This is a genomic window from Paenibacillus sp. BIHB 4019 (genome assembly GCF_002741035.1).
Classification (GTDB): Bacteria; Bacillota; Bacilli; order Paenibacillales; family Paenibacillaceae; genus Pristimantibacillus.
In genome coordinates, this window is record NZ_CP016808.1 from 7087672 (window position 1) to 7145342 (window position 57671).

The following is a 57671-nucleotide window of genomic DNA, read 5'->3' on the forward strand; positions in this document are numbered from 1 at the left end:
GAATTCGCCTCGCCCTGTCGGCCCGACATTCAGCAGCAAATTGCCGCCTTTGCTTACCGTATCAATCATCATTTGCACGAGCATATCGATGCTTTTCCACGATTCCTCGTCGCGGTAATAGCCCCATGAGCCGCTGAACGTATGGCATGCTTCCCAGACGACACGCTGCCCGTTCACTTTAATCCACTCCCGCGGCTGATACTGCTCCGGCGTCGTAATATCTCCCGCTATTTGCAGGCGGTCATTGAGCATAATATTCGGCTGCAGCTCGCGAATCATGCGCACTAGCCGCTCGCTTTGCCATGCCTCCTTGCCTTTGCCCTCAAAGCCCGCTTCGGCGGCAATGGAGAAGTCGTAGAACAGCACATCGATGTTGCCATATTCGGTGAGCAGCTCCCTCGTCTGGCCGAACAGAAACTCGACATATTTGGCAAAATCCCGCTCCTTGCTTTGTTCCAGAAACGCCTCATTATAGCGCAGCGGATGCTTCACATCGACCGTATAATGCGGGTGATGCCAGTCGAGCAGCGAATAATACAAGCCCGTGCGAATGTCGCGCTCGCGAAAAGCATCCAGCATCGGCCGCAGCAAATCCCGCTTGGCCGGACTATTCACCGCATGATAAGCCGTCAGCTTCGAGTCCCACAGGCAGAAGCCTTCATGATGCTTGGCGGTGACGACCATATATTTCATGCCCGCTTCCGCGGCAAGATCAGCCCATAGCTCCGGGTCATATAAATCCGGATCAAAATGCTTGAAATATTTTTCATATTGCTCATTGCTGAGAAACTCTCTGGACCGCATCCACTCATGCCTCGCGCCAAGCGCATATAGCCCCCAGTGGATGTACATGCCGAAGCGGTCATGGGTGAACCACTTTGCGCGCTGTGCGCTGTCAAGCTCTGTTTGTGAAGGCACACCCTCGCTTGCTCGTATTCCTTCTATGTTCTCCGTTCCCTTCGCCATCTTCTTACGCTCCTCCCTTAGCCGCTTATATGCCTTGTTCGCAAGCCCTGCTTGCTGTCTCTTCTTTTCACTAGCGGCTATATCGCCTGCTTCGCCACTCTGCGGAATTCCCGCGGCGAAACCTCGCTGTATTGCTTGAAATGCTTATTGAAGTAATGAATGGAATTGTAGCCGCACTCAAAGGCAATGTCCGTAATCGATTTGCTCGTCGTCTTCAGCAGATGCATCGCAATTTGCAGGCGCAGCCGATGAATAAATTGATTAGGCGTGACGCCGACCGCCTGCTTGAAATGAGTATAAAAATACGTTTTTCCCCGGCCATACAATTCAATTAAATCCCGGACATCAATGTCCTCGGTAATGTGGCGCAAAATATGCTCCACTGCCGACACGACGCCTTCGTCCACCTCCACCTGCTCGCCTTCCCCAGCCGAGCAGGCAACCGCATAACGAAACACATGAACCAAAATATCGATAAACCGCATCAATTGCGCGGCCTCCCAGCCCGGCTCCTTCCTCACCTGCTCCTCATAGGCGGCCTTGGCAGCAGCCTGAATGCCCTTGGCATAGGCAGAGCTGGCCGGAATAAGCGGACAAGCACCCTCGGTATAAAACGGATACAGCAGGCGATAGCCATTGGGAATCATTCGAACGATGGAGGGCGAGAACAGCACCATAATCCATTCAATCGGCTTGTCTGCCTCCTGCGCCAAATTATAGTGCGGGGCATAGGGCCGAAACAGAAACACATCCCCGGCTTCACCGGTGTATTCCCGATCCAAAAGCTGAAAGCGGGACTTGTTATGCAGCAGCACATTGATTTCGAGAAAATCATGCATATGCAGCTCATGCTCGACGAGACTATCGATGCGGCGCTCGATTTTCAGTTCCTTTTCCAGCCTCAGATCATGGAAAAACATCGCGCTTCCTCCCTTCGTCTCTTTTTGCCCTTTTTAGCCTGCTTGCCTCCTCTATCTGCAAACGAGCCATGGCACAGCTTATATCAGCCTTTTACCGAGCCGGAGGTCATGCCGGAAATGATATATTTTTGACCGAGCAAATAGATGATGATGACCGGCAAAGTTGTCAGCACAATATCAGCGGAAACGAGATTCCAATTCACCGAAAAACGGCCAAAGAAATTATAAACGGCAAGCGTCATCGGCCACATATTCGAGTCATTCAAATAATAGAGCGGCAGGACAAAATCATTCCACGCGCCCATAAAATTCAAGATGCCGACCGTAACAATAACCGGCGTCAGCAGCGGAGCTACGATGGAGTAAAACAGGCGCAGCGGCGAGCAGCCATCTACAATGCCCGCTTCATCCAGCTCTCTTGGCACCGAGCCAACGAAGCCATAAATAAGAAAGACGCTGAAGGGAATCGACATGACGGCAAGCAAAATGACCATGCCCAGCTGCGTATTAATCAAATGGGTGAACTGCATCACCTTCGTTAATGTCACAAAATTAATCGGCATCGCAATGCCCAAAATAACGAAGAAATACATAAACCGGTTCAACCGCGACTGATTGCGGGCAAAAATATAAGCGGCAATCGCAGCGAGCGCGATGCCCAGCACCGTTGAACCGACCGCATACAGCAGGCTGTTCAAAAAAGATTGCAGCAGCTTGCCCTGCTCCACAACGATGGCGTAATTGCTCCAATGCAGCGCCTTCGGCAGCGCAATGCTCATGGAGCTTGCGCCCATCTGATCTTTCAGCGAGTTGACAATGATCAAATACAGCGGGAGAAAAGTTACTAGGCTGAGCAGCCAAGCGATGCCGTTGCGTGCCAGCTTTTGAATGAATTTCGGGGTCATTGGTCACGCCCCTCCTCTCTGGCCATTAGGCGGATGACAAAATAACCGACAATCGTCATGAATAGAAAGAGCAGCGAGGACAGCGCGGTGCCAACCCCATAACGGCCCATCGAAAATTCTTTAAAAATCGCTGTATAAAGCACATCTGTTGCATAGCCCGGCCCGCCGTTCGTCAAAACATAAACCGCCTCGAATACTTTCAGGCCATGCAGCAAGTTCAGCACCGTCGTCACGACAAGCGCCGGCATGAGCAGCGGGAGTGTCACATACTTGAATTTATGCCAGCTGTTCGCCCCGTCGATTTCGGCTGCTTCATAATAGCTTCGCGATATCGACTGCAAGCCCGCCAGCAAAATAATCATAATGTAGCCGGCGCCCTTCCACGTATCGACGCCGATAATCGATTTGAACGCCCAATTGGCGTCAACGAGCCATTTTTGCGCCATAAAATCCAGCCCCATCCATCTGAGCGCTTCATTCAGCAGCCCCGTCGCCGGATTCAAAATCGATTTAAAAATCAGGCCGACGACGAGCATCGGCACGATCGATGGCATAAAAATCATGACCCGATGAAAGCCTTTAAGCTTGATGCCTTCATTCAGGATAAGGGCGAACAGCAGGCCAATTGCCGTTTTTAAAATAACGGTCGATGCCGTAAAATTCAACGTATTGATAATGTAGCTGACATAATTTTCACCGGACGAAAACAGCGTCTTGAAATTGTCCAATCCGATGAAGGTAATCGTATCCGAGTAGCTGTTCCAATCCGTCAGCGAATAATAGAAGCCCATCAGCCCGGGCACGACGAAAAAGATAAAATAAACGCCGACTGTGCCCAAGGCAAAGTAAAACGGATAAATTTTATTTCTCATGCAGCATTCATCTCCACTCACTCGTTTGTCGTCTATAGCGGTGGCAGCCGCCTTTTATTTAGCCCATGCCGGATCTTTCGCCACAACCGCCATATCGGCACGGCGCTTGTCGATGCTTTTCAGCATATCCTCCGGCTGTATCGCGTTGCCCAGCATCGCAACCAAATCTTTGCCCATATCCATCCACTGCGGATTGACATAGTTCACGTAATCCTGAATATCCGTGCCTTTTTTCGTATATGTCGCCATCAGCTTCTTCTGCTCTTCATTGTATTTGTCTTTCAGCCCTGGGAAGTTTAGATTGGAAATCGTCGAATCATTGTCAAGCATATACTGCAAGTTTTCCGGCTGCGCCAAATACGCCAGGTACTGCTTCGCTTCTTCAATATGCTTCGAGCCGGAATAAATAAATTTGCTTGGGCCGCCTGGATTGATGTAATAAATTTGATTGTCCGCGAGCGGAATGACGAAATAACCGAATTGATCCGCTTTGACATTAGGGTCTGCCTTCTCGATATCGTTGACGATGCTTTGGGCCGCAAGGGTCATTGCATATTTGCCGCTCGCCATCTTCACAGCCGAATCCGCCCCTGTATCGGAAAAAGCGTTGTCGCCCATAAAACCAAGGTCATACATTTCCTTAAACTGCGTTAGAGCCAGCTTCATCGTCGGATCGTCCACAAACTTCTTCTTATTCGCATTCAAATCATCGTATAAGCCCGGCGTTACCTCATCGTAGCGCGGTCCCGGCTCGGCGAACCACAGGACATGATGCCAGCCATCGGCAATCGGCTCATACAGTGGGGTAATGCCAGCATCCAGCAGCGTCTGGGACAATGCCTTGAACTCCTCGTACGTTTTTGGAATGGTGAGGCCATGCTGTTCAAAAATCTTTTTATTGTACGCAATAACGAAGCTGCTGCCCGTATCCCAAATCGTCTGGGCGTATACTTTGCCGTTCAGCGTCAACTGCTCAATGCTGAGCGGGTCCTCGCGCTTCACCCACTCTTCTCCGCTTAAATCAACAGCATTTTTCTCGACATTATAATTGAGGCTGATTTCGCTTTTGCCGCTTTGCCCGCCAAACAAGTCGGTAGCCTCGCCAGCGTTCAGCTTTGTTTTGAGCACATTGAAATATTGATCGGAAGGAACAATTTGATAATCGATTCGAATGCCGGTCTCGGCTTCAAATTTTTTGGCGAGCTGCATTTCCGCGTCCTTTATCCAGCCTTGGCTGGCCAAGTAGGTAAGCGTAATATTTTGCTTCGCCCCTCCTGTTCCGCCTGTGCCGCTATTCGCGCTGCCTGCCGGGGATGATGCATTTGCACCGGATCCCGTATTTCCGCCTCCACAGCCCGCAACTATAATCGCAACCAAAGCAATAACCGTTAACAGCCACATCGATTTTTTCATCATATCGCTCCCCTTTAATGTTGAATGCTCAGCTGTATGCGTTTTCATTTCCTGCTTCCCCATTATAGAATTCCGATTTTTGATGTGCCATGGATAAAACGGGGGCGTTTTATGCACTTATTTTACCACTCGCCAAATAATTATGAAGCGCTTACAAAAAATCTTTGACAAAATGCCCGCCTAGCAGCAAAATGAAAGCAACAACGGTGCGCGTGAATGGCTGGAGGTAGTAATGCTTACTAAATTCAAAACGATTCAAGCTGTTCTGTTCTCCACCTACTCTCTTATTATTTTCATCGTGTTTACAGTACTAGTCGTATGGCTTTGCCTTTGGTCCTCTAATCTGCTCAAGCAAAACGCAACCGATTCGCTTTCCAGCATGGGCCGCTCGATGCAAGAGCATATTGATTCGGAAATTCAAAAAATGAATGATGTTTCGCTCAATGTGATGTACTCCAATTTGGTCAAAAATCATTTCAAGCGTTACACCTCGGAGCTGCCCGATCAAACACAGACGGGAGATGGCAGGGATACCGATAGGGAAAGCGATAAACAACAGTTAGGCCTTTCCGGCGGCATGGGCAGCGGATCGTTTCAGAGCGTCTCTAAAAGCCAATCGGTTGAAAATGCCAAGGCGCTGGCTGAAATTTTGACTGCGGCTATCGGCCCTTCCCGTCCGGTGGAGCAGCTGTATTTGTATGATTTTAAAAACAAAATGTATGGCAATGGCTTTGACAATGGCGAACGCACCTACGATCCAGCGACCAAGCCTTGGTTCAAAGCGGTTGTAGCGATGCAAAATGGCAAAATTATCACGCTGCCCGTACCCGATGATGAAATGTCCCGCTATATTTCATCTAGCGACATGCAATATTCAGTCTCGCTGTTCCGCCAGTTTTATGATAATTACAATGATCCAACCGGCATAGTTGAAGTGAAGCAATATTACAATCGGATTTTCAGCAGCATCCTTGCTTTTACGGGGGATAATCCTTATGGGGCGCAGGTGCTCGTATACAATGACAATGGCGATATCATTTATCCCCTGCAGGCGGATAAGCAGCACTTTGCGGCTTACGCCAGCTTGACGGCTGGCCAAAGCCTGCCGCAGACGCAGGGCAAGGGCAGCTATTTGTCCTTCGTTAATCCCAATACGGGGGCAAAGGAGCTCTTGTCGCTGCACCGCTCGGAGCTGACTGGCTGGAATACGCTCATTATCGTGTCCGAGAGCAAGCTGCTCGTCCCTGTGTTTGCTTTCGCCAAGCAGACTGTCCTCGTCGCCTTTGTCATTTTGTTGTTTGCGATCATGCTTTCCTATGCGGCATCCAAACGGATTACGTATCCGATCTTGAAAATCCACCGTTCGATCCGCGGCATGCGGCTGGAGGATCTCGGAACCGGCAGAGTAGCCGCCCAGACGCTCGGCAGCGGGCTCAATGAACTGGACCAGCTGCATGTTTCCTTCGTGCGCATGAGCTCGCGGCTGAAGGAATCGATGGACGATTTGCTGCTGTCCCAGTCGCAGGAAATGCAGGCGAAGCTCATTGCGCTGCAATCCCAGATGAACCCGCATTTCCTGTATAACACGCTCGCTACCATTCATGCGATGGCCGAAGAAAATAGGAATGAGCAAATTGTTGCAATGACTGAAAACATGTCCGACTTCCTGCGCTATTTTTCCACAGATGCAGCCATTGTGAGCTTGCAGGATGAGCTGCTGCATACAGGCAAGTTTCTGGATATTAATCAAATTCGCTTCGGCCAAAAGCTTCACTATGAAATGGAGGTGGACGAGCGCATGCGGGAGCTGCGCATCCCTAAGCTGGTCGTGCAGCCGCTTGTTGAAAATGCGCTGAAGTTCGGGACGCAGCATGGGCCGCCATGGCATATTCGCATTTCCGGCAAAATCGAAGGCGAGGATTGGCACCTGGAGGTGGCGGATAACGGCCCTGGCTTTTCGGAAGAAAGCTTGGCGCATTTATTTGCGCGCATTCGCGAAGTTGATGAGACGCATGTCGTGCCCGTGCTCAAGCTGGGCGGCATGGGGCTGCTGAACATTTATATTCGAATGAAGCTCACATATGGAGATGCAGCTGTATTTCAGATTCACAATCGCCCCGAAGGCGGGGCGGCTATTAGAATCGGCGGCAAACTATAGCTAGGCAAAGGGAGGCATTCGCTTATGGCTCAAGCAAACGTCATTAAAGTCGTTGTTGCCGAAGACGAGGATATCATCCGAGGTACGCTGGTGCGCAAGCTTGAAGGCCTGGATGAGGCTATTCAAATTGTCGGCTCCGCCCAAGATGGCAAAGAGGCGCTCGAGCTAGTGAACCGGGAGCAGCCGGATTTGCTCATTACCGACATTCGGATGCCTGTCATGGATGGCATTGAGCTCATTCAGTCTATCCACTGCTATTATCCGCGCATGCGCAAAATCATTACGAGCGGCTTCGCTGATTTTGAATACGCACGGCAAGCGATTCAGTACAATGTCATTGAATATTTGCTGAAGCCGATTGCGACCACTGAGCTTTCGCGGGTATACAATCGCGTAAAGACGCTAATTGAGGCGGAACGGACTGATTTTAAAACCCAGATGAAAAGCCTTCAGCCAAGCGGAGCGGATACGGAGGAATTGGTGCAATTGGTGCAAAGCTTTATGCGCGAGCATTACAGCGAGGATCTCAGCCTGGAGCAAATTGCCCGCAGCTTTAATTTTACGGCATCCTACTTGAGCAAAATTTTTATTAAGCATACGGAAGAGCCCCCTTCCCGCTACTTGATGTCGCTGCGCATCAACGAAGCGAAATATTTGCTTCGCAATCACTCCCATCTCTCCGTCAAGGAGGTCGGTGAGCAGGTCGGCTATAGCGACCAATTTTATTTCAGCCGCATCTTCAAGCAGGTGACGGGCTTTACACCGAAGGAGTTTCAGAAATAAGCTGGCTGATCAAGGTGAAACGGCTGTCGCTGTCCTTTGGCAGCACGGCGCGTTTCACTCCGAGAAATATAAGCCCATTTATAAGTGCAAAACTTAAAAATGCTTAGAATTCCAACCAAAAAAACCAGAGCCGATAATATGCCTAGGCATATCCGCTCTGGTTTATTTTTTGGGCTGTAAGCCGCGATTATTTATACGGTAATATCTGCCTTCGCCAGCAGATCCTGCACGACGACGCTGACCATAATCAGCCCCGCTACAGGAGGAACAAAGGCGTTGCTCGCTGGCGGCTGCTGGGCTTTGCGAATTTCCGGCGCGTTCTCGGGCACGATGCGCTGCGTCACATCTTGACGCGGCTTCTTCGGCGTCTCCGAGGAAAACACAACCTTCACGCCTTTATTAATGCCTTCCTTGCGCAGTCTCTGGCGTACAACGCGGGCAATCGGATCGGTGTGGGTTTTGGAAATATCGACAACTTCAAATTTCGTCGGGTCCATTTTGTTAGCGGCGCCCATGCTCGAAATAATCGGGATTTTGCGCTCCAGGCACTGCTTAATCAAATGGATTTTGTACGAAATCGTATCGGAAGCATCAATGACATAATCAATCGGGTATTCAAAAAATTTCTCATACGTCTCTTCCGTATAAAACATGCGGAGAGATACCGCGTCGCATTCCGGGTTAATGAGCTTAATGCGGTCGCGCATCAAGTCGGCCTTCGGCTCGCCAACGGTCGTCGTAAGCGCATGGATTTGGCGATTGACGTTCGTAATATCGACAACGTCTTTATCGACCAAAATAATACGGCCAATGCCTGTACGGGCCAGCGCTTCTGCAGCAATGCCGCCGACGCCGCCGATGCCGAGCACCGCTACCGTACTTCCTTTCATCAGCTCAAGGCCTTCCGGCCCAATTGCCAGCTCCGTGCGTGAAAATTGGTGCAGCATCTAAAATCGCCGTCCCTTCCGTTATCTATTCCAAGCATCTGCATAGGAAGGCGGGCTGTTTCGCCCGCCCGCTCCATTAAGCTTGAGGTGCTTCTGGTGCTGCTCCTGCCGGGGCAGGCTGTTTCGCAGGCTTAGGCACTGTACGGATATGAAGCTGCTCCAACTGGGACAGTTCAACTTCGGACGGCGCATTGCACAGCAGATCGGTTGCGTTCGCTGTTTTCGGGAACGCAATCGTTTCACGCAGGTTCGTGCGGCCAGCCAGCAGCATGATGAGACGGTCGAAGCCGAAAGCGATACCGCCATGTGGAGGCGTACCAAATTCAAATGCATCCAGCAGGTAGCCGAAGTTCTGTTGTGCGGTCTCCGGGGACAAACCAAGCGCATTGAACATTTTTTCTTGGACTTCACGCTTGTAAATACGCATCGAACCACCGCCTACTTCATAGCCGTTCAGAACGATATCATAAGCTTGAGCGCGGATTTTGCCTGGATCTGTATCAAACAGGTGCAGGTCATCCTCGTGCGGACGCGTGAACGGATGATGCTCGGCTACATAACGCTGTGCATCCTCATCCCAGCCAAGCAGCGGGAAGTCTACAACCCATACGAATTTAAATTTAGTGTCGTCGATCAGACCAAGCTCGCGGCCCACTTTCAGGCGCAGGTTGCCCATGACATCAACAACGACTTTTTTCTTGTCAGCCGAAAATGTGAGCAAGTCGCCATCTTCTACTTGCAAACGCTCTGTCAATGCTGCGATTTCCTCTGGTTTGAGGAACTTCACGATTGGACCGCGCCATTCGCCATCCTTCACCGTAATCCAAGCCAAGCCTTTACCGCCATAACGAGCAGCGAACGGCTGCAAATCGTCAAGCTCTTTACGGCTCCAGCCGCCACAGCCTTTGGCATTGAACGCCTTCACGACGCCGCCGGATGCTGCTACGCTTGCGAATACTTTTACTTCGCTTGTCGCCACAATATCGGTAATATCTTGAATTTCCATGCCGAAGCGCAGGTCAGGCTTATCGGAGCCATATTTGTTGATGGCATCTTCATACGTAATGCGCTGGAACGGAAGCGCAAGCTCTACGCCTACTGTCTCGCGGAACAATCTTGCAGCAAGCTGCTCCATCATGCCCAGCAATTGATCCTGCGACAGGAAGGATGTTTCAATATCGACTTGCGTAAATTCAGGCTGACGGTCTGCGCGAAGATCCTCATCGCGGAAGCAGCGAGCGATTTGATAATAGCGCTCAATGCCGCCGACCATTAGCAATTGCTTGAAAATTTGCGGCGATTGCGGCAGGGCAAAAAATTCGCCTTCATGCACGCGGCTCGGCACCAAATAATCGCGAGCGCCTTCAGGTGAGCTCTTAGTCAAAATTGGCGTTTCAACGTCAATAAAGCCTTCTCCGTCAAGGAAGTCGCGGAAAATTTTCGCTGCTTTCGAACGGAGCAGCAATGTTTTTTGCATTTCCGGACGACGCAGGTCGAGGTAACGGTATTTCAAACGCAGCGACTCGTCAACTTCGACGCCGTCTTCGATTGGGAATGGCGGTGTTTTTGCCGCATTCATAATTTCGATTTTTTCCACGCGCACTTCGATTTCGCCTGTTTCCAGGTTCGCGTTAACGGTTTCCGGATCACGCTCAACGACTGTTCCTTGGACAGCAAGCACGAACTCGTTGCGCGCACGGTCAGCAATCGCCAGCGCATCGCCGGAAAAATCAGGGTTAAATACCGTTTGCACGATACCTGTACGGTCGCGTAGATCAATAAACAATACGCCGCCTAGGTCACGGCGACGCTGTACCCAACCGTTCAAGATGACTGTTTGTCCAATATCGCTTTTTGTTAATTTTCCACAAGGATGTGTTTTCAACATAATGGTTATGCTCCTTTTAATTAAAAGATTTAGTGAACGAAGGAGCTGCGAGGAAATGAGCAGTGCTTTATTTCGTCGCAGTCTCTAAGCTTGAATCGCTGCTGCCAGCTCGCTGATAGCTACGGTGCGCTGCTCGCCGTTTTCCATATTTTTCAGCGCAATTTCGCCGCGCTCCAGCTCGTCATCGCCAAGAATGGCGGTAAACCGTGCTTTGAAGCGGTCTGCCGACTTCATCTGTGCCTTCATCTTGCGGTCCGTGTAGTCACGGTCAGCACGCAAGCCTGCTGCACGCAGCTCATGAACGATCTTCGTCGCCTCACGTTCTGCTGCCCCGCCAAGGCTGATGACGTAAACGTCGACCTGGCTCGCTTCCTTAATGCCTTCCGTCTTCTGGTGCTCAAGCAGCAAAATCGTCCGCTCCAGGCCAAGGCCAAGGCCAACGCCCGGCTGATCCGGCCCGCCAATTTCAGCAACGAGCCCATTGTAGCGGCCGCCGCCGCCAATCGTATCGATGGCACCGATGCCCTCCGCTTTATATTCAAAGGCGGTGTGCGTGTAATAATCCAGTCCGCGCACCAGCTTCGAATTGACTTCGAACGGAATATTCATAGCCGTCAAATACGCTTTAACCTTTTCAAAATGCGTTGTGCATTCTTCATCCAGACTGTCCAAAATCGACGGAGCGCCTTCAAAATGCTTCTGGTCGACTTTGCAGTCCAGCACACGCAGCGGGTTGCGGTCCATCCGCGACTGGCAATCTTTGCACAGCAGCTCGCGCTTCGGTTCAAGGAAAGCAAGCAGCCGCTCGCGGAAGGCAAGCCTTACTTCCGGCGTTCCGACGGAATTGATTTCGACGCGCACCCCTTTAAGGCCAACCTCGGTATAAAACGTATAGCCCAAAGCGATAACCTCAGCATCCAGTGCCGGATTAACCGAGCCCATCGCCTCTACGCCGAACTGGTGAAACTGGCGGTAACGCCCGGCTTGCTGGCGCTCATAGCGGAACATAGGGCCGATGTAATACAGCTTCGTCAGATCAGGCTCGCCATACAGTTTATTTTCAACGAAGGCCCGAACGACCCCGGCTGTGCCTTCTGGACGAAGCGTCACGCTGCGATTGCCGCGATCCGTGAACGTATACATCTCTTTCTCCACGACGTCCGTCGTTTCGCCTACGCCGCGCTGGAACAGCTCGGTCGCTTCGAAGATCGGCGTGCGAATTTCGCGAAAATTAAAGCGGCGGCAAATTTCGCGCGCCTTCTGCTCTACGAACTGCCAGCTGTCGATTGAGCTTGGCAGCATATCCTGCGTGCCTGGTAATTTTTGAAATGCCATGTCATTTTCCTCCTAACCTGCTGCTAAAAAACATGAGAACAAGCAAAATGGTGCAAGCCGTGCAATGACGGCAAGGTTCATTTTGCGGTGAAATATAAGCAGTGGTAAGTATGAAACTTATAACGTCTTATATTTAAAGCAAAAAACTCCCGCCCCTGAACAGCAAATATTGCTGTCAGGGACGAGAGTATAGCTCCCGTGGTACCACCCACATTCCGAGGCAGCTGCCAGAAGGCAGAAGCTCGCTTGAAGACGGTTAACGCCCGTCACCCGCAGTACGGCTACTGAAACAATCGCTTGCCTAGAGCTTAAGCCCCAGCAGGCTAACGTTCACCGTCTGTTCTCCGGAAAGTCTGTTCATCCCGCCATTATAAGAATGCTTGCAGCCTAAGGCATTCCTCTCTGCATATATGCGCATGGATTACTTTGTTCCATCATGAAATCATTATTGTGAATGGTGCTGATGCTTCATTTTACTTGGGCGTGGTCAGAAAGTCAAGATGCGATTCAGCTCTAATCCGCCCGATTGGATAGGAACAGCGGCAAGACCGCCAGAAGGCAGAAAAAAACCTGCAATCACATTGCAGGTCCAAAAGTAAATTATATTTTAAAAAAGGGGGTCGAGGTCTATTATAGGCTTGCGATGTTAAAATAGCGTTATCGTTTGATTACAGTAACATTACAGTTTAGAAAGCGTTTTATTTCCGGCTATTTCGACCTTGCTCCCGCTTTTCCGCCAGCATATGCGAACCTCTGCTTCTATGCTGCTCTTTATTACGCATCCTTTAAGTCGCTTCGCTTGCCAGCAGCAGACGGAAATCCTGCCCATTCCTCTGCCGCCTCCATGTCTTCCTCCAGCTGTGACAGCCTGATCGCTTCATGCCGATCGGCATGGAGCAGCTTGCGGCTAATCCGCTCCAGCCCTTGTTCCTTGCGGGATTGATGCATGCATTCATTCGCCTCCGGTCCAAAATAAACAGGCCTCCGGCCGCGGCCAATCGCTGCCGAATGCGCTAAGCGCACCCATTCTCTCCCCTATTGTATCCAGAAGGCAACCGCCCTAACCTTCATCTTGACGCTATTGCTTGCTCTCCAATCGAGCGAAAATAAGCATTATATCTTTCCTTTCTTATTTTTTTGAAAATACATCCATAAATTGAAACATATCCTGTTTTTCGATCGTCATTATGCTACGAGCTTGAGTGGTTTGCAGCAAAAAATCAAAAAAAGGGAGAAATTGAATATGCGAAAAAAATCGTTATTAACCGCCATGCCCTTCATACTACTGGCTCTTCTTTTTACGTCAACTGCATTCGCTTATACTTTTACCGGGCACAAATGGCCCAAATCCGCCAATAATTCTTACAACGTTTATGTGAAATACGCAACTGCAAATACAGCTTATAAAGCTGCGTTTGATTCAGCAGCTGCTGATTGGAATAGTGCCCAAAGCAAAATTAAATTTAATCTTTCGGCGCTCAATACTTCAACCTTAAGCAAGGTTGGCACCCAAAATGTCGATGATCCATCGATGTATGGCGTATGCATTACGTATGTGAGTCCGGGTACAACTTCAACTAGTTACTTTACCGCCGATATCAATATAGGAAATCCGGCTGTAGCCAATCAATCCAATACGAGAAGAAGCGCTGCGGGACATGAATTAGGCCATGCGCTCGGTCTCGGTCATACTCCTCTCCTTGTAAAGGCTATTATGAACTCAAGCAGAGATCGCGAGACCATCTACACACCTCAAACCGATGATAAAAACGGCCTAAATGCGCTGTACCCACTATAAAATTAAGGGAGGGTTTAAAATGACCGTAAAATTCAATTTCAGGATGCTCCTGATTGCAGGGTTATGCTTAGCACTTGTGGCTGGGGTGCTGCTATTTACAGCGAAGGAGAAGTATTCGCCCGGCACGTTTCATGTAAACTATTCTCCCGATTATGCCGTAAGCGGGGATGTTGCAGGGTTAGTTCATAATTCCGATTATGTGGTATTCGGCCACTACGAGAAGTTTATAGAAAATTGGGACATGGGGGAAAACCATCTTAGCGAAGTCTATTCGTTTGCGGTGGACGAATCTTTGCTGGGCGATGCCAAAGGCAAGATTAATGTCTCCATTCCGCATACCGTCTTGTTAAAACATACGTTATACGATGTGGACTATGAAGCCGCACTCAATTTGCCCAACTACAGCAAGCCTGATTTTGAAAAAACCTATGTGCTGTTTTTGAAAAAAGCACAGACAAAAGATGTATTCGGCCCGTCTTCCGTACCTTTTCAAGTAGAAGTGGATTCTGCTGGCAACGTTGCATTGAAAGTCAATACAGAAAACAAAGAACTAGCTTTAAAGACTAAACAAAGTGGCACAATCCATTTTCAGACTGAGCAGATCGAACTAGCCCGTATCGATAAAATAACCGGTTTAACGAAGGAAGGATTATTTGCAGAAATCAAAGCACAAGTCGCCGCTAAGGCGGGAAGCAAGTAGAGGCCGGTGTTGCATAAAAGCCCTTCACTTACTCGTTTTTTGCGAGTGTGCGGGGCTTATTTTAGTTGACATGTAGATTAACTATAGCGTAATCTAAACACAGATTAAATCATCGTTTTAAACAATGTTTGAATTTTGATTTTAAGGAGGAGACCATGACAAAAGAAAAAATTTTCGAAATCGCTATAGCACTTATCAAGTCGGAGGGCATCAAAGGAATTACTACGCGCAAAATAGCCGACCTAGCGGGCACCAATGTCGCGTCTGTCAATTATCATTTTGGTTCAAAGGATAAATTAATCAACGAAGTATTAAAAAGGCATCTTGCGTCATTTCATGTTACTTTCAATCTGTTGGATGATACGGAGGTTCCTCCGCTTGAACGACTAAAAAAATTTTTGCTGGCGTATTCGTCATTATTGCTGGCACACCCAGAACTAGCTAAAAGCCTCCTTTCCCAAGAGCAGCTATTTGAATCACACAATCAATTTATGGAGTTCATGAAAAGCCAGGGTATTGAGAAGCTAATCCGTACTGTAAGCGAGATCGTTGGACTAACCGACCAGGAGAGAATTATGCCCATCATAATTCAGATGTTTGCGGCAATTTTCTTCCCAACCGTTATAAAAAGCAATGCCAATCCAACGTTAACCGCAGCTATGATAAAGACAGAGCAGTCCATCGAGCAGCAAGTTGATTTATTTTTGGAGTTTTACTTTTACAAATTTAGAGGCAAGGAATCATGAATTTTTTCAGAAGACATTGGTATAACGTCGGGTTAGTTGTTGCGCTTGCTTCGATCGTTTATTTGATTTTTGCTTGGAATGGCATGGGAATTTTGCAAAAGGTAATATTCATGAATTTTATCGTTATTTTACTCCATCAATTTGAGGAATATGGTTGGCCTGGCGGTGAACCCGCGATTCTGAACCTGGTATTAAAATCCAGCCCAACGCCAAGCTATTATCCTCTAAATCAAAATACGGCAATGGTTACAAATGTTCTGGTTAGCTACGTGTTCTATTTGCTGCCCCTCTTTTTTCCTGAGACGATTTGGCTTGGTTTGCCACCGATTTTATTTGGTTTAGCGCAGTTTGTTGTCCATGGAATCGTGATTCCTAAGAAGCTAGGTCAATTTTACAATCCTGGACTGGCTGCAGTTGTGTTGGGGCATATTCCTTTGGCTTTATATTATCTCTATCATATCCACTCAACTGGTGTCGTTACAGCAAGGGACTGGCTTTTTGCAATTCTTTACTTGGCCCTGTTCATAGTAGTCATCATGAGCAAAATGACCTTTACATGGCTAGCTGACAAAGCATCTCCTTACCCTTTCGATGATGAGGAACTGAAAAAATTCAATGTTGAAGAAAAGCTTGCCCGTCTTATAAAATAAGCCAGCAATGGCCATTTTTTATATGTACGCCATACCAAGTGAGATTCGGCTGGCGGTTCTATGGATCTATTCCTTGCTGTCCAAAATCAAGGTAACAGGACCCCAATTGACGAGCGACACGTCCATCATAGCGCCAAAACGCCCCGTCTCCACTTGCAGACCGTGCTGCTGGCGAAGATAGGCATTAAACTGCTCGTAGAGCGGCTCCGCATGGTCTGGGCGGGCAGCAGCCATAAAGTTCGGTCTCCGGCCTTTGCGGCTGTCTCCATACAGAGTAAACTGGGATACCGACAAAATCGCGCCACTCTTATCGACGATGGATAAATTCATTTTTCCGGCCTCATCCTCAAAAATGCGCAGGCCCGCGATTTTATCGGCCATCCATTTGATGTCGGCTTCCGTATCTTCATGGGTAATCCCAACGAGCAGCACATATCCAAAGTTGATTGCTCCTGTTACTTCTCCTTCGACGGTCACGCTCGCCTGCTTGCTTCTCTGAATAACAACCTTCATGCTTTCCATCCTCTCTCTAAAAAAGAAGAAGGCGGCAAAATACGCCGCCATCTCTATGCTAATGCTTCCGACTATGCTATTGCTTCCCACTTAGTTTAAGAAGCGAGCGTATTAAATGTTTTCCCGTTGAACTGCCCGATTAAGATTTAATCAGGGCAGGGGGCTCATGACTTTGTATCTTTAGCTTGTTGCCTACTGGCAACTAGCTAAACTTGCTTTTAAAACCTTTTCGGGGAAAAGGAGGGGGAGAGTGAAGTGAAAGGTTTGGGATAGAGGAGCGCAGCGTTCGCTTTTGCTCCTGAATTTCTACCGTGCAACGGTAAATTCGATGAAATTCAGGAGCAATGGCGACCGAAACCCAAACCTTTCACGCAGCGTCCCCCCACCCTTCCCCACCAAGGCTTTTACAGCAAAATCAGTTATTCATAATCCTTTGGACGGAATAAATATCCTGTACCCGTTTAATCTTCTCCACCACAGAAGAGAGATGCTCAACGTTCTTAATCAGCACGGTCATATGAATCATGACCATTTTATTTTTCACGGAACGGCCGGTCACTGCAGAAATATTCGTTTTGCTGCCGGATACGACCTGTAGCACTTCATTGAGCAGACCATTGCGGTCATGGCCGGTAATTTCAATATCGACGCTGTAATTGGCCTCGACCGATTCCTCCCATTCCACCTCAATGACGCGATCAGCTTCTTCTCCGTCCATGCCGAACGGAATGTTCTGGCAATCCATCCGATGCACCGACACGCCACGGCCGCGTGTAATGTAGCCAATGATGGCATCGCCTGGCACCGGATTGCAGCAGCGGGCGAAGCGAACGAGCAAATTATCGATGCCTCGCACGGTAACGCCATGGTTTTGGCGATTTTTGCGGCTGCCGCTTGATTTCACATCTTTATCTGTACCGATTTCAATCAGATTGTTTTTCTCGGCTTCCTTGCGCAGCTTCTCCGTTAGACGGGTACAAATCTGCGCAGCGGTCACGCCGCCAAAGTTAACGCCGGACAGCATGTCCTCCACGTCGTTAAAGGAGAACTTCGACGCAACCTCCTGCAGCTTGTCCTCGGTCAGCCAAGCCGAAGGCTCCAGACCAAGACGCTTTAGCTCGCGCTCAACGGCCTCGCGGCCCTTCGCCACATTCTCCTCGCGCTGCTCCTTTTTGAACCACTGCCTGATTTTGCTGCGGGCATGCGAGGATTGTGCAATTTTCACCCAATCCTGGCTCGGTCCATATGAATGCTTAGAGGTGAGAATTTCAATAATATCACCGGTTTTGAGCTTATGGTCAAGCGGCACAATACGGCCGTTCACCTTGGCGCCAATCGTGCGATTGCCAACCTCCGTGTGAATGCGGTAAGCAAAATCCAGCGGCACAGAGCCGGCTGGCAGCTCAATAACTTCACCGCTCGGCGTAAATACAAAGACGAGATCCGAGAAGAAATCCATTTTGAGCGATTCCATAAACTCGGATGCATCGCGTGCGTCATTTTGCAGCTCCAATATTTCGCGGAACCAAGACATTTTATCTTCAAAATTGCGGTTTGGAACGACCGTGCCTTCCTTGTACGCCCAATGCGCCGCAATCCCGTATTCTGATGTACGATGCATATCCCATGTCCGAATTTGCACTTCGGTCGGCTCGCCATTGGGCCCTACAACCGTCGTATGCAGCGACTGGTACATATTCGCCTTCGGCATCGCGATATAATCCTTGAACCGTCCCGGCATCGGCTTCCACAGCGTGTGGATAATGCCGAGCGTCGCATAACAATCCTTAATGTTCTCAACGATAATCCGAATCGCCATCAAATCATAAATTTCATTAAACTGCTTGTTGCGGTCGGTCATCTTTTTGTAAATGCTGTACAAATGCTTCGGGCGCCCGGAAATATCGCCTTCAATGCCCATCTCGCCAAGCTTCTCTTCAATGCGGTCAATGACATCGGCAATAAACTGCTCGCGCTCCGCCCTTTTTTTCTTCATCAAGTTGGCGATGCGATAATATTGCTGCGGATTCAAATACCGAAGCGCAATATCCTCCATCTCCCACTTAATCGCGGAAATACCGAGCCGATGCGCAATGGGGCAAAAAATTTCCAGCGTCTCATACGCGATGCGCCGCTGCGCCTCCTCCGACTGGAATTTCAGCGTCCGCATATTATGCAGGCGATCGGCGAGCTTAATCAAAATAACGCGAATATCCTGCGCCATCGCCACAAACATTTTTCGATAATTTTCGTTTTGCTGTTCTTCCTTGGAACGAAAACGGATTTTCTCCAGCTTCGTCAGTCCATCAACCAGCATTGCGCAGGTTTCGCCGAATTTCGCCCGTACCGTCTCCAAATCGACTGTCGTATCTTCAACCACATCATGCAGCAAAGCTGTAATAATGGACAGCACATCCATCTGCATATCCACCAATATATCTGCTACAGCAATCGGATGTAAAATGTAAGGTTCGCCAGATTTCCGCACTTGTCCATGATGAGCCTGATCTGCAAAATGATAGGCTTCCCTTATGCGTAATAAGTCCTGTTCCTTCATATAGGCCGATGCCTTTTCAATTAACTGCTCTATGCCCATGAACATCCCTTTCCGAAATGAGCCCTGCTTAGGCTCCCCTTCGCGCATTTTCCGAGTTTTCTAATATTATGCCTGTAAGCATAGCATGACGTCAACTATGCTGTCGATTGAAGTGTCGATTTAAGTCATGGAAATATTCATATTGTATCCGGTAAAATGGGACTTTATAGGGCAAAAGCCAACCAGCAGCTGGTTGGCTTAAACGTTCAAACGATTTTATTGCATCCTTCAAAAAATGGCTAGTAAGTAATGAGAGAAACGACGTCCATTTCGCCAAGCTTCTCGCGGCCTGTCAAATAAGACAATTCGATAAGAAAGGCCGAACCAACAATTTCCCCGCCAAGCTGGCGAATCAAATTAATGGAAGTTGCAATCGTGCCGCCTGTTGCAAGCAGATCATCGGCAATCAGTACGCGCTGCCCCGGCTGAATGGAGTCCTTGTGCATAGCGAGCACATCTTTGCCATACTCCAGGTCATAGCTTGCTTCAATCGTTTCGCCTGGCAGCTTGCCGCTTTTGCGAATAGGCGCAAAGCCTACGCCGAGTGCAAGGGCAAGCGGAGCGCCAATAACGAAGCCGCGCGCTTCTGGTCCTGCAACGACATCGATTTTCAAATGCTCAACCGCTTTGCGCATTTCTTCAATGGCAGCTCGGTATGCCGGGCCATCCTTCAGCAACGTAGTAATGTCCTTGAAACGAATGCCTGGCTGTGGGAAATCGGGAATGACCCGAATGTAATCTTTAAAATTAATTTGTGACTCGCTCATCAATTATTCGTCCCTTCTGTCTGTCGCCATTCTGGTGTTGTCAAACCAATATTGTAGCTGCAACCAATGGAGATTGCAATTGTTCTGCTTTACTTTTTGCCTCCTGATAGGCAGTCGCAGTACTTAACTCCCGCTTCTCCGGCGCTTCTGCCACGATCGCCAAACCATCCTCGATGCGGATAAACGAAAGCTCGGTAAATACGCGCAGCATAACCTCGGTCATTTCCTGCGGCCAGCCGCTCATCTCCGCCAGGCGCTTCGCAAGCCCTTCAAGCGGCGCCTGCTTCATTCTACGCAGCAGTTGATACACTTGACCGAAATGCTCGCGCTCAGGGAACTTTGCATACGCGCCGCCGCTGAACAGGTCATGAATATGCAGCTGCGGCTTGCGCTGGCCGTTCCATTCGTTGATGGACAGCTCGCCTACCAAGTCGACAGGGCTGCTCGCCAGCAGCCGTTCGGCAATAGCTCCCATGCTGAAGCCTACCGCTTCCAGTACAGCTTGGCCGCTTTTCACGGTCAGCTTAAGATGCTTCGCTTCCTTGCCCATCGTTCGCTTGTCTGCAAGAGCTGCTCCCTGAAAGAGCAGGCGCGGCGACGGATTTCCCGCCCCGAACGGCTCCAGCTGCGCTAGCTCGTTGATCGTTTGCAAATTAGCTTCTTCAACCTTGCACTGCAGATCAATGCCCGTTTTTGGAATCCAATCCTGCTCGCTGAGCCATTCCAAAGCAAGCTCGCCAAGCTTACGTTCAAACTCAGCCAGCTGGTCACGATGCAGGCTCATGCCTGCCGCCGCCTGGTGGCCGCCGTAATGGTCCAACAGCTCATCGCAGGCGGTAAGTGCTGCATGCAGGTCGTAGCCGTCAATGGAGCGCGCAGAGCCCTTGCACATGCCGCTCTCCCCATCTATACCGAGAATAATTACAGGCTTGTAATGGCGCTCCAGCAGTTTGGAAGCCACAATGCCGATAACGCCAACATTCCAGCCTTCTCCCGCCAGTACAATGACCGCCGGCTCCGCCTCGCCCGCATCAGCAGCCTGCGTCCTCTTCTGCGCCCACTGCTCCTCCGCTTCCTTAACGATGCCTTCCACGATGCGCTGCCGCTCGCGGTTGAGCATATCGAGCGAAGTTGCTGCCAATATAGCCTCGTCATAGTTGTCGCTTATGAGCAGCTCTACAGCGCGCCGTGCGTGATCGAGCCTGCCAGCCGCATTAATGCGCGGTGCCATGCCGAATGCGACGGTTGTGGAAGTAACTGAGGGCAGCTCGATGCCCGTCGACTCAGCCAGCGCTAGAAATCCGGTATTCGTCGTCTGGCGAAGCCGTTCCAGCCCGCTTTTGACTAAAATCCGATTTTCGCCAGTTAAAGGCATTAAATCCGCAATCGTTCCGAGACAGACAATGTCTGTCAGCTCCATAGGCGGGCGTTCCAGCAGCGCTTGCGCCAGCTTGAATGCGACACCAACGCCTGCCAGCCCTTCAAATGGATAAGTGCAATCATGGCGCTTCGGATTAACTACGGCGCAGGCATCCGGAATACGTGCTGGCGGTTCGTGATGGTCGGTGACAACGACATCAAGCCCAAGCTCCTTGGCGTAGGCAATTTCATCGTAGGCGCTAATGCCGGTATCAACCGTTACGATTAAGCGGATACCCTCGGCGGCCGCCTTTTCCAGTGCAGCCTTGTTTAATCCATAACCTTCTAGAGCCCGATGAGGAATATAATAATCAAAATGAAGGCCAAGCTCGCGAAACACATGTACGAGCAGCGAGGTGCTGGATACGCCGTCGGCATCATAATCGCCATAAATACGTATCTTTTCGCCAGCTGAGGCCGCCTCCCGAATACGGGCGACAGCCTCCCTCATATCTTTCAGCAAATACGGGTCATGCAAATGCTCAGAGCCGCCTCTTAAAAACTGCTCCGCCTGTGCAATCTCCTTGTAGCCGCGCTGCACCAAAAGCTTGGCGGCAAGCGGCGACAGGCTAAGAGCTGTCGAAAGCTCTTTCGCCGCCGCGTCTGCCTGCTCGTCCCAAGGCGCTAGATTCCAACGTGTTTTTGCTTGAATCACGCCGACTTCAACTCCTTTCTGCCGTGCTGCGCTATTGAAGCAGCGTAGGCATATGTTCCTGATTCGGATCGTGATTGGATTTATAAGGATAACCTGGGTCATAAGGCTCGACATGAATCGTTGCGTCCGTTAGGTGGGTAAAGCGTGTCAACAGCAGCCGTTTCACCCTTTTCGCCACTTCATGCCCTTCAAGCACAGTCACGCGCGGATTAACGCTAATAACCGCCTCCGCAACGACGTAGTGGCCCCGCTCGCGAGCGTGCAGCGACTGTACGGTAACGACGCCTTCCACTCGTTGAACGAGCTGCATGAGCTCCTCGGTATTTTCGCTGTATACTTCTGCAGCAGCTTCCTCTCTATGAGGGGAAGGCACAATAATGCGATAGCCGCCGTTCATGACGATAACCGAAATGACGATAGCAGCTGCCGAATCAAAATAATAAAGCACCGGAAGCGAAATCAGCTTGCCCAGCCACGCGGCTCCTGCACCAATGAACACGGCAAGTGTCGCATACAAGCTGCTGCCATGCTCCCTCTGTTTCCAGACGAGCTCCTTCACGAGCAGGCAGCCAGCCAGAACGACAAGCGCACTCCAATGGGGCGGCTTGCTAATGCCCTCCGCAATGTCCCGAACAGCCGAAATGCCAATTTCCAAGCCAATAAGGAGCAAGGCTGCCGCTAAAACGACATTCATGACGGTTTCTGTCTTCCGTGTTTCCTTGTGCTTTATGGCAGCAGCGCTGCCGTAAGGGGCTTCGCTGCCACTTTCATTACGCTGCGAAACGACCTTTTCCGCAAAAATAGCCGCCGCTTCAGCTGCCGATCGGCAACCGTCCGCAAGCAATGCTTTGCTGCCGGACAGCCAGCCTGCTGCCCCTTTCAACAACGCCAACGCCGCATTACCCCAAATTCCTGACCAGCTGGCCGGCTCTGCTTTTGTATATCGTTGGTTCATTGTCATGACTGCCTCCTTCTACGCTGTTAGACCGCAGTCTTGGCAGGCTGCTTTGCTTTAGGCTTTTGTTTGCTTTTAAGAAGAAGCCAGAGCGGGCTCGCAATACAGATCGACGAGTATGCGCCGCTTGTCAGACCGATAATTTTCGCCAAGGCGAACAGCTTGATCGACTCGCTTCCGAAAAGGAATAAACAAACCGCGATAACGAGAACGGCCAGAACCGTATAAATGTTACGCGCCATCGTTTGCCAAAGGCTCTGATTGACCATTTCTGCGAGCTGATCATGCGTTTTCAGCTTGCCAAAACGAAGATTTTCACGAATTCGGTCGAAAATAACGATTTTATCATTAATCGAATAACCGATTGTCGTCAATACTGCGGCAATAAACGGCAGATCGACTTCCAGACGGAAAATGGAAAACACAGCGACAACGACAAAAGCGTCATACAAAATCGCAATGTTCGCTGCTAGCGCAAAGCGCCATTCGAAACGGATCATCACATAAATCATAATCGCGATACTCGCAATGATAACCGCATAAATCGTCTTGAAGCCAAGCTCGCGCGCCATATCCGGGGATACAACGCTGACCTCTGCCGATACTTGATCGCCAAATTTGGCTTTAAACGCATTTTGAATTTCTGTTACTTTCGCTTGCTCCAATACTTCGTCAAAACGGGCAGAAACGCGATCGCCGTTCGTGCCGCCAACCGTCGGCGTGACGTTCGTAATGCCGGCTGTGGCCAAAACTTCCTTCGCATCCGCCTGGGTAAGAGCTTTGCCGACTACGATATCCATATTCGTACCTGCTTTAAAATCGACGCCATAGTTCAGGTTGAAGAGGAAAAGCGAAATAATCCCTATAACGGTTAAAATAATGGAAGCCATGAAAAACTTTTTGCTATGCTTAATAAAATCAAAATGCACCGTTGTTTTAAAGTTCACGGATGTCCGCCTCCTTCACGCCGAAATAGCTAGGTTTAGTAAATAGGTTGCTGCGAATCAGCAAATGAATCAGCAGGCGGGAGAAGAAGATGTTTGTAACGATACTGACCAGAATACTCAAAATCATCGTCAGTGCAAAACCTCTGATTGCACCGTTTCCGATGTAATAAAGCACGCCGCAGGAAATCATGTTTGTAATGTTCGCATCCATAATCGTACGGAACGAGTTTTTGGAACCGGCTTTAAGCGAGGAAAGCAGGCTTTTGCCGCTGCGGATTTCCTCTTTAATCCGTTCGTACATAATGATATTCGCATCAACCGCCATCCCGATACCAAGTACAAATGCGGCAATGCCCGGCAGCGTCAACGTAACATTCAGCATCTCGAATACGAGAACCAGCAACCAAGTAAATGTAATGACCGTAATACCTGCTACAACGCCCGGAATACGGAACAAAATAATCAGGAACACCAAAATAATCGCCGAGCCAATAATGCCAGCGCGAACGGTGTCTTCTAGCGACTGCTGTCCAAGTTTTGCGCCCACGCTTTGCGTGTATTTCTCGGTCAGCTTAAGCGGAAGTGCGCCCAAATTAATCGTGTCTTTCAAGTTATTTGCTTCATCAAGCGTGAAGTTGCCGCTAATTTGCGCGCTTCCGCCGCTGATGGGCTGGTTGACGTTCGGATTCGACAGCATTTCATCGTCGAGATAAATCGCAAGCGTCTTGCCAGTCAGTCTTCTTGTCACATCCTCAAATTTCTTCGCATCCTTCAGCTTAATCGAAACGACCGGATTATTCAGCGAATCATATTCGACCGTAGCTGCATTTTGCACAAAATCATCACCTTGAAGCTCAACCGTGCCATCTGGCGCTTTAAACGTCAAATTAACCGGCTTCTTGATGATGTCCCTTACTTCATCCTCATTCGTAACGCCCGCAAGCTTGACGCGAATGCGGTTTGTTCCTTCAGTCGTAATCTCCGGCTCGGAAATGCCGATCTTGTCGGCACGAGCCTCAAGGCTTTTCGCCGTATCCTTCAGCAAAGTAGGCGTTACTTTATCGCCGGCCGTAAGCGGTTCTGCCTCATAAAGCACCTCGAATCCGCCCTTCAAATCAAGGCCTAGCCGAATGCCGTTTACAAGCGATGGGCTCGTCCAAGCGATCACGCCAAACATGATGACAACGATCCCAAGGAAGGCAAATAATCTTTTCCCGTTCATATTTCCTAAGTCCCCCTTATGATCTCAATATTCCTATTATACTTGCGAGCAATTTTCGAGTCAAAAAAAAGAAACCATTCCCTTAGAAATGGGTTCCCCGGTAAGCGCTAATCGTCAAAAAGTTCATAAAGCTCGTCACCTTCAGCGATAAAATGTCGTTGACCAGCTTGTGCAGCTCCGGCTGCCCGCTCTTTTTATAACCCGCGCTTACGCATGCCCAAATGTCTTTGCCGCTTGCATGTTCATAGCCAATAAGCTGAAACTCCTCTGCCTTGCTGTTGCACAGCTGTTCAATTACCTGAGCCAGGTCCTGTTCTTCCATAGCCGCGCCTCCCGTGCTTTTTTGCCTTGATTGCTACTATTCGCTGCCCATTGCACATATTCCTGCACATAAAGCGATGTTCATTATCCAATCATGATTCGGACATGCCGTGCATAACTATGATACTGCAACAATACGGCTAATGGAATGAGGGGCGAGTATGACCAAGCAAACGTTTATAAAAGGGGCCATGATTTTACTTGCAGCAGGCGTCATCAATCGAATTCTCGGCTTCGTCCCGCGCATTGCGCTGCCGCGCATTATAGGCGCCGAAGGCGTGGGGCTGTATCAGCTGAGCTATCCATTTTTGGCCGTTATGCTGACAATAATTACCGGCGGCATTCCGCTCGCCGTTGCCAAGTGGATTGCCGAAGCCCAGTCAAACGGAGATGAGGCAAGGGTTCGCCATATTTTCCGCAGCGCTCTGCTGCTTACGATCTTTCTTGCCATTACGCTGACCAGCCTGCTGCTGCTGTTCTCGCCTTGGATTACTGCGCATTTGCTGCCGGACAAGCGTGTGCAGCGCACATTTCTGTTCATGACGCCGATGCTGCTGATCGTCGGCATCTCATCTGTATTTCGCGGCTACTTCCAGGGCAAGCAAAATATGATTCCTTCCGCCGCTTCCCAAATTGTGGAGACGGTGCTGCGAATTATTTTCTCGCTTGGCTTTGCGATGCTTCTCATGCCCAAAGGGCTGGAATGGGCAGCGGCTGGCGCCATGCTTGGCGTCGTGGTCGGAGAAATTGGCGGCCTAGCCGTCCTGCTGTGGAAATATGCGAGCGAAAAAAAGGCTCCCGCTCAATTGGCCGAGGCAAGCATGCCCTCAACAGCTGCTGATAAGGGACCCATTATGGGCAAGCTGCTTAGCCTGTCCATACCGGTTACAGCCAGCCGCCTTGTCGGCTCGCTCTCCTATTTGCTCGAATCCATTTTCACAGCTCGCAGTCTTGCTACGGCAGGCATTGCTACAGGCATTGCTACGGCGCAGTACGGAGCGCTGCAAGGAATGGTCATCCCGCTCATCCTGCTGCCAACCGCTTTGACCTATTCCCTCGCCTCCTCGCTAATTCCGTCGCTTTCTGAGGCTGCCTCACGCGGCGATATGGCTACGATTCATAAGCGCTTGCACCAATCGATGAGGCTGGCCCTAGTCGCCGGAGCGCCTTTCGTTGTCATTCTCGGCCTATTCGCCGAGCCGATCTGCCGGATGCTGTACAACCACAGCGAAATTGCTCCTATGCTGCAGCTGCTTGCCCCTGTCGGCCTTTTTATTTATTTGCAGGCTCCCCTGCAAGCGACACTTCAGGCGCTGGATAAACCGGGAAAGGCGCTTATGAACACGTTTATTGGAGCGGCTATTAAGCTGGTCTTAATTATTTATCTCGCCTCCAAGCCCGAATTCGGCATATACGGCGCTTTGATTGCGATTAATTTGAATATTGTGCTAGTCACTGCGCTGCATGGCATTAGCGTTCTCAAGCTAATCGGCTTCCGCATGAAGCTGCGCGATTTTATGAAGGTCATCTCTGCTATGGTAGTGATGGGCGCAGCCGCTCGCTTCGTCATGAACCGTGAGCCGCTCGCTGCGGAATGGGTGAATTTGCTCGTTGCCTGTGCATGCGGGGCTATTGTATATTTGGCGCTAATGGTGTGGACGAATATTATTGACCGGCATGACCTCACCCGCTTGCCTAAAATCGGCCATTGGTTTTCACGAACCTAGACCACAGCCTGCGATAATATCTTCATACATTCGTATCGTTAAAAAAAAGGCCGCGAGCGGTTTGGGAATCCTTGCTCCCAAACTACTTTCGCGGCTTTTTCGTTTTATCCAAAAACAGCTTGCCTTTATGGTCTATTGTACAAAGGAATACTTCCTTAAAGTCGGTTACCCCTTCATCCTGAAGGATATTTTTCAGCCAAAAACGGGTTTTCTCCAGCTTCTCCAAATTTTCATCCTGTACTTTGCCATCCATAATGAGCGGAATAGGCAAAATCTCAAAACGATATTTTGGCGGAATGACTTTAGCATTATGCTGCATAGACAGCTTGCCCGCCAATTCCGAATCAAGCTCAGCCCTACTGCCTTCTTCCGCCTGCTGCTGCTGCTCGTCTCCGCCCCTGCCCAGTTGTTCCTCCACATTCAAACGCTCTTCCGCTATCTCTTCCGGGGACCCTTCCGTACTTTTAGGAATGACCGACAGCTTGCCGCTCGTTTCCAAAATCGCAAATTCCACATCCGAGATTCTTGTAATTTGATTTTCTCTAAGCTGGAGCATAAAATCATCGAGATTATAGCGCTGCTTGCGCATGACATCGCGATTCAGCTTGCCCTTCGCCATAATAACGCTTGGCTTCCCGTCAAATAGCTGGCGCAGCTTGCGATTTTTCAGCGCCACAAAAGCCATTCCCACCTGCACCAGCATTAATATAACCATCGGCACAATGCCTTCCCACATCGTTCGATCCAAATCCTCTATAACGATCACAGCTATTTCGGCAATCATAACCGAGATAACGAGGTCAAAAACCGACAGCTTGCCGATTTCCCGTTTTCCCATAAACCGCATGATGAGAAATACGATGAAATAAATCAATACGGTACGCAGCACAAGGGTCAAAAATTCCAAGTGGTCCCGCCTCCTTCATCGCTCGCGCCTGCTGCTTTTTGGCCTGAGCGGTCTGTACACGTATTCTCACCTGCCGCCATCTCCCTCATACGAAACGGCCAGGCACGAATTTATGGTAAAGGCGGGAAAACATAAAATTACGGGATCAGAATAAAATACACATAAGCCGTAGAGACGAGCAGCGACATAAATGCAATTGGCGCACCTACTTTAAGAAAGGCTCTAAAATGAAAGCTTTTGCCTTCCCGCAAAGCAAGGCCTGCGGCAATTACGTTTGCGGAAGCGCCAATGAGCGTGCCGTTGCTGCCGAGATTTGCGCCAAGCGACAGCGACCACCACAGCGGCTCCATTTGAACCGCGCTTAGTCCCAGCTCGGCACCCATCGCTTGAATAACGGGAACCATTGCCGTTACAAATGGCACATTATCCATCGTGGCAGAGGCTACGCCGGAAATCCACAATAGCAGCAATGACGCTATATCAACATTACCGGAAGTCATTTGCAGCACAACCAAAGCGATTTGGTTTGTCCAATTCGTTGCCGAAAGTCCCGCTACCATAATAAATAAACCAATAAAAAATAATATCGTACCCCAATCCACCATGCGGAAGGCAATTTCTGCTTCCTTGCGCTTCAAACCTATGACCATGAGCAGGGCCGCACTGCCAAGCGCAATAGCCGCCGGCTCAATGCCTAATGCCGAATGGAGCGTAAAGGCAATAATGGTTAGCAAAAATACGACGACCGATTTGATCATCAGCGGGCGATTTTTAATATAGGAGCTGGCGGAAAGCTTCATCAGCTCGCTAGCTTCCTTGCTTTTATGCGTAGGCTTAAAATGCTTGCGGTACACGAACAAAAACAAACCTATCGTAACGATCAATATAAACAACGATACGGGTCCTAAATGGACGATAAAGGCATTAAACGTTAACTGCTTGTTCGCAGAGCCAATAATCATATTAACCGGATCACCGATTAAAGTAGCAGCACCACCGATGTTGGAAGCTGCAATTTCTGCAAAAACAAACGGGTAGGGATTCAGCTTCAGCAACTTTGTAATCGACATCGTTACCGGAATAACGAGCAGCATAATCGTTACATTGTCCAGAAATGCTGAGCTAATGCCAGTCAAGGCAATGAGCAGTATAAAGATTTTCCACGAGCTTCCTTTGACCCGCTGGGCCAGCTTGATCGCTATGTATGGGATGACCCCTGCCCGGTTTAAAATGCCGACAAGCAGCATCATGCCGATGAGCAGCATAATGACCCGCCAGCCGACCGCCTCCGTAAAGGCATAACGCAAATCCAATATGCCCAGCACCAATATGAGAAATGCGCCTGCAAGCGCCGCCACTGCCCGATTGATTTTATCCGTAATGACAAAGGCATAGGTTACCAAAAAAATAATTGCTACCGCGATAACCTGCCAAGCCGCCGGATTGTAAAGCATTCCTGCTGCCTTGGTTTCCATCTCGCTTCACCCTTTCTTATCCCTCACATTATACGTAATTGGATAGAATTTCGTCCACCCTTCCGCTTGCCTGTACTATTCCGCAGAGCCTGGCCATATGGTTTAAGTAAAAGGAATTTAAAGGAGGAAAACGATGAATCCCATCAAACATGTTCCGCGGCCTCCCCAGATCGCTTCTCCTATGCTGGCGGGTCTCCTGTATGCCATCATTTGGCTTGCTTTAGGCGCATTGCTGCTCTCGCTTTTGCTGCATTTTGGAAATATGAAGGAAAGCAGCCTGCCGACCTTCGCAGCATGTATTCATGGCGTATCCGCTTTTGCGGGCGGATTAACGTCCGGCAAGCGATCCGGCATGAAAGGCTGGTATCAGGGCGGTTTGCTTGGCTTGCTCTATGGTTTGACTATATTGCTGATTGGCTTTCTGGCTGCCGATGCCGGATTTTCTCTGCATACCGCCATTGTCCTTGGCATTACTTTGCTGCTTGGCGCTTTTGGGGGCGTTATTGGCGTCAATCTTAAAAAGTAATTCGGCAGCCGGCATCATTTTTAGACGGCATAGGAGCGCGAACGGGGAAAAATAGAAGCAGCTTAGCCTAAAGAAGGCTTCTACATACTCATATAAAAAAGCCTGCGCCTTGAAGGAGTAACCTTCAAGGCGCAGGCTTTTTGGAGCTATCCTACTAATCTTTCGAAAGCGTAGGCGCACTGCTAACGACCGAGCTAATTGCGCTGCGTTCAAACGTCAGCTTAACCGTATCATTGACGCGAAGTACGACTGTGTCATCCGTCAATTCCGTGATTGTACCATGCATACCGCCGATTGTTGAAATTTTATCGCCTTTTTTCAATTGCGACAACAGCGCTGTACGTTGCTTTTGTTTCTTCTGTTGCGGACGAATCAGCAAGAAATAGAACACGGCAAACATAAGCAGAATCGGCCATGCCATGCCCCAAATGCTATTTGCTGGTGCTCCAGCTGCATCTGCTAACCATAGTGACATTGAAATCCCCCCTTTCTAAAATCCCTTATCGTTATCCCGCAACCCATAGCTGTCAAAAAACTCATCGCGAAAATCAAGGAGCCGATCTTCGGTAATCGCCTGACGCACATCCCTCATGAGTTGAAGCAGGAAATGTAGATTATGATAAGTCGTCAATCTCATACCGAATGTTTCATCGGCCTTCATCAAGTGGCGAATATACGCGCGTGAATAATTCGTGCATGTGTAGCAAGAGCATTTCGGATCAAGTGGACCAAAATCCTCTGCATACTTGGCATTGCGAATAACGAGTCTTCCCTCGCTTGTCATCGTTGTTCCGTTGCGCGCAATTCTCGTAGGAAGCACACAGTCGAACATATCGATGCCGCGAATGGAGCCTTCCAGCAGCGCATCGGGCGAACCAACTCCCATTAAATACCTTGGCTTGCCGGTTGGAAGCAGCGGTACCGTATACTCAAGTGCTTGATACATCAAGTGTTTCGGCTCACCGACACTTAGTCCTCCAATAGCATACCCCGGGAAATCCATGGAAGTCAAATCTTTCGCGCTCTGGATGCGCAGGTCCTCGTACATGCCTCCTTGGACGATTGCAAACAGCCCTTGATCGTGTGGACGCGCATGGGATTCGAGGCAGCGCTCTGCCCAGCGTGTCGTGCGCTCAAGCGATTGTTTCACATAAGCATGCTCAGCTGGATATGGCGGGCATTCGTCAAATGCCATCATAATATCCGAGCCAAGCGCATTTTGAATTTCCATTGCCTTCTCCGGCGACAAAAACATCTTATCCCCATTCAGATGGGAGCGGAACTGGACGCCTTCTTCCGTAATTTTACGCATCTCGCTCAAGCTGAATACCTGAAAACCGCCGCTATCAGTCAAGATCGGACGGTCCCAGTTCATAAACTTATGCAATCCGCCTGCACGCTCAATCAAATCATGTCCGGGGCGCAAAAACAGATGGTACGTATTGCTCAAAATAATATGGGCATCCATCGTTTTCAGCTCTTCCGGGCTCATCGTCTTTACCGTCGCCTGGGTTCCCACCGGCATAAAAGCCGGCGTCTCAATAACGCCATGGGGCGTATGGACGCGGCCAAGCCGCGCTCCAGACTGCTTGCACACTTTTAACAATTCATAGGTTACAGCCACAATTCACGCTTCCTGTCTTCTTTAATTTTGTTGCTCCACTATTAATAAATAAACATCGCATCACCGAAGCTAAAAAAGCGGTATTCCTCACGAATCGCTTCTGCATAAGCGCCCATAACCGCATCGCGCCCAGCAAGCGCGCTGACGAGCATAACCAGCGTCGACTTGGGCAAATGGAAATTGGTTAGCAGCGCATTAACGAGCTTGAAGGAGTAGCCCGGAAAAATAAAAATATCAGTCCAGCCGCTGCATGCCTGAATAACTTCCTTCTCAAAGCGCGCCGCAACGGTTTCCAGCGTCCTTGCAGAGGTTGTCCCTACAGCAACGATGCGTGCGCCCTCAGCCTTCGCCTGATTCAGCAGCGCCGCGGTCTCCTCGCTAAGCTCATAATATTCCGAATGCATCACATGCTCTTCCACTACGTCCACCGACATCGGTCGAAACGTTCCAAGCCCTACATGCAGCGTCACATATGCAATGCGCACACCTTTATCCGCAAGCTGCTGCAAAAAGTCTGAGGTAAAATGCAGTCCAGCCGTCGGGGCTGCCGCCGAGCCATCATTCTTGGCATAAACGGTCTGATAGCGCTCACGCTCCTCCAGACGTTCCCGAATGTAAGGCGGAAGCGGCATTTCACCAAGCCGCTCCAGCAGCTCCTGAAAAATGCCCGTATAGGCAAACCGGATCGTACGGCCGCCCATATCGCCTTCTTCTTCAACAAAGGCACGAAGCAGCGGCTGGCCGCTGCCGTCGTCGCCAAACCATACCTCTGCGCCGATCTTCATGCGTTTGGCCGGCTTCGCGAGCGCCTCCCAGCGGTCACCTTCCAGCTGCTTGAGCAGCAGCAGCTCAATCTTCGCCCCTGTATCGGCCTTCGCGCCAATTAAACGAGCAGGCAGTACCCTGGTGTCATTAAGCACCAGCACATCGCCGGCATGCAAATGCTGCGCCAGATCGGTGAAGCTTTCATGGTTCACCGATCCATTGCTGCGGTCCAGCGTTAAAAGCCTCGATGAAGTGCGCTGCTGCAGCGGGGTCTGAGCAATTAAATGCTCCGGCAGTTCAAAATCAAACATTTCTACGTTCATCTGTCAGTCATCATTCCTTAGCGATAGTTACATCATTATAATAGTATTTCAGAATATAAGAGTAGTCATACCCTTGCTCGGCAAGGCCAAGCGCCCCATACTGGGACAAACCGATGCCATGGCCGAAGCCTGTACCGATGAAACGGAAGCTAGGCGTCTTCGTCGCTTCACGAACCTTGCCTTTGCTGCCCATAATATACAGCTTGGCATCCATTTGCTTCACTTCGCCGCCAGCCCCAATCGTATAAATCGCACCTGTACTCTCAGGCTTTGTTGCCGTTTTCTTATTCGCTCCAAGTACGTTCACGCGTGCTGTCTCGTCAATTTGGAACAAGGTGCTCGGCAGGCTACCAAGCGCTGTCCGCAGCATATCCGGATATTTGACCTCCAGCTTTTTGCCGTTCGCCAGCATTTCCGTAGCGCGGCCCGACTGTCCTGTCTTGCTCACTTGAAGCGAAGTAATGGGACCGGCTATCGTGGTGACGCTCTTGAGTGAAGCAACCAGCTCCTCTGAGCTGAAAGGGCCTCGGACCCAAGACATCGGACCCGATTGCACTGATTTTTCCAAGACGACTACCTTTGCACCCGCATTAACTTGGCCTACCAACGGCACATCATCTTGGATGAGCGGTATTTTCCGCACCTTTACGCCGTCCGTATTTACCTTCATCAGCTTAATTCCTGCGGGATTCGTTTCGCTCGTTGCCGTAAGCAAATCTTCGCGAATATAGCCGGTCAAGCCGCTTGGGAGCACGACGCGGTACCAGCTGTACAGCCCTTTTTCCGCCGAGCTGTCCGTCGGGCTTTTGACACTCGTCAAATAAGGAACGGCATTGCCCCATACTTCCTTGGCATCCGCTGTAGCCCCTCCGCCATTGGAGGAATAAAGCGCCTCAATCAGCTTGCCTTTATAAAGCACAACCTCGCCTTGCGTCGCGTCTACCGCTTGAATCGTGGATTGCTTCTCCGTGCTTGTTCCCGCATAGGCTTGGCTGCTCACACTATCGACCACATGGGCGATTTGAAAGCCCGTGCCTTGATAGAGCGCATACGTTCTTGCGGCTACCGCCTGAGCCTTCAAAGCCTCCTGCGGCCAAGTCGCAACCATTTCCGCACCTACAACGGAATACAAATACTGCTCAAACGGAAGTTCATTTACGACTGCAAGCTTCCCATTAAAATCGCTAAACTCAAAAGCACCGCGATACGTGCGGCTGTAACGCTCCGTCAGCTTGATCGTTTCTTTGCCTGCCGGCTCGACCCATACTTTGGCGCTTGTTACAGGGAACGTATACATCGCAAGTGAGCTCCCCGACTTGCCTGTCAGCGTATGGTCGTTCTTCAGCAGCAAATAAGGCGATTTGGCGTCAGCCTGCAGTAGGCTGACGCCAGATGCTCCAGACGCTACCTTGATGAGGTCTAGATCAGCACTGCTGGCAGCAGCACCTACCATTACCGAATAACGAAGTCCGCTTGCTGGCTTGCGCACAGCGATATACGTATCAATTCCAGCAGCCTCAAATGATGACGATGCCTTCACAGCTTCAGCTTTAGAAGCATAGCCTGTGCTTTCCAGATGAAGCGGCCCCTGCAGCTCCGGCTGGGAACCGCCGGACAGCTTCGTTAACTCGCTGTCTGACTTCCATTTGCTTAGCGCAGTTTTTGCTTCTTCAACGGTTTTGTAAGTCCCTTCTGTTACTTGATATACCGTCTTGCTTTTCTTCGTTAAGGAAGTAATAAAACCGCTGCCCTTCGCCGTCTGCACTCTTTTATAAGCGCTAAGCGCCGTCTCGAAGCTAGTCGTTTCCAGCACCTTGACCTTATAATCGTCCTTGGCAAAGCGGGCCTGTACATTGCCTGCCTCCCGCAGCCATTCCTCCGCGCCGGACGGCTGCTTCATGCCAATGGACAAGCCGCCTGCCGAGCTGAGTGTTGCTGCGGCCGTATTCACCGAATATTTCCCCGGAAATTGCAAAAATATAGCGACTCTTATCGAATCAAGCTGAGGTACGGCTCCTTGAGAAGGCTGTACATGCCACATCGAAATGAGCAATAGCCCAGCTAAAGTTAGAAGCGACAGCCGTCTGATCGAAAAGCGGGCGTTCATCTCACCTTCCCCCTTCTGGGTAATTATTGTTCTGTCTTGGCGGCTTCCATTCGCAGCCATCCACCGAGCAGCTTTGCTCTGTTCTGCCAAACCATTCGTAACGCCGGCCCGCAATGATGCGATAAATAGCATCTGCTATTCGCCGCATACCTGGCATCCGGTACAACAGGGCGAGCGCTCCCAGCCCCTTTACCGTGCGCAGCACGCGTATAACGCCGTCTGCTCCGGCATATAACATGCCATTGCTGTCCGCAACATGCATTTTCTCATAAAGCTGCTGCGTGCTTGCCTGCTGAATGCCGGGAACGCTCGCCGTTCCCGGCTGTTCCAATTGCTGAATTTGCACAAATTGCAAATGGGCCCGCGACGGAAGCTCTTTGAGCCTTGCAACTGTTGCAAGGCATAGATTGCACTGGCCATCATAGACGATAAACAGCTTTTCTGCTGAATGCTTCCCCGCGCCAGCCATTCTAATTTCTCTCCGGGTAAGGAATGCCTAAATGGCGATATGCCTGCTCGGTCGCCATACGTCCGCGCGGCGTACGCTGGAGAAAGCCGATCTGCATTAAATATGGCTCATACACATCTTCTATCGTCTGGCTTTCCTCGCCAATTGTAGCCGCGATTGTATCCAGGCCTACTGGACGCCCGGCAAATGTCGTCATCATTGCTTGCAGCATTTTATGGTCGATGCTGTCCAGTCCCATCGGATCAACCTGCAGCAGCTCCAGCGCAGAGCTTGCTATTTCGTCTGTTATAATGCCATCGCCGCGCACCTGGGCAAAATCCCTTACCCGCTTGAGCAGGCGGTTGGCAATCCGCGGTGTTCCACGGGAGCGCAGCGCAATTTCCTGAGATGCTTCGCCTACGATGGAAATATCGAAAATTTCCGCCGAGCGCGAAATAATATAAGCAAGCTCATCAACCGTATAAAACTCCAGCCGGCTGATGACGCCGAAGCGGTCCCGCAGCGGAGCTGAAAGCAGCCCTGCCCTAGTCGTCGCGCCAATTAATGTAAAGGGCGGCAAATCAAGCCGTACGGATCTTGCGCTTGGGCCTTTGCCGATCATAATGTCGAGCGCGTAATCCTCCATTGCCGGATAAAGCACTTCCTCTACTGTACGGTGCAGCCTATGGATTTCATCGATAAACAGCACGTCTCCCTCCTGCAAATTCGTCAGCAGGGCAGCAAGATCGCCTGGGCGCTCGATAGCTGGTCCCGATGTCGTACGCAGGTTTACGCCAAGCTCATTGGCGATAATGTTCGACAGCGTTGTTTTTCCAAGTCCGGGCGGCCCGTAAAGCAATACATGATCGAGCGCTTCCTTGCGAAGCTTTGCCGCGTCTATGTATACTTTTAAATTTTCCTTCGCCTTCGATTGACCGATATATTCAGCCAAATAACGAGGACGCAGACTTAGCTCCACCGCCTGATCATCCATCATAAGGTTGGCGGAAATAATTCTTTCGTCCATCCGTGCTCAGCTCCTTTTCGTCAACCTTTAAACAGCTGCTGCAAAGCGCGCTTCATGAGGGCATCAACCGTCTCCTCTGGAACTACCGTCTGCTGCAAGCCGTGCCATGCCCGGTCAAGCTCCGCAGCTGTATAACCAAGCGCTGCGAGCGCCTCGCGCGCTTCTTCCCAAGCGGTGCCTGCGCCTTGGCCGCTGCCGCTTTGGAATAAATCGGGCTCCAGGTAAGCGCCTGCCGCCGACAGCACTGCCGCATCGCTGGCGATGCCTGCAAGCTTGTCCTTCAAATCCAAAATCATCCGCTGCGCCGTCTTCTTGCCAATGCCCGGCAGCTTTGTAAGAAACGTAATGTTTTCCTGCTGAATGGCAGCAATAACGGTTTCCGGCTTGCCTCCTGCGAGTATGCCAAGCGCCACGCGCGGTCCAATGCCCGACACTTCCAGCAGCTTGCGGAACAGCGTCTGTTCCTCGCGCGTTGCAAACCCGTACAGCAAAATCGCATCCTCGCGGACGGAATGATGAATATATAGGGTTGCAGGCTCTTCCCTTTTCGCTAACGCATAGGGATTGGGCGTAAACACCCGGTAACCGACATCTCGTACATCCAGCACCACATACTCCAGCTCAACATGGGACACTATACCTCGTAAAAAATCAATCATGATCGTCCCGCCTCATTTATTTTTTGGACTAGAACTGCCGAATGGGCATGGCAAATGGCCACTGCCAGCGCATCCGCTACATCATCGGGCTTCGGAATCGCCGATAAATTCAGGAACATCTTGACCATCTCCTGCACTTGGCGCTTCTCCGCCTTGCCATAGCCTACAACAGCCTGCTTGACTTGCAGCGGCGTATATTCCGCAACCGGAAGCCCGCGCTGCGCCGCCGCCAAAATAATAACACCCCGCGCTTGACCTACCGCAAACGCCGTTGAAACGTTCCGGTTGAAGAACAGCTTCTCCACTGCAACCGAATCGGGCTTATACTTATCCATTAGGGCAACAGCCGAATCATAAATTTGAATGAGCCGCTCCTCGGGCGGCGTATGCGCCTCCGTCTGAATACAGCCATACTGAACAGGCTTGAGCTTATGACCCTGTTTATCAATGAAACCAAAGCCCGCTATCGCAATACCGGGATCTATGCCAAGAACGCGCAAACCGCCAACTCCTTATTTCTGCCGTTTATTTCTCCTATTATACCAAAAGACAGAAAGGATGAGAACATGCGTTTGAGGAAAGTGCGACAGGACCCTTCGCTTTTCTTTACACCATCATTCATTATACAACAAGAAGAGGACGTCCTCTATAAGAACGTCCTCGGGGCTGCTATTTTCATCTAATAAGCGGATCGTGCAGCCGGTTTGCCATGTCCCAGTTCATAGTCGCTAAAAGTAGACAGGACGCTGTTAAACTCTTCGATGTCATTAATTTTAATGCCGTGCGTCAGCTGCTCTACTTTGTCGCGGGGCAAGCTGCTTTCCAAATACCGAATATCCAGTTGAAAAAAAGTTCGCAGCACCTTCTCCTGCTGGGGAGCCCCCTCAAACAGCGATAAATTCCCCTGCCTGTCTACGCCCATATACGCTTCATTCTGGCAATGCTTCGAAAACTCATCCACCGTCTGCTCAACCAGCACCCGTCTCGTTTTTTTATCAAAGCTTGCATGCCATTCGCCATTCGCCTCGAGCAGCCGGATCAGCTGGAGAGAAGTCATGCGCCCAAGCGGCCTGCTCTCCTCGCCGCATAGATAATAGCGGCGCAGCATGACGCTGACTGGTTCCTGCTGCTCCCGCAGCTCGCGCAGCAGCTCAGCAGAAGGGCCGCTGGCGGCTCCTGCACCAGATGCTGCTCCTACGCCTGCGGGATTAGCGCCAGACGCTGAATCGGCAAAATTGGCGGCGGCGCTTGCCATGTTGACGGCCGCAGCCGCTTTCGCAGGATGCCAGACGGTAGCCGCTAGCGTGACGGCGAGCAAGGCGATACTGCCTAGCGTCCAAAGCGGACGGCGGCGAAGCTTTCTTTTTAGCTGCTTCCATAAGCTCATTAGCATCATGTTTGAACCCCTTTGTGCCTTTTTATTGCATAGGGTTCCACTGAGTTTCCAATATTATGCGCGTAAGAGAAACACCGAAGGAAGGCTAGCTTTTTACAAGCTCATAGGGCAGTTCCATCTCCGCGTTTTCAACAGAGCTTTCATCCATATGCTCCTCTAGCGTCGCAAATAAAGCACGGGTGTAAGGATGCTTAAGCTTGCCTTCCTCCCATTCGCTAAACGTTTCCACGATTTCGCCCTGATACATGACGGCGATCCGGTCGCACAGCTGTCTGGCAAGCGCCAAATCATGCGTAATGAACAAGTAGGACAGCTCTTGCTGCCGCTGAATTTGCTGAAGCATCGACACGATAGAACTTTGCGATAAAGGATCGAGACTGGCTAACGACTCGTCAAAAATAATCACTTCCGGGCGCACCGCCATCGCTCTCGCAATGCATACGCGCTGCTTCTGCCCGCCGCTAAGCTGATGAGGGAGCTTGTCCAGAAAGCTCTCGTCCAGGCCAACTGCGCGCATGAGCTGTACGCTTAAGGCTCGAATTTCCGGCGGACGCTTCGCTCCAAAATTGCGCATTGGCTCTGCCAGCACCTCCTTAACGAGCATCCGGGGATGCAAGGAGGATGCAGAATCCTGAAGGACAAGCTGCACGCTTTTGTATACCTGCAAATCCTTCATATGATGTCCATGAATAGACTGACCGCCGAGCAAAATTTGCCCGGAGCTTAGCGTTTCCAGTTTCATGATGAGCCTGGCTAAAGTGCTTTTCCCGCTGCCGCTTTCTCCAACAAGCCCTAGCGTTTCGCCGCGATGCAGCGCGAGATCAACCTGCTTCACAGCTTGAACGGACGTGCTACCATCCTTCGCCTTAAGCCCTCTGCGCTTTCTCAGCAGCCGCAGCGGAAACGCCTTGGTCACTTGACGCAACTCCAACACGGTCATAGGACGCTTCCTTTCGCTTGGACTGAAGCCATCCCGCCAGGCTGCATCGTGATGACACGATCCGCGAATTTGCGGACGCTTTGCTCGTCGTGCGAAATGAGCAGCACCGTCAGGCCGAAATCCGCCTGCAGCTGCTTCAGCAGCGCCAGCACCCGGTCGCGATTGAGTGCATCCAGCGCCGTCGTCGGCTCATCGGCAATAAACAATGTCGGCTCCGTGCTCAGCATCATTGCAAGCAGCACCCTTTGCCGCATGCCTCCGCTTAGCTCAAAAGGGTATGCGTCCAAAATCGCTGCCGGGTCCGCAAAGCCAATCCGTTCCAGCAACGTGCCCAAATACGCTTCCATTTCTTTGCGCGAATGCTTCGCTTGCCGCTTCAACGTCTCGACCATCTGCCTGCGCACCGTGCGGATCGGATCTAGTCCGCTCAGCGAATGCTGGATAAGAAGGGCGATTTCCTCGCGGCGAAGCTGCTGCAAGCGACGCTCATTATAACGGGAAATATCATTCCCCTTATAAAAAATATGCCCGCCTGTCAGGCGCAGCCCGGTTTCCAGCAGCCCGACAAGCGCATGGGCGGTCATGCTTTTGCCGCAGCCGCTCGGCCCTACAAGCGCAGCCATTTCACCGGCATGAAGCTCCAAGGATACATTTTGGATAATAGGCAGCCATTTTCCAGCTTCCTGCCGGGAAATTTCTATATTTTGAACGCAGAGCAGCGGGGTATCGTGAAGGTTGGCGCTGTTGTTAATATTGGTTCTGTTCGCTGCCATCTTACACCTCTTTCGGAACGTCAGCGTTCTGCTCTTTGAACCGGTCGCCAATTAATTGGCACGATAATACGAAGCTTACGATGGCAAGCCCCGGAAAAATCATAACATGCGGCGCCAGCTGAAAATAACGTGTAGCATCATGCAGCATGACGCCCCATTCAGGAGTCGGCGGCTGCACGCCTAGCCCGAGGAAGGATAGCCCGGCGATGAGCAGCACGATTTTTCCAATGTCAAGCGTACTGAACACAGCGATCGGAGCAGCAATTTGCGGCAAAATATAACGTCGCATTATCCGCAGATGCGTATTGCCGGACATGCGGGCTGTAATTAAATAATCCTCCTTGCTCACCTTAAGCACAAGTCCGCGAATGAGCCGGACATAATTGGCCCACCTCACGATAACAATCGCAATGATCATATTCGTAAAGCCGGGTCCGAGAATGCCCACAATGGCAATCGTCAGCACAAAATCAGGAAAAGCGAGCGTGCCATCCATCAGCCGCATAAAAAAATGATCGGTACGCCCGCCAAAATAGCCTGTTAACAGCCCGATCGGCAAGCTAATGCATAAGCTCAATCCCAAAATGACAAAAGCAATCGTAACCGTCGTCCGAATCCCATATAAAATGCGCGATAAAATGCAGCGCCCCAAATGATCGGTGCCAAAAGGATATTCGCCGCTCGGCGACAGAAGCCGATTCGGCAGATTCACCTGAAGCGGATTATGAGGCGCGAGCCACGGGGCAAGCAAGCCCAGCAGCACAATGATGGCAAACAGGCCGATGCCAAGCAGCAAGCTTGTATTCTTTTTTTGAAAAAGGGTCCGCATAAAAAAGGGTTCCTCCTAGCTTGCCCGCAGCCGCGGGTCCAAGCGTACATAAAAAACTTCCACCGCCAAATGGATTGCGACAAACAAGAAGGACGTGAATACGACATAACCTTGAATGACCGGATAATCCCGCGCCGTTATTGCTTCTATAATATATTTGCCAACGCCGGGCCAGGAAAAGATCGTCTCAACGATCACATTGCCTCCCAGCATAAAAGCAAAGCTTGTCCCCAGCATCGATAAGATCGGCAAAAAGGCATGCTTGAACACTTGAAAAATGAAAATCCGTCCTTTGGACAAGCCTCTCGCACGCGATGCTTTGACGAAGTTCTGGTTGTTCATCTCCAGCATATTCGTCCGCAAAACCCGGGCATAGACCGCTCCAAGCCCTAGGCCAAGAGTAACCGCCGGCATGAGGAGATGAGCAAAGCCCCCGCGTCCCATGGAAGGCAGCCAGCCAAGCCGGACCGAGAAGAAATAAATCAATAAAAAACCGAGCCAAAAGGAGGGGATCGAGGCGCCAAGCAGCGCAAGGATTCGGCCCATCCGGTCCAGCAGCCCTTTTGAAAAAATTGCGGTCACCATGCCTATGAGGCACGTTGCCAGCAGCATGACCAATGCGCCAGCAGTAGCAAGCTCCAGTGTGGCGGGCAGCCTTTTGAGCAGTTCCCCGGCAACCGGCTCCTTGGACATATAAGATGTCCCCCACTGCCATGTAAATACATCGCCTAGCCAGCCTATATATTGACTCCACAAGGAATCCGTCAGTCCCATTTCCTCCCGGAGCGCGTCAATCGCCTCCTGCGAAGCCGGGATATTATGCGTGGTCAGCAAAATTCTCGCCGGATCGCCTGGAGACACCCTCATTAATATAAAGGTCAGCGTCGCTACGCAAAAAATGACGAGCAGCATTTGCGCGACGCGTTCGAGCCAAAAACGAAGCATACTTGAGTTCACCCTTTACTTAAGGGATATCGACTTCAGCCGTCACATAATAATATTCGATCGGATGCGGTATGAAGCCCGTTACCCCTTTTTTCACGCCAAATACATTGTCAGGATGTACGATAAACGACTGCGGCAAATCAGCATTAATAATATCTTGGGCCTGTATCGCAAGCGCATTGCGCGCGTCGGTATCCGCCGTATCGTTAAGCTTATCGATTACCGTCTCAAGCGGCTTCGATTCATAATGGCTGACGTTCGATTCGCTAGCAGATTGATAGAAAATGTTCAAGAAATATTGCGGATCTCCCGTCTGTGCCGTTAGCATGCTGTACATAGCAAGGTCCCAATCGGACTTCGCAAGCTCAGCGTCAATATTTTCAACCTTGCGTATTTTCACGGTAATTCCTTCATTAAGCAATTGATTTTGGATAACCTCTGCCATAACCGACAGCTCAGGTCGGTGCGGGAACGTAAGAAGCGTCGCCTCGAACGGCTTGCCTTCCTTCTCCCACATGCCTTCCGCATTTTTCTGCCAGCCGCCAGCGGCCAGCAATTGTTCCGTCGTTTCCCCTGCTGCTTGCTCCGCCACTTTGCCGAATGGCAAAATTTCCGGGAACGGGCTTTTCGCTTTCGTGCCGTAACCACGCATAACCGATTCAATAATCGCCTCGCGCGGGATCGCGTGATCTACAACCTCGCGGTTCGCTTTTTCTTTAAACAAAGCAGAATTCATATTAAATAATACCATATGTGTACGAACGGATGGGGCAGACAGCACTTCCAGCTTGCTGTCCTTCTCTACCAGCTCAATGCTGTCAATCGGAATGTCCGTTGCGACATCTACTTCACCAGCTTGCAGCGCCATCAGACGCGTGTTGCCATCGGTCACAAACTTCATCGTCACCTCTGAAAGCTTTGCGGGTTTTCCCCAATAGCCATCATAACGCTCAACAACAAGCGATACGTCTTTTGTAAATTGCTTGATTTTGAAAGCTCCCGTCATGGCCGGGTAGCTGCCCGCTTCCTTCATGCTGTCAACATCAAGAATAATCGTGCTTGGATCAGCCAAGCTGGAAATGATCGCCGAGTTCGGCTGTGTCGTAATCACTTTCAGTTCGTCTGGCGCAAGCACTTCAATATCTTTAACTAGCAGCAAATCCTTCGCCAAATGGCTGTTCGCAATGGAACGCAGCAGCGATGCTTTTACGCTTTCAGCATCCATCTTTTTGCCGTCGTGGAACGTTACGCCCGTTTCCAGCTTGAACGTCCACGTATTAGCATCCTCCTGCTTCCACTCCTTCGCGAGCCAAGCGGATGGCTGCAGCTGCTCATTCAATTTAATTAGCGTCTCCCCTGCGCCCGAGCGCATAACATCCCAGCTATCGTCGCCATGCGGATCAACGCCTGCTGGGTTCCATGTGTACGCCATTGTTAGTGTTTTATTAGCGGCAGCAGCGTTATTTCCCGAGGCGGCATCCGTGCCCTGCTCTGCGTTTTGACCAGCATTCGTGCTGCATCCTGCAAGGACCAGCATCAAGCAAACGATCATCATTCCAAGTGTCAAGCTAAGTGGCTTCTTCGTGTTGTTCATGTTTCTTCGTCTCCCCTTCTAGTAAGCGTAAGCGGCCGAATGCCGTCCTGTGGCGGCAAAGCTGCCGTTTCGCGTAGAAATATAGAGAAAGGATACAAAAATCAAATCCTTTCCTATATTAAAAAAAAGCATCCCCGACCCTTAAGAAAGCAGTCAGAAATGCTTTTATGTTAAATAACTAAACCTTATCTGCGTCTGCTTGCCATGAAGCAACAAATAATCGTTAGACATTTTGCAATAAATGGGCATAACCAACCACCTCCCTAAGCACCGTAGGTCAAACAGTGATGTTAAAACAGGCAGGTCTCCTGACTTGGGGCCTCCCTCTCTTCCCTTCCCAGCTAGGGTAAGCTTCTGCTATTCGTCTTGCGACGAAAAGAAGCTCATCAGCCAGTGGCTTATTTGTGAGGGGAGCGCAGCCTGTGTAAGCTGCTGCCCTTTACAGTGGCGGGTCCGTGTCGGCCTTTAACCGAACTTCCCTTTTAAGCGAATGAAGACGTATAAGTTCCAGCCAACATTTCGCACCTATTTTCATTCAAGTATGAAGTTTTGCAGGCTCATAAGCCCGTCCTGTCCGTAATCCATTCTTAATCATAGGGAGGAAGCGGGAATCTGTCAATGGCTTTAATTCGAATATGAAAGTGTTTTCAATATAAGACTTTCATATTTTTTCCAGTAATGTTATATTGAAATTACTTCACGCATGATGAGCTTATTTATTAAGTTAGCCCAATAGATAACCTAATCAAATAGAAAAGGAATGATCACAGTGACGGTGAAAATCCTTCCAGTTGAAGAAAAGCAAATTATTGATTCATATTGGTTTTACAGTGATTTTTATTCTATTATCTCTCGTGTAGACTCGGAAAAATTATGGTTTATGAATAATTATATTAATTTATTCGATATTCCTGATCCAAACCAATTATATACCTTTTTCTTCAACGGTTATTATAGAGATAAAATGGTTGAGTTTTATGACTGCCCTTTTATTGATTTTCAGCGGATAGCGTTAGACAGGCAAAGCTCGACGATTTTAAATAACGACCTGTTTGATTTTATTAAAGCATCGATTGATGGCGGCTATTATGTAATCGTTATGATCGATCGTTTTTATATAAAAGAGTATGAAATTTCGGCAAAATCCCCACATGAAGTCATGATAAATGGGTATGATGATGCAAATAAAAAGCTGTACTTTTGTGACAATAATGCCAACGGAAAATATTCAACGAATATCACCTGTGATTACGAAGCTTTTCATCGAGCATTCCATGTATTAGAAATCGATGCCCATGATTTTAAAGACCATCTTTATTTATTGAAGCCGCTCGAAAATACCGATTATACTTTTTCTCTAACATATGTGAAAAATACGATGAACGCCTACCTCTTGTCTAAGGCACATACGGATGAACATTATAACCAAGCTTTAGGCACACCAGGGCTAACCTTCGGTATTAATGTATACGACAAGGCCTCCGAGTATTTAAACTATTTGGCTCAAGAAGAGGTAGTATTTGATATTAGATCGTTCCACCTGCTTTACGACCATAAGAAATGCATGACAGTGCGATTAAACTACATGATTAATAACCATCATTTGATTGATGATAATCAAATTTTAAGCAGATGGAGAAAGCTGGAGGCCGCGACGCACGCTGTAAGAAATTCCATTTTAAAATATTGGCTTACTCGAAGCCCGGATACGTTGTACAAGCAAATGGAGCAATTGCATAAAATAAAGGAGACGGAAACGGTATTGCTGCAGGAGGTTGTGGATCAGTTGAAGGATGGTTAGATTTATTTACACATCAGAAAGCACCTCTTCTCCGTTATGGAGAAAAGGTGCTTTTCTATTAACTTATTAATTTGAAAAACTAGCGGCTAGCGGCTAATCCAAGGGTTGCTGTTTTGCTTGCTTGTTCTTGAACGAGGGGCAACGGTGCGAATTACCGCTTTTTTATTGGATTTGCGCTGCGCATTGTTTTTGCCGTTTTTCACATTGATTGTCGTTGTTTCTTTTACTTGCTCATCCTCTTCGCGCTTATCCTTGCAGCCGCAATTGCATGGCTTTTGTGACTCAACCCCTGCGGTTTGCATAGGATAATATCCGTAAGGCGGGAACGGAGGAAATGCTGAGACGGGATAGCCATTGCAGTTGTTGCCGATTGGCGACACCATTCCGCCATAACCATAGCCTTGTGTGTTTGCTGGCGATACAGCTCCACCGTAGCCTTGCGTCTCTGTCGGCGATACCATTCCGCCATAGCCTTGCGTGCTTGCTGGCGATACGGCTCCACTATAGCCGTAGCCTTGCGTTTCTGCTGGCGATACGGCTCCACCATAGCCGTAGCTTTGTGTTTCTGCCGGCGATACCATTCCGCCATAACCTTGCGTGCTTGCCGGCGATACAGCTCCACTATAGCCGTAGCCTTGTGTTTCTGCTGGCGATACCATTCCGCCATAGCCCTGCGTGCTTGCCGGCGATACAGCTCCACTATAGCCGTAGCCTTGTGTTTCTGCTGGCGATACCATTCCGCCATAGCCTTGCGTGCTTGCTGGCGATACGGCTCCACTATAGCCATAGCCTTGTGTTTCTGCTGGCGATACCATTCCGCCATAGCCTTGCGTGCTTGCTGGCGATACGGCTCCACCATAGCCGTAGCCTTGTGTTTCTGCCGGCGATACCATTCCGCCATAGCCTTGCGTGCTTGCCGGCGATACGGCTCCACCATAGCCGTAGCCTTGTGTTTCTGCTGGCGATACCATTCCGCCATAGCCTTGCGTGCTTGCTGGCGATACCATTCCGCCGTAGCCTTGCGTTTCTGCCGGTGATACCATTCCGCCATAGCCTTGCGTCTCTGCTGGCGATACCATTCCGCCATAGCCTTGCGTGCTTGCCGGTGATACCTTTCCGCCATAGCCGTAGCCTTGCGTCTCTGCCGGCGATACCATTCCGCCATAGCCGTAGCCACTGCTCATACCGCCTATCGGATACATCCCAGGAGGACACGGATTATAGCCTCCTCCTTGGCTCATAGGGCTGACCATAGTTGGCTGCTGCCAATGACCGTAACCGCCTGTTTGTGCAGGTGATACCATTGTAGGCATGCTGTAGCCTCCGTATTGCGGCAAAGAAGGAGCCGTTGCAGCGGGAGATACAACTGTTGTCGGGTAAGTCGATGAAGCTTCTACCGCAGGCGTACCGTATTGCATAAACAAGTCAACGCTTTGCTGATGATGGGAATAAACCGGGTACGTCTTTTTCTCCACTGGCTTCTCAATCGGCAGCGGTTTTGGCTGCGGTACAGGTTTTTCCTCTGGTAACGTAGGTGTCACAATAGGAGCGGTTGGTGTCTTCGTTATTGGCGCAGTTGGCGTCTTCGGAATCGGAGCGGTTGGCGTTTTTCCGGTTACTGGCGCAGTTGGCGTTTTGCCAGGAATTTGCCCTGTCGGCTTTTTACCGCCAACCCATTGCTGTACGCCTTGCATGACCGACAGCGGATGAAGAGCATGATGTCCTGTATGACCGCCTGTTCCCGCTGCCGTCGTCCCCATTCCTGCTGCAGTTCCCGTTCCTGTAGACGGCGTAGTCGTCATATGGCCCGCTTTAGGCACATTGACGATTTCGCCCGTCATGAGCACATTGGGATTTTTAAGTTGTGGATTCGCTTTGATCATATCGGCGAGCGGAACTCCCCATGCTTTGGACAGCTTCCACAGCGTATCCCCCTGCTTCACCACGTATTGGTGCATAATGTCCATTCCACCCGTTTCATGGGAAGAAGACGGGATTTTAATTTTCATCCCCACCTCAATGACGTCTGGATTCGTAATGGAAGGATTAAGCTTCAAAATCTCCTCAACCGTAACATTGTGCTTCTGACCGATTAAGTAGAGGGAATCGCCTTTCTTCACTACATAAATTTTCACTTGCCGACAACCTCCTGTCACGTTCTTTAAATAACTAGCATGATTGCTGCCGTGCATGCATGCTTGCTATCAATCTTTATATCCTATGCAGCACATGGGCAGGTGTCCCCAACTTTGAAAAAAAAATAGCGAGCCGCAGCCAGCTTCCCAGAAGCTGTGCGTCTCGCTATTAGCAAAATATAAGACCATCGGCCTAATCCTGCCGTTTGAACTAATCTTACACCCAGTATGGACATGCGGCAGCTTGCCGCATACCTCTTAAGTTACCCATTCGACTGCTGCTGAAGCTGCTCGTACGTAAAGCTTGGATAACAACCAAGCACGCGCACCTGACAACCGATCGCTTCAATTTCAGCAATCGCTGCTGGCAGCAGCACCGTATCCAGCGACATCTCAATGTCGATATAAAAATAAGAATTGCCCAGCTTCTTCTTCGTCGGACGCGATTCAATCCGCGACAGATTGATGCGGCGCCATGCGAACGCTGACAGCACCTGATGCAGCGCACCTGGATAGTCATCCGGCAAATTCACCAAAATACTCGTCTTCTTGAAATCAGAATGCCGCGCCGTGTAGGGCTGCTCGCCAACGAGCAAAAACCGCGTATAGTTGTTGCTGTGGTCGGTAATGCTCGCCTGCAAAATATCCAGCTCATTGTTCGCCGCCGCTCTTGAAGTACCTATTGCCAGCCAGCCTGCTCCCGGGTTGTCGCGTACGATACGCACCGCTTCAGACGTACTGCCGACATGCTCCGTCTCAGCATGAGGGATTTCGCTTCTGAGAAATTGCAAGCACTGCGCCATAGCAACGGGATGGCTGATTACTTTCTTCACACGGGAATAATCTACGGCGCCATACTCATTCGTCAGCTCCGAACGCCGGCCGATTAAATTTTGTATCGAAGGATATACCCATTCGGCCTGAATCGGCAAGTCCACTTCATGAACCATCCAGTCCATATGCAGGCTAACCGAGCCTTCAATGGTGTTCTCGATCGGGATAATGCTATAGCCGCTTTCCCCTTTAACCGTCGACAGAAACACATCGGCAATGAGCCGATGATGCTTCCACTCTACTTCTTCTCCTGCAAAAAGCTGCCGTGCCGCTTCGTCTGATACAGAGCCCGCCGGCAGCAAAGCAACTGACTTCGTCGTACTCATACGGCCTCTCCTCTAATCCGCTCAAGCAAACCCAGCGATTTTGTGCCAGCCTTTGCCTGCTCTATAGTCACGTTCGGTCCTTCCGCACATGGCTTCAGCCATAGCGTCTGGGCTTCAATTCCTTCCTGCTTCAACGTCTCCAGCAGAAAATGCTCCAGCTCCTGCTTGCGCGGGCTGTCCGACTCTACAAAAGCGATCAGCGTCGGGCCTGCGCCGCTTAAAGCGGCCCCCAGCGCGCCATAATCGGCTGCATTGGCCAAAATCTCAGCCATGCCGGGAATAAGCGCTGCCCGGTAGGGCTGATGCAGGCGATCCCGCATCGCATGGCGAATGAGCCCAAGCTCGCCGCTGGCAAGAGCCGCAACGAGCAGCGAGCTGCGGCTCACGTTAAAGACCGCATCCTGCATGCTGATTTGTTTCGGCAGCGCATGGCGCGCCTTCTCCGTAGACAGCTGGAAGGAGGGAATCGCAACGAGCGCCTCCAGCTTCTCATGCGGCTCCAGGCGAACATAATCGGCCCGCTCTCCATCCCGCCAAGCGGATACGACAATGCCGCCGAACAGCGACGCGCCTACATTATCCGGATGGCCCTCCAGCGCGGTTGCCATCTGAAACAGTTTATCATCCGACAGCGGACTGCCGATTAACGCATTGGCGGCAACCAGCGCACCAACGATGGCTGAAGCGCTGCTGCCAAGTCCGCGTGTAAGCGGAATATTGCTGTACATCGCAATATCCAGCTCTGGTACTTGTACGCCCGCTTCCTTGAATACAAGCTGCGCCACTTTATAAATCAAGTTTGACTTATCTTCAGGGATACCTGTCATTTCGTCTCCGTACAAGCGAAAAACCGTATGCTCAGCAGCCGACATTTCAACCCAGGCATACAAGGAAAGCGCCATGCCCAGCGTATCGAAGCCTGGACCCAAATTAGCAGTGCTCGCAGGCACCTTTACGATTACACGACGGTTATTCATAACGTTATAAAGCTCCTTCGATTGCTAGTGTTGGCTTAACCTTCAACGCGATACACGCTTTTCACCTTGCGGATAACATCCAGCTCTTCAAAGGTTTGCAATACCTTCTGCATCGCTGCTTTATTCGCATCATGCGTAATGACGATAATTTCCGCTTCTGGATTGACAGGATTCGGCTGTTGCAGAACCGACTCCAAGCTTACCTCAAAGTCTGCAAATACTTGAGTAATGCGCGCTAGAACGCCTGCGCGATCTGCTACATGGAGAAGCAGGAAATATTTTGAGGAGATTTGCTCATCGGTTTTGAGCTTCTTCTCTTTATAGGTCATAATGTTTTGCTTGCCGTTAACGCCAAGCTTCAAGTTTTTCACAACGGCAACGAGATCGGCAACAATCGATGTAGCCGTAGGCATGCCGCCAGCGCCCGGACCATAAAACATCGTTTCTCCAACCGCTTCGCCATGAACATATACGGCGTTGAATACGCCATTGACTGACGCGATAGGATGCGAATGCTTAACCATCGTTGGCTGTACGCTAATGCTGAATTCGTCATCTTGACGCTCTGCGATGCCAAGCAGCTTAAGCTCATAGCCTAGACGCTTCGCATATTGGATGTCTTCACGGCTGACCGATGAAATCCCTTGAACGGATACATCCTCCAAGGCCACATTGGCACGGAAGCCAAGCGTCGCCAAAATCGTCATTTTGCGAGCAGCATCCAGTCCCTCAACGTCAGAGGTCGGATCGGACTCCGCATAGCCGAGCGCTTGGGCTTCCTTAAGCACATCGGAGTACGAAGCGCCTTCCTGGCTCATCTTCGTCAAAATATAGTTCGTCGTGCCGTTAACGATACCCATAATTTTAGTTATCCGGTCGGAGGAAAAGCCTTCGATCAAAGTGCGGATAATCGGAATGCCGCCAGCTACGCTCGCTTCATAAAGCACATCGCAGCCGTGCTCCTGAGCAACAGCCAGTATTTCCGTTCCATGCAGCGCCATCAAATCTTTATTGGCAGTCACGACATGCTTGCCGCGCGATAAAGCTTCAATAATATATTGCTTCGTCTGTTCAATTCCGCCCATTACTTCGACGATCACATCAATATCCGGATTGTGGATAATTTCCCAAGGGTCCTCTGTCAGCTTGGACGGGTCGATCGAAATGTCGCGCGCTTTGCTCTTGTTGCTGACCAGCACTTTCGCAATTTCAATTGCCGAACCGGTCTGGCTTTGCAGATCCTCCTGATGTCCTTCCACGATGCGGACGACACCTGTTCCTACTGTTCCAAGCCCTAATAAACCTACTTTAATTGGTTTCATATGATTCCCTCCATTTATCCTTCAATAAAATAACGTTCTATTTCATCAGCCTTGCCCGATTACGGCGGCTTTACGTACGCCCTGCTGGCTGCGAATAACATCCATTAAAGAGTCCAAATCCCCGCTGAGCTGGGAAACGTCAACTGAAATGACCACATGGGCAAGTCCTTGCAGGGGAATGCTTTGGTTCATTGTCAGCACATTGCCTTCATGCGTCGCCACGAGCGACAGCACCTTTGACAGCACGCCCGAACGATGCTCAAGCTCCATAGAAATCGTCACCAGCCGCTCACGGTTAATCTGATGCATCGCATAAACGCCATCCTTATATTTATAAAAAGCGCTCCTGCTCAGGTTCGCCTTCTCGGCTGCCTCATGCACCGTTGCCGCTTCGCCTCTGGCAAGCATTTCCTTTACCTGCAATGTCTTGAGAATGGCTTCCGGCAGCATATCCTCCCGTACAGCAAAATACCGCTGCGTCACTTCCGTCCCCCCTAAAAAGACATTTGTTCTTCTATAAAGGACATTATAGCGGAATCATAAGGCTGGGGCAATAGGTTTAAATGATAATCCGCTTTTAAACGGGAATAGTATTCAAAAAAAAACGTTCCCTGCAAAGGCAAGCTTCGCAGGGAACGGATTCAATTACTTATAACGGGCCGTTATCGCGGCAAAGCGTCTGGCGCGCATGCAGCGCGGCCTACTGCTCTGTCCAACTTACAGTCAGCTCGGAAACTCCTTCTTCTGAAGCTAGTTTACCGCCGATGATTGAAATAAATTCGGAGCCGGAAATCGTGCCTTGAATAATAATATTTTTATCATCGATCGTCTGGGCGCCGTCCTCCAGCTTCTTTTCATTTACATAATCTTTATAGGATTGGCCCAGCTTGTCGAAGCCTTCCTTCGTCTTGAAAACAAGCAAAACCGATTTTTTGCCGTTATCGATATTTTCAGTCGAATTTATAATAACCGCATCATCGGGAATCGGGAAATCGGCAGGCAAATAATCGGGTCTTGCGCTTGCAGACGATTCTCCGTCACCCTTTGTTTCTGTCTTACCCTCATCTGAAGGAGCTGGTGAGGCAGCAGCATCGCTTGGCGTCGCTTCCGCTCCAGGGCTTGCGCTTTCCGCAGTATTTCCCGGCGCTACGCTCGCTGTTTCCTGTGGAGCTGTATTGGTTCCACCAGCAGCATTATTGCCGCAGGCGCTTACGACACCCGCTATAATAACAACTGACAATAAAGAAAACCATCTATTTTTTTTCATGTTATAACATCCTCTCATTTCATATGAAAATTCTCATGACAGCGGCAGCTTCCTGTTTAAAATAAACATGACAGTAAAATCGTTAAGCTCATTAAAGGCAAGCAAAAGCAATATTACCACATAAAGAAGAAGACGGCCAGCATTCACCATTCCCAAATATATCCATGTCATGGTTTCAGCCAGGCCTCATAGCTGCTCCTCAACGCAGTCAATTTTCCGACCAGGTCACCGTAATTTGTGAAACGCCAGCTTCTGAAAGTGTCGTGCCCAACAGCCAAATGGAATGTGTTTTATCGATCGAGCCCTCAATCATAAGCTTCGAATCCGCAAACGTCACACTGCCGTCTTCCAGCTTTTTATCTATCGCATAAGCTTGATAAAGGTCAGCAAGCTCATCCATCGACTTTTTCGTCGTAAAATTGAGCAGTATCACTTTTTTGCCCTCATTTACCGAATTCGAGGCAGTCACGAAAACAGCATCATCGGGAATCGGAAAATCGCTTGGCAACTCAGCCGGTCTCGCAATAGCCGAAGTCGGTTCACTGCTCGCTGGCAGCTCGTCTGCCTCCGGCTCCGAAAGCGCTTCTTGTTGATCGGCTGCTGCCATCCCGGGCCATGTCTGGTCCACTGAAGCTGGGGCCCCGCTACCTCCATCCCCCGCCTCATCGCTGCAAGCACCAAGCCATACGGAAATACTCACCATCGTAATTAAGGAGAGTACTTTGCTTCTTTTCATTACGTTAAACATCCCTTCAACTGCTATTTTCCTTGGCATCGCAGCTTCGGCTGCCTAAACCATGCTTTCTACTGATTCAGCATACCTCCTAACACTTTTCTTTACTTGCATATGCCTCATTTGCGCCGAATCAATATGTTGCTCTGTATAGCTATTACACCTTTTTGAGCAGGTTGTAACAGCTTTAGCGCTATTTTCTGAAAATAAAGCTCATGGAGCACATAAAAAAAGACGGCTTGCGCCGTCTCCTTGTGCCAATATTCGATTAAGCCATATAGTCGCTGCCTTCGAAAAATTCAAAGGTGAAATCGCCGATTTGCACCGTGTCGCCATCTTTAGCGCCATGCTTGCGCAGCGCTGCATCAACACCCATTTTCCGCATAATTTGGGCAAAACGCATGACTGAGTCATACGAAGTGACCTTCATACGCTTCAAATATTTCTCGATGCTTTCGCTCTCGACTACGTACAGCTCGTTCTCCTTGCGAATCGTATAGCTGGATTCCTCGCGTTTCTCGAACGTAAACACCTTGCGCTCCGTAACATCCTTCACTTCTTCGATCTCCAGCTCGTCAGGAACCGACTCCAGCGTATCCATCGCCTTGTACAACAGCTCCTGAACACCCTGCTTCGTCAAAGAAGACATCGGCACAATGAGGTATTCCTTCTCGCCGCGCACTTCCTCCAGCTGCTGCTTGAACTTCTCCAAGTGCTCGGCCGCTTCCGGCATATCCATCTTGTTAGCCGCAATAATTTGCGGACGGTCGGCCAGCTTCTCATTGTAGAGCACCAGCTCTTCATTGATTTGCAGCCAATCCTCAAACGGATCGCGCCCCTCAGAGCCGGACATATCCAGCACGTGGATGATTACGCGAGTACGCTCGACATGGCGTAAAAACTCATGTCCAAGACCTACGCCCTCATGCGCGCCTTCAATTAATCCCGGTAAATCCGCCATTACAAAGCTGCGGTCATCACCAACGTCTACAACCCCTAAATTCGGCGTTAGCGTTGTAAAATGATACGCGCCGATTTTAGGCTTGGCCCCGGATACGACCGACAGCAAGGTGGACTTGCCTACGCTTGGGAATCCGACTAGACCTACGTCTGCCATTACCTTAAGCTCAAGCACAATCCAGCGTTCTTGGCCTTCTTCACCCGTCTCGGCAATATCCGGAGCCGGGTTGTTAATCGTTGCAAACCTAGTATTGCCGCGTCCGCCGCGTCCGCCCTTTGCTACAATAATTTCCTGGCCATGGCGTGTCATGTCGGCAATGATTTCCTGCGAGTCATCGTCAATAATGATCGTGCCGGGAGGAATGCGTACGATCATATCATCCGCACCTGCACCATGCATGCTCTTCACTTTGCCGCGCTCGCCGCGCTCGCCTTTAAAATGCTTCTGATAGCGGAAATCCATCAGCGTGCGCAAGCCTTCATCTACGCGAAAAATAATATTTCCGCCTTTACCGCCATCGCCACCGGCAGGCCCGCCCTCCGGTACGTATTTCTCACGACGATAGGAGACGATGCCGTCGCCGCCGTTGCCGCCTTTTACAAATATTTTCGCTTTATCCACAAACATGTTGTGCCCCCGTTCAAGCGCGCTTTTCCGCCTTAAGCCGTATTTCCTCCTGCGGATGTTCAATATCGACCGCCTGCAGAGCCGCGCCTTTCAACTGCTGTTTTATTTGATCCTTCAATTGTTGCTCGTCAATTAGCTCGCCTTCCAGATCGAAAGCAACGTGGAGCTGCTGCCCGTCCCAATCCAGTGCCAGCGTAAGTACGGCGACTTCGCCAAAACCAGGCTTAACCGCCAGACGATAGCCATTCATTATGCCAATCAATGCTTCGGAGATTTCGGTGCTGGCAAGCGGCAGTTCAACTAAATTCAAATCCTGCTCAATGTCCACCTTCAGCTCAAGCGAGCTTGTCAGTGTACGAAAGCCCTGGATGTAGCTGACGAGCGCCGGCTCCCCAAGCTTTGAAATTTGGCTCTCCGTAAGCATCTTTGCCCTTATTTTCTCCACATATTCCACCGTTTTATCCGGTTTCTGCATCCGTGTGTAGCCATATAGCACTTGCAGATCGTTCATCCAGTCATGCCGATGATGGTTAAGCGTCCTCATCCCCGCGGCCTGCAGGCTGTGTATCGTAAGCGCGAGCTGCTTCGCATGCTCACGCCGCTCCGAGCGAATCCAGATGGCTGCAGCAGCCGCAAACCAAAGCATGAAAAGCACAAGCAGCCAGACTGACGAAGGCCATACAAGCATAGCCACAGCCGGTAGCACAATAGAAAAAGCCGCGATGTGCTTTGCCGATTTAATGCGATCCATTCATTGATCCCACTTTCTCCCGCATGTTTCCCAGCTAATTCAGTATAACATGTCGCTGCATTAGCCGATAGGTCTTTAAGCAGCAAATGCCCCGGCCTACACGCGAGGCCGGGGCATTTGCTGCTATTATGCTTCTACTGCTGCGGCTACTGGAGCCAGGTCCACTGGATACACGCTCACTTTTTTGCGATCGCGTCCCCAACGCTCAAACTTTACAACGCCTTCGACTTTCGCATAAAGCGTATCGTCTTTGCCGATGCCTACGTTAGTTCCTGGGTGAATTTTTGTTCCGCGTTGACGGAACAAGATGCTTCCAGCAGATACGGTTTGACCGTCAGCACGTTTAGCGCCAAGACGCTTCGATTGACTGTCACGTCCGTTCTTTGTGGAACCTACACCTTTCTTCGAAGCGAAAAGCTGAAGATTCAGTTTCAACATGAGATTTCCCTCCCTCATTCAAGAGATTGTTGTTTAATCACAACATATTTTCCGTAGGACTCTGCAATCGTATTAAGCATCACGATCATCGACTCCAGCAGCAGCTGCACCTTATGAGCGGTTTCCTGATCAGCTATAACCGGAATATCCGATGATAGCCATCCATTGTCCATTGCATAAGGAAGCTTCACCTCTGCCAGAGCTTCAATCGAGTTGACCGTACCGACTGATACAGCCGATACGCCAGCGCAGACGATGTCTTTGCCGTGCTTCGCATACTTCGCATGACCTTTAATCTTAAACGATGTAATCCGCTTGTCAGCATTTCGTACAATCGTAACCGTGATCATAATAATCCTCTTACGCTTGGATTTTGCCGATCGTTACTTTTGTGTACGGTTGACGATGACCTTGCTTACGACGGTAGTTCTTTTTGGCTTTGTATTTGTAAACGATGATCTTTTGGCCTCTGCCTTGTTTTTCAACAGTAGCAGAAACAGTAGCGCCGGAAATAACTGGAGTACCAGTTACAAGACCGTCAGCACCGGATACAGCCAACACGCGATCAAACGTTACGCTTTCGCCTGCATTGGCGTTCAGTTTTTCGATGAAAAGCACATCGCCTTCCTGAACTTTGTATTGCTTGCCGCCAGTTTCGATAATTGCGAACATTGTGAGTGCACCTCCTTATTGTCGAAGACTCGCCTAATCCAGGTGAATGGCAGCATGGGCTGCTATTGCTTGTACCCGATCGGAGCGGTATCTGCAAGTCCGCTGTATATAACAATCAGACATACTTGAACATTTTAGCATACAAAATAGAATCAAGCAACCTCTATTCTCCGCAAATGTCTAGCAGCAAAACGATTTTCCCCGCTTTATTGTCCCAATAATTTTAATTTTGTATAATGAGGCCAGTCTTATCGAACGCTTTTTATGCAGAAGCATCTGTCTGAAGCGAGCACGCAATGACAGGCAGACGGTACATCGTTCATGCTACCATTTAAAAGCAAAGGAAGGTTTTGCGGCATGGATGCCATACTTCGAATGAAAGATGCGCTCGACCTCATGGAGCAAAAAATGGAGGAGCGCCTCGACATCGCCGAAATCGCCAAAGCCGCCTATGTTTCGCCATTCCATTTTCAGCGGATGTTCCACATGCTGACGGGAATGACGGTAGCGGAATATATTCGCAGGCGCAAGCTGACACTCGCGGCACAGGAGCTGACGTCAAGCACCATTAAAGTCGTAGATGTTGCTTTAAAATACGGCTATGATTCCCCAGAATCCTTTTCCAAGGCGTTTCGCCGCATTCATGGCATCTCGCCGTCGAAAGCGAGAGCACTGGGCGTTTCATTGAAAGCATTCCCCCGCATTTCATTCCAGCTATCATTGAAAGGAGACAAGGACATGGATTATCGGATCGTGGAAAAAGAAGCTTTTCAAATTGTCGGCTTGTCCTATGAAGTAAGCTGTAAGAACGGACAAAATTTCATCGACATCCCTAAACTATGGGAGGCATTCAACCATAGCGATGCGCCCGCCGAGCTGTATTCCAAAGGAGACGGGGCTATTATCGGTGTCTGCCTGGACGGCCAGCCTGATAAAGAAACCTTTACCTATATGATTGCCACTAAAGTGACGCCTAATGAAGCTGATTCAGAAAAGAAATATATTGCCCGCACCGTTCCTGCGGCTACATAGGCCATCTTCACTTCGACCGGCCCTCTGCCGGATTCGCTTCAAAACGTATTCCGCCGCATATTCCAGGAATGGTTTCCCGCAACTGGCTATGAGCATTCTGGAGGCCCGGAGCTGGAGGTTTATTTTGAAGGCGATACTTGCGCTGAGGATTACCACTGCGAAGTGTGGATTCCGATTATGAAAAAATGATCCGCTTAAAATGATGCGAATCACTAGTCACCGCGTGAATTAGTCATTGCGCGTTATGCTCGCAG

General features: G+C 50.0%; 54 protein-coding genes, 1 pseudogene and 1 riboswitch (1 of these 56 running past the window's edge). Of the genes and pseudogenes, 10 read left to right on the top strand and 45 right to left on the bottom strand.

Features of this window, described 5'->3' with window-relative positions; translation table 11 throughout:
• From BBD42_RS30685 to BBD42_RS30705, 5 genes are all read right to left on the bottom strand, one after another.
• Nucleotides 1–966, bottom strand: partial view of an alpha-L-fucosidase gene (locus tag BBD42_RS30685; protein WP_099521246.1) — the 5' portion only. The gene continues 387 nt to the left of window position 1, outside the view; 966 of the gene's 1353 nt are visible here — the first part of the coding sequence; the start codon lies at nt 964–966; its stop codon lies off the left edge, out of view.
• A 77-nt stretch (nt 967–1043) separates the two neighbouring features.
• The gene (locus BBD42_RS30690) at nt 1044–1886 is read right to left on the bottom strand and encodes an AraC family transcriptional regulator (RefSeq protein ID WP_099521247.1); all 843 of its coding nucleotides are present in this window, start codon (nt 1884–1886) and stop codon (nt 1044–1046) included.
• Nucleotides 1887–1969: 83 nt separating this feature from the next.
• Complete coding sequence (locus tag BBD42_RS30695; RefSeq protein ID WP_056040001.1) at nt 1970–2791, bottom strand: carbohydrate ABC transporter permease; 822 nt, start codon at nt 2789–2791, stop codon at nt 1970–1972.
• A complete protein-coding gene (locus BBD42_RS30700) occupies nt 2788–3663 on the bottom strand; it encodes a carbohydrate ABC transporter permease (protein ID WP_099521248.1) in 876 nt (291 codons plus the stop codon). The genes BBD42_RS30695 and BBD42_RS30700 overlap by 4 nt, the downstream gene beginning before the upstream one ends.
• Before the next feature lie 54 nt (nt 3664–3717).
• Nucleotides 3718–5124 carry an ABC transporter substrate-binding protein gene (locus BBD42_RS30705; RefSeq protein WP_172455680.1) on the bottom strand — a complete coding sequence of 469 codons (1407 nt, stop codon included), beginning with the start codon at nt 5122–5124 and terminating at the stop codon, nt 3718–3720.
• Between the two features lie 184 nt (nt 5125–5308).
• On the opposite strand from BBD42_RS30705, the gene BBD42_RS30710 reads away from it, so the two are divergent.
• Nucleotides 5309–7234: a sensor histidine kinase gene (locus BBD42_RS30710; protein WP_099521250.1), complete on the top strand. Its 1926-nt coding sequence runs from the start codon at nt 5309–5311 to the stop codon at nt 7232–7234.
• Between the two features lie 24 nt (nt 7235–7258).
• Complete coding sequence (locus BBD42_RS30715) at nt 7259–8017, top strand: response regulator transcription factor (protein ID WP_099521251.1); 759 nt, start codon at nt 7259–7261, stop codon at nt 8015–8017.
• Nucleotides 8018–8208: 191 nt separating this feature from the next.
• Here BBD42_RS30715 and BBD42_RS30720 read toward each other — a convergent pair whose 3' ends face one another.
• From BBD42_RS30720 to BBD42_RS30735, 4 genes are all read right to left on the bottom strand, one after another.
• Nucleotides 8209–8964 carry a tRNA threonylcarbamoyladenosine dehydratase gene (locus BBD42_RS30720; protein WP_099521252.1) on the bottom strand — a complete coding sequence of 252 codons (756 nt, stop codon included), beginning with the start codon at nt 8962–8964 and terminating at the stop codon, nt 8209–8211.
• 76 nt (nt 8965–9040) lie between these two features.
• Complete coding sequence (aspS, locus tag BBD42_RS30725) at nt 9041–10852, bottom strand: aspartate--tRNA ligase (protein ID WP_172455681.1); 1812 nt, start codon at nt 10850–10852, stop codon at nt 9041–9043.
• An 84-nt stretch (nt 10853–10936) separates the two neighbouring features.
• The gene (gene hisS, locus BBD42_RS30730; protein ID WP_099521254.1) at nt 10937–12187 is read right to left on the bottom strand and encodes a histidine--tRNA ligase; all 1251 of its coding nucleotides are present in this window, start codon (nt 12185–12187) and stop codon (nt 10937–10939) included.
• A gap of 774 nt (nt 12188–12961) precedes the next feature.
• The gene (locus BBD42_RS30735; protein ID WP_099521255.1) at nt 12962–13210 is read right to left on the bottom strand and encodes a hypothetical protein; all 249 of its coding nucleotides are present in this window, start codon (nt 13208–13210) and stop codon (nt 12962–12964) included.
• A gap of 220 nt (nt 13211–13430) precedes the next feature.
• On the opposite strand from BBD42_RS30735, the gene BBD42_RS30740 reads away from it, so the two are divergent.
• From BBD42_RS30740 to BBD42_RS30755, 4 genes are all read left to right on the top strand, one after another.
• Nucleotides 13431–13985, top strand: coding sequence for a M57 family metalloprotease (locus BBD42_RS30740; protein ID WP_099521256.1), 555 nt, complete (start codon nt 13431–13433; stop codon nt 13983–13985).
• 19 nt (nt 13986–14004) lie between these two features.
• A complete protein-coding gene (locus BBD42_RS30745; protein ID WP_099521257.1) occupies nt 14005–14685 on the top strand; it encodes a hypothetical protein in 681 nt (226 codons plus the stop codon).
• Nucleotides 14686–14840: 155 nt separating this feature from the next.
• Nucleotides 14841–15431 carry a TetR/AcrR family transcriptional regulator gene (locus tag BBD42_RS30750; protein WP_099521258.1) on the top strand — a complete coding sequence of 197 codons (591 nt, stop codon included), beginning with the start codon at nt 14841–14843 and terminating at the stop codon, nt 15429–15431.
• Nucleotides 15428–16081: an HXXEE domain-containing protein gene (locus BBD42_RS30755; RefSeq protein ID WP_099521259.1), complete on the top strand. Its 654-nt coding sequence runs from the start codon at nt 15428–15430 to the stop codon at nt 16079–16081. Before BBD42_RS30750 ends, BBD42_RS30755 begins: the two co-directional genes overlap by 4 nt.
• A 66-nt stretch (nt 16082–16147) precedes the next feature.
• On the opposite strand, the gene dtd is transcribed toward BBD42_RS30755, so the two are convergent.
• The 8 genes from dtd to BBD42_RS30795 all read right to left on the bottom strand — a co-directional run bounded on the left by dtd (nt 16148) and on the right by BBD42_RS30795 (nt 25477).
• The gene (gene dtd / locus BBD42_RS30760; protein WP_099521260.1) at nt 16148–16594 is read right to left on the bottom strand and encodes a D-aminoacyl-tRNA deacylase; all 447 of its coding nucleotides are present in this window, start codon (nt 16592–16594) and stop codon (nt 16148–16150) included.
• Between the two features lie 415 nt (nt 16595–17009).
• Nucleotides 17010–19190: a RelA/SpoT family protein gene (locus tag BBD42_RS30765; RefSeq protein WP_099521892.1), complete on the bottom strand. Its 2181-nt coding sequence runs from the start codon at nt 19188–19190 to the stop codon at nt 17010–17012.
• 239 nt (nt 19191–19429) lie between these two features.
• Nucleotides 19430–19942, bottom strand: coding sequence for an adenine phosphoribosyltransferase (locus BBD42_RS30770; protein WP_099521893.1), 513 nt, complete (start codon nt 19940–19942; stop codon nt 19430–19432).
• 55 nt (nt 19943–19997) lie between these two features.
• Nucleotides 19998–22031 carry a single-stranded-DNA-specific exonuclease RecJ gene (gene recJ / locus BBD42_RS30775; RefSeq protein WP_099521261.1) on the bottom strand — a complete coding sequence of 678 codons (2034 nt, stop codon included), beginning with the start codon at nt 22029–22031 and terminating at the stop codon, nt 19998–20000.
• Nucleotides 22032–22062: 31 nt separating this feature from the next.
• Nucleotides 22063–22986, bottom strand: a complete 924-nt coding sequence (locus BBD42_RS30780; protein ID WP_237163292.1) for a cation diffusion facilitator family transporter — start codon at nt 22984–22986, stop codon at nt 22063–22065.
• A gap of 26 nt (nt 22987–23012) precedes the next feature.
• Nucleotides 23013–23933 (bottom strand): protein translocase subunit SecF, encoded by a 921-nt coding sequence (secF, locus tag BBD42_RS30785; protein WP_099521263.1) that lies wholly within the window; start codon nt 23931–23933, stop codon nt 23013–23015.
• Nucleotides 23923–25155, bottom strand: coding sequence for a protein translocase subunit SecD (gene secD, locus BBD42_RS30790; protein ID WP_099521264.1), 1233 nt, complete (start codon nt 25153–25155; stop codon nt 23923–23925). Before secD ends, secF begins: the two co-directional genes overlap by 11 nt.
• An 82-nt stretch (nt 25156–25237) precedes the next feature.
• Nucleotides 25238–25477 (bottom strand): post-transcriptional regulator, encoded by a 240-nt coding sequence (locus BBD42_RS30795; RefSeq protein WP_099521265.1) that lies wholly within the window; start codon nt 25475–25477, stop codon nt 25238–25240.
• 160 nt (nt 25478–25637) lie between these two features.
• Here BBD42_RS30795 and spoVB point away from each other — a divergent pair, with 160 nt between their 5' ends.
• Nucleotides 25638–27203 (top strand): stage V sporulation protein B, encoded by a 1566-nt coding sequence (gene spoVB, locus BBD42_RS30800; RefSeq protein WP_099521266.1) that lies wholly within the window; start codon nt 25638–25640, stop codon nt 27201–27203.
• Nucleotides 27204–27285: 82 nt separating this feature from the next.
• Here spoVB and BBD42_RS30805 read toward each other — a convergent pair whose 3' ends face one another.
• Nucleotides 27286–28050, bottom strand: a complete 765-nt coding sequence (locus BBD42_RS30805) for a DUF421 domain-containing protein (protein ID WP_481855996.1) — start codon at nt 28048–28050, stop codon at nt 27286–27288.
• Nucleotides 28051–28247: 197 nt separating this feature from the next.
• Nucleotides 28248–29585 carry an ArsB/NhaD family transporter gene (locus BBD42_RS30810; protein WP_481855905.1) on the bottom strand — a complete coding sequence of 446 codons (1338 nt, stop codon included), beginning with the start codon at nt 29583–29585 and terminating at the stop codon, nt 28248–28250.
• Nucleotides 29586–29718: 133 nt separating this feature from the next.
• Between BBD42_RS30810 and BBD42_RS30815 the strand changes: the two genes are divergently transcribed.
• Nucleotides 29719–30111, top strand: coding sequence for a TIGR04086 family membrane protein (locus BBD42_RS30815; protein ID WP_099521268.1), 393 nt, complete (start codon nt 29719–29721; stop codon nt 30109–30111).
• Between the two features lie 154 nt (nt 30112–30265).
• Here the strand turns inward: BBD42_RS30815 and yajC are convergent, their stop codons facing one another.
• The 14 genes from yajC to BBD42_RS30885 form a co-directional block, all read right to left on the bottom strand.
• A complete protein-coding gene (yajC, locus tag BBD42_RS30820) occupies nt 30266–30586 on the bottom strand; it encodes a preprotein translocase subunit YajC (protein WP_099521269.1) in 321 nt (106 codons plus the stop codon).
• A gap of 15 nt (nt 30587–30601) precedes the next feature.
• Nucleotides 30602–31738, bottom strand: a complete 1137-nt coding sequence (tgt, locus tag BBD42_RS30825; RefSeq protein WP_099521270.1) for a tRNA guanosine(34) transglycosylase Tgt — start codon at nt 31736–31738, stop codon at nt 30602–30604.
• A 38-nt stretch (nt 31739–31776) separates the two neighbouring features.
• Nucleotides 31777–32823, bottom strand: a complete 1047-nt coding sequence (gene queA / locus BBD42_RS30830) for a tRNA preQ1(34) S-adenosylmethionine ribosyltransferase-isomerase QueA (protein WP_099521271.1) — start codon at nt 32821–32823, stop codon at nt 31777–31779.
• Nucleotides 32824–32833: 10 nt separating this feature from the next.
• Nucleotides 32834–34930 carry a SpoIID/LytB domain-containing protein gene (locus BBD42_RS30835; RefSeq protein ID WP_099521272.1) on the bottom strand — a complete coding sequence of 699 codons (2097 nt, stop codon included), beginning with the start codon at nt 34928–34930 and terminating at the stop codon, nt 32834–32836.
• A 1-nt stretch (nt 34931) separates the two neighbouring features.
• Entirely contained in the window at nt 34932–35399 is a 468-nt protein-coding gene (locus BBD42_RS30840; RefSeq protein ID WP_099521273.1) for a thiol-disulfide oxidoreductase DCC family protein, read from the bottom strand.
• Nucleotide 35400: 1 nt separating this feature from the next.
• A complete protein-coding gene (gene ruvB, locus BBD42_RS30845; protein ID WP_099521274.1) occupies nt 35401–36405 on the bottom strand; it encodes a Holliday junction branch migration DNA helicase RuvB in 1005 nt (334 codons plus the stop codon).
• A gap of 20 nt (nt 36406–36425) precedes the next feature.
• Complete coding sequence (gene ruvA, locus BBD42_RS30850) at nt 36426–37064, bottom strand: Holliday junction branch migration protein RuvA (protein ID WP_099521275.1); 639 nt, start codon at nt 37062–37064, stop codon at nt 36426–36428.
• Complete coding sequence (gene ruvC / locus BBD42_RS30855) at nt 37061–37564, bottom strand: crossover junction endodeoxyribonuclease RuvC (protein ID WP_046229358.1); 504 nt, start codon at nt 37562–37564, stop codon at nt 37061–37063. Before ruvC ends, ruvA begins: the two co-directional genes overlap by 4 nt.
• 179 nt (nt 37565–37743) lie before the next feature.
• On the bottom strand, nt 37744–38460 hold the full coding sequence (locus BBD42_RS30860; protein WP_099521276.1) for a BofC C-terminal domain-containing protein: 717 nt from the start codon (nt 38458–38460) through the stop codon (nt 37744–37746).
• An 85-nt stretch (nt 38461–38545) separates the two neighbouring features.
• Nucleotides 38546–39400, bottom strand: coding sequence for an ABC transporter ATP-binding protein (locus tag BBD42_RS30865; RefSeq protein WP_099521277.1), 855 nt, complete (start codon nt 39398–39400; stop codon nt 38546–38548).
• Complete coding sequence (locus BBD42_RS30870; RefSeq protein WP_099521278.1) at nt 39397–40173, bottom strand: ATP-binding cassette domain-containing protein; 777 nt, start codon at nt 40171–40173, stop codon at nt 39397–39399. Before BBD42_RS30870 ends, BBD42_RS30865 begins: the two co-directional genes overlap by 4 nt.
• 1 nt (nt 40174) lies before the next feature.
• The gene (nikC, locus tag BBD42_RS30875) at nt 40175–41002 is read right to left on the bottom strand and encodes a nickel transporter permease (RefSeq protein ID WP_099521279.1); all 828 of its coding nucleotides are present in this window, start codon (nt 41000–41002) and stop codon (nt 40175–40177) included.
• A 15-nt stretch (nt 41003–41017) separates the two neighbouring features.
• On the bottom strand, nt 41018–41947 hold the full coding sequence (nikB, locus tag BBD42_RS30880; protein ID WP_099521280.1) for a nickel ABC transporter permease: 930 nt from the start codon (nt 41945–41947) through the stop codon (nt 41018–41020).
• A 19-nt stretch (nt 41948–41966) separates the two neighbouring features.
• The gene (locus BBD42_RS30885) at nt 41967–43541 is read right to left on the bottom strand and encodes an ABC transporter substrate-binding protein (protein ID WP_099521281.1); all 1575 of its coding nucleotides are present in this window, start codon (nt 43539–43541) and stop codon (nt 41967–41969) included.
• 281 nt (nt 43542–43822) lie between these two features.
• A riboswitch (cobalamin riboswitch) is annotated at nt 43823–44085 on the bottom strand.
• 225 nt (nt 44086–44310) lie between these two features.
• On the opposite strand from BBD42_RS30885, the gene BBD42_RS30890 reads away from it, so the two are divergent.
• Nucleotides 44311–45342: a hypothetical protein gene (locus BBD42_RS30890; protein WP_099521282.1), complete on the top strand. Its 1032-nt coding sequence runs from the start codon at nt 44311–44313 to the stop codon at nt 45340–45342.
• A gap of 86 nt (nt 45343–45428) precedes the next feature.
• On the opposite strand, the gene BBD42_RS30895 is transcribed toward BBD42_RS30890, so the two are convergent.
• From BBD42_RS30895 to rplU, 12 genes are all read right to left on the bottom strand, one after another.
• Complete coding sequence (locus BBD42_RS30895) at nt 45429–47477, bottom strand: LysM peptidoglycan-binding domain-containing protein (protein WP_172455682.1); 2049 nt, start codon at nt 47475–47477, stop codon at nt 45429–45431.
• Nucleotides 47478–47740: 263 nt separating this feature from the next.
• Nucleotides 47741–48637 (bottom strand): prephenate dehydratase, encoded by an 897-nt coding sequence (pheA, locus tag BBD42_RS30900; protein WP_099521284.1) that lies wholly within the window; start codon nt 48635–48637, stop codon nt 47741–47743.
• The gene (thrB, locus tag BBD42_RS30905; protein WP_099521285.1) at nt 48634–49614 is read right to left on the bottom strand and encodes a homoserine kinase; all 981 of its coding nucleotides are present in this window, start codon (nt 49612–49614) and stop codon (nt 48634–48636) included. The genes pheA and thrB overlap by 4 nt, the downstream gene beginning before the upstream one ends.
• A gap of 35 nt (nt 49615–49649) precedes the next feature.
• Nucleotides 49650–50936: a homoserine dehydrogenase gene (locus tag BBD42_RS30910; RefSeq protein WP_099521286.1), complete on the bottom strand. Its 1287-nt coding sequence runs from the start codon at nt 50934–50936 to the stop codon at nt 49650–49652.
• 45 nt (nt 50937–50981) lie between these two features.
• Nucleotides 50982–51419 carry an ACT domain-containing protein gene (locus BBD42_RS30915; protein WP_056039935.1) on the bottom strand — a complete coding sequence of 146 codons (438 nt, stop codon included), beginning with the start codon at nt 51417–51419 and terminating at the stop codon, nt 50982–50984.
• 217 nt (nt 51420–51636) lie between these two features.
• Nucleotides 51637–52203 (bottom strand): hypothetical protein, encoded by a 567-nt coding sequence (locus BBD42_RS30920; protein WP_099521287.1) that lies wholly within the window; start codon nt 52201–52203, stop codon nt 51637–51639.
• Nucleotides 52204–52411: 208 nt separating this feature from the next.
• Nucleotides 52412–52939, bottom strand: a complete 528-nt coding sequence (locus tag BBD42_RS30925) for a hypothetical protein (protein WP_099521288.1) — start codon at nt 52937–52939, stop codon at nt 52412–52414.
• A 265-nt stretch (nt 52940–53204) separates the two neighbouring features.
• Nucleotides 53205–54524 carry a GTPase ObgE gene (gene obgE, locus BBD42_RS30930; protein ID WP_099521289.1) on the bottom strand — a complete coding sequence of 440 codons (1320 nt, stop codon included), beginning with the start codon at nt 54522–54524 and terminating at the stop codon, nt 53205–53207.
• Between the two features lie 13 nt (nt 54525–54537).
• The gene (locus BBD42_RS30935; RefSeq protein WP_099521290.1) at nt 54538–55275 is read right to left on the bottom strand and encodes a Spo0B domain-containing protein; all 738 of its coding nucleotides are present in this window, start codon (nt 55273–55275) and stop codon (nt 54538–54540) included.
• 126 nt (nt 55276–55401) lie between these two features.
• A complete protein-coding gene (rpmA, locus tag BBD42_RS30940) occupies nt 55402–55713 on the bottom strand; it encodes a 50S ribosomal protein L27 (RefSeq protein WP_046229372.1) in 312 nt (103 codons plus the stop codon).
• Nucleotides 55714–55727: 14 nt separating this feature from the next.
• A complete protein-coding gene (locus tag BBD42_RS30945) occupies nt 55728–56063 on the bottom strand; it encodes a ribosomal-processing cysteine protease Prp (RefSeq protein ID WP_099521291.1) in 336 nt (111 codons plus the stop codon).
• 10 nt (nt 56064–56073) lie between these two features.
• A complete protein-coding gene (rplU, locus tag BBD42_RS30950; RefSeq protein WP_056039921.1) occupies nt 56074–56385 on the bottom strand; it encodes a 50S ribosomal protein L21 in 312 nt (103 codons plus the stop codon).
• A 357-nt stretch (nt 56386–56742) separates the two neighbouring features.
• Between rplU and BBD42_RS30955 the strand changes: the two are divergent.
• A pseudogene (locus BBD42_RS30955) lies at nt 56743–57606 on the top strand (AraC family transcriptional regulator).
• Nucleotides 57607–57671 lie beyond the last annotated feature (65 nt).

What these genes read in the sequence shown, in the direction of transcription:
- BBD42_RS30690 (WP_099521247.1), bottom strand. Translation starts at nt 1,886, where the DNA reads ATGTTTTTCCATGATCTGAGGCTGGAAAAGGAACTGAAAATCGAGCGC.
- BBD42_RS30695 (WP_056040001.1), bottom strand. Translation starts at nt 2,791, where the DNA reads ATGACCCCGAAATTCATTCAAAAGCTGGCACGCAACGGCATCGCTTGG.
- BBD42_RS30700 (WP_099521248.1), bottom strand. Translation starts at nt 3,663, where the DNA reads ATGAGAAATAAAATTTATCCGTTTTACTTTGCCTTGGGCACAGTCGGC.
- BBD42_RS30705 (WP_172455680.1), bottom strand. Translation starts at nt 5,124, where the DNA reads ATGAAAACGCATACAGCTGAGCATTCAACATTAAAGGGGAGCGATATG.
- BBD42_RS30710 (WP_099521250.1), top strand. Translation starts at nt 5,309, where the DNA reads ATGCTTACTAAATTCAAAACGATTCAAGCTGTTCTGTTCTCCACCTAC.
- BBD42_RS30715 (WP_099521251.1), top strand. Translation starts at nt 7,259, where the DNA reads ATGGCTCAAGCAAACGTCATTAAAGTCGTTGTTGCCGAAGACGAGGAT.
- BBD42_RS30720 (WP_099521252.1), bottom strand. Translation starts at nt 8,964, where the DNA reads ATGCTGCACCAATTTTCACGCACGGAGCTGGCAATTGGGCCGGAAGGC.
- aspS (WP_172455681.1), bottom strand. Translation starts at nt 10,852, where the DNA reads ATGTTGAAAACACATCCTTGTGGAAAATTAACAAAAAGCGATATTGGA.
- hisS (WP_099521254.1), bottom strand. Translation starts at nt 12,187, where the DNA reads ATGGCATTTCAAAAATTACCAGGCACGCAGGATATGCTGCCAAGCTCA.
- BBD42_RS30740 (WP_099521256.1), top strand. Translation starts at nt 13,431, where the DNA reads ATGCGAAAAAAATCGTTATTAACCGCCATGCCCTTCATACTACTGGCT.
- BBD42_RS30745 (WP_099521257.1), top strand. Translation starts at nt 14,005, where the DNA reads ATGACCGTAAAATTCAATTTCAGGATGCTCCTGATTGCAGGGTTATGC.
- BBD42_RS30750 (WP_099521258.1), top strand. Translation starts at nt 14,841, where the DNA reads ATGACAAAAGAAAAAATTTTCGAAATCGCTATAGCACTTATCAAGTCG.
- BBD42_RS30755 (WP_099521259.1), top strand. Translation starts at nt 15,428, where the DNA reads ATGAATTTTTTCAGAAGACATTGGTATAACGTCGGGTTAGTTGTTGCG.
- dtd (WP_099521260.1), bottom strand. Translation starts at nt 16,594, where the DNA reads ATGAAGGTTGTTATTCAGAGAAGCAAGCAGGCGAGCGTGACCGTCGAA.
- BBD42_RS30765 (WP_099521892.1), bottom strand. Translation starts at nt 19,190, where the DNA reads ATGGGCATAGAGCAGTTAATTGAAAAGGCATCGGCCTATATGAAGGAA.
- BBD42_RS30780 (WP_237163292.1), bottom strand. Translation starts at nt 22,986, where the DNA reads ATGAACCAACGATATACAAAAGCAGAGCCGGCCAGCTGGTCAGGAATT.
- secD (WP_099521264.1), bottom strand. Translation starts at nt 25,155, where the DNA reads ATGAACGGGAAAAGATTATTTGCCTTCCTTGGGATCGTTGTCATCATG.
- BBD42_RS30795 (WP_099521265.1), bottom strand. Translation starts at nt 25,477, where the DNA reads ATGGAAGAACAGGACCTGGCTCAGGTAATTGAACAGCTGTGCAACAGC.
- spoVB (WP_099521266.1), top strand. Translation starts at nt 25,638, where the DNA reads ATGACCAAGCAAACGTTTATAAAAGGGGCCATGATTTTACTTGCAGCA.
- BBD42_RS30805 (WP_481855996.1), bottom strand. Translation starts at nt 28,050, where the DNA reads ATGCGGTTTATGGGAAAACGGGAAATCGGCAAGCTGTCGGTTTTTGAC.
- BBD42_RS30810 (WP_481855905.1), bottom strand. Translation starts at nt 29,585, where the DNA reads ATGGAAACCAAGGCAGCAGGAATGCTTTACAATCCGGCGGCTTGGCAG.
- BBD42_RS30815 (WP_099521268.1), top strand. Translation starts at nt 29,719, where the DNA reads ATGAATCCCATCAAACATGTTCCGCGGCCTCCCCAGATCGCTTCTCCT.
- yajC (WP_099521269.1), bottom strand. Translation starts at nt 30,586, where the DNA reads ATGTCACTATGGTTAGCAGATGCAGCTGGAGCACCAGCAAATAGCATT.
- queA (WP_099521271.1), bottom strand. Translation starts at nt 32,823, where the DNA reads ATGAACGTAGAAATGTTTGATTTTGAACTGCCGGAGCATTTAATTGCT.
- BBD42_RS30835 (WP_099521272.1), bottom strand. Translation starts at nt 34,930, where the DNA reads ATGAACGCCCGCTTTTCGATCAGACGGCTGTCGCTTCTAACTTTAGCT.
- BBD42_RS30840 (WP_099521273.1), bottom strand. Translation starts at nt 35,399, where the DNA reads ATGGCTGGCGCGGGGAAGCATTCAGCAGAAAAGCTGTTTATCGTCTAT.
- ruvB (WP_099521274.1), bottom strand. Translation starts at nt 36,405, where the DNA reads ATGGACGAAAGAATTATTTCCGCCAACCTTATGATGGATGATCAGGCG.
- ruvA (WP_099521275.1), bottom strand. Translation starts at nt 37,064, where the DNA reads ATGATTGATTTTTTACGAGGTATAGTGTCCCATGTTGAGCTGGAGTAT.
- BBD42_RS30860 (WP_099521276.1), bottom strand. Translation starts at nt 38,460, where the DNA reads ATGATGCTAATGAGCTTATGGAAGCAGCTAAAAAGAAAGCTTCGCCGC.
- BBD42_RS30865 (WP_099521277.1), bottom strand. Translation starts at nt 39,400, where the DNA reads ATGACCGTGTTGGAGTTGCGTCAAGTGACCAAGGCGTTTCCGCTGCGG.
- BBD42_RS30870 (WP_099521278.1), bottom strand. Translation starts at nt 40,173, where the DNA reads ATGGCAGCGAACAGAACCAATATTAACAACAGCGCCAACCTTCACGAT.
- nikC (WP_099521279.1), bottom strand. Translation starts at nt 41,002, where the DNA reads ATGCGGACCCTTTTTCAAAAAAAGAATACAAGCTTGCTGCTTGGCATC.
- nikB (WP_099521280.1), bottom strand. Translation starts at nt 41,947, where the DNA reads ATGCTTCGTTTTTGGCTCGAACGCGTCGCGCAAATGCTGCTCGTCATT.
- BBD42_RS30885 (WP_099521281.1), bottom strand. Translation starts at nt 43,541, where the DNA reads ATGAACAACACGAAGAAGCCACTTAGCTTGACACTTGGAATGATGATC.
- pheA (WP_099521284.1), bottom strand. Translation starts at nt 48,637, where the DNA reads ATGAGTACGACGAAGTCAGTTGCTTTGCTGCCGGCGGGCTCTGTATCA.
- thrB (WP_099521285.1), bottom strand. Translation starts at nt 49,614, where the DNA reads ATGAATAACCGTCGTGTAATCGTAAAGGTGCCTGCGAGCACTGCTAAT.
- BBD42_RS30910 (WP_099521286.1), bottom strand. Translation starts at nt 50,936, where the DNA reads ATGAAACCAATTAAAGTAGGTTTATTAGGGCTTGGAACAGTAGGAACA.
- BBD42_RS30920 (WP_099521287.1), bottom strand. Translation starts at nt 52,203, where the DNA reads ATGAAAAAAAATAGATGGTTTTCTTTATTGTCAGTTGTTATTATAGCG.
- BBD42_RS30925 (WP_099521288.1), bottom strand. Translation starts at nt 52,939, where the DNA reads ATGAAAAGAAGCAAAGTACTCTCCTTAATTACGATGGTGAGTATTTCC.
- obgE (WP_099521289.1), bottom strand. Translation starts at nt 54,524, where the DNA reads ATGTTTGTGGATAAAGCGAAAATATTTGTAAAAGGCGGCAACGGCGGC.
- BBD42_RS30935 (WP_099521290.1), bottom strand. Translation starts at nt 55,275, where the DNA reads ATGGATCGCATTAAATCGGCAAAGCACATCGCGGCTTTTTCTATTGTG.
- rpmA (WP_046229372.1), bottom strand. Translation starts at nt 55,713, where the DNA reads ATGTTGAAACTGAATCTTCAGCTTTTCGCTTCGAAGAAAGGTGTAGGT.
- BBD42_RS30945 (WP_099521291.1), bottom strand. Translation starts at nt 56,063, where the DNA reads ATGATCACGGTTACGATTGTACGAAATGCTGACAAGCGGATTACATCG.
- rplU (WP_056039921.1), bottom strand. Translation starts at nt 56,385, where the DNA reads ATGTTCGCAATTATCGAAACTGGCGGCAAGCAATACAAAGTTCAGGAA.